This window comes from Streptomyces sp. NPDC001832 (genome assembly GCF_040297265.1).
Classification (GTDB): domain Bacteria; phylum Actinomycetota; class Actinomycetes; order Streptomycetales; family Streptomycetaceae; genus Streptomyces.
This window is the reverse complement of the sequence record NZ_JBEOYU010000005.1, coordinates 126246-183522: the sequence shown is the minus strand read 5'-3', so window position 1 is coordinate 183522 and position 57277 is coordinate 126246. Positions and strand designations below refer to the sequence as shown.

Annotated in this window: 50 protein-coding genes, 2 tRNA genes and 4 pseudogenes; 23 read left to right on the top strand and 33 right to left on the bottom strand. The window is 68.5% G+C overall.

Annotation, left to right across the window (positions count from 1 at the left end; genetic code table 11):
* The 5 genes and pseudogenes from ABT115_RS06845 to ABT115_RS06825 form a co-directional block, all read right to left on the bottom strand.
* A pseudogene (locus tag ABT115_RS06845) lies at nt 1–590 on the bottom strand (ribonuclease E/G); the annotation flags it as partial.
* Between the two features lie 233 nt (nt 591–823).
* Nucleotides 824–1606: a TIGR03936 family radical SAM-associated protein gene (locus ABT115_RS06840; protein WP_351784802.1), complete on the bottom strand. Its 783-nt coding sequence runs from the start codon at nt 1604–1606 to the stop codon at nt 824–826.
* Between the two features lie 392 nt (nt 1607–1998).
* Nucleotides 1999–2427 carry an ester cyclase gene (locus tag ABT115_RS06835; protein WP_351784800.1) on the bottom strand — a complete coding sequence of 143 codons (429 nt, stop codon included), beginning with the start codon at nt 2425–2427 and terminating at the stop codon, nt 1999–2001.
* 144 nt (nt 2428–2571) lie between these two features.
* A complete protein-coding gene (locus ABT115_RS06830; protein ID WP_351784798.1) occupies nt 2572–2778 on the bottom strand; it encodes a hypothetical protein in 207 nt (68 codons plus the stop codon).
* Nucleotides 2779–2878: 100 nt separating this feature from the next.
* Nucleotides 2879–4219 (bottom strand): YhgE/Pip domain-containing protein, encoded by a 1341-nt coding sequence (locus tag ABT115_RS06825; RefSeq protein ID WP_351784796.1) that lies wholly within the window; start codon nt 4217–4219, stop codon nt 2879–2881.
* A gap of 160 nt (nt 4220–4379) precedes the next feature.
* On the opposite strand from ABT115_RS06825, the gene ABT115_RS06820 reads away from it, so the two are divergent.
* Nucleotides 4380–5015 (top strand): MerR family transcriptional regulator, encoded by a 636-nt coding sequence (locus ABT115_RS06820; RefSeq protein ID WP_351784794.1) that lies wholly within the window; start codon nt 4380–4382, stop codon nt 5013–5015.
* 41 nt (nt 5016–5056) lie between these two features.
* Nucleotides 5057–6631, top strand: a complete 1575-nt coding sequence (locus ABT115_RS06815; protein WP_351784792.1) for a recombinase family protein — start codon at nt 5057–5059, stop codon at nt 6629–6631.
* Nucleotides 6632–6699: 68 nt separating this feature from the next.
* Here the strand turns inward: ABT115_RS06815 and ABT115_RS06810 are convergent.
* Together ABT115_RS06810 and ABT115_RS06805 are read right to left on the bottom strand one after the other, a co-directional pair.
* Nucleotides 6700–7092, bottom strand: a pseudogene (locus ABT115_RS06810) (cupin); the annotation flags it as partial.
* A 14-nt stretch (nt 7093–7106) separates the two neighbouring features.
* Nucleotides 7107–7244 carry a hypothetical protein gene (locus ABT115_RS06805; RefSeq protein ID WP_169435287.1) on the bottom strand — a complete coding sequence of 46 codons (138 nt, stop codon included), beginning with the start codon at nt 7242–7244 and terminating at the stop codon, nt 7107–7109.
* Nucleotides 7245–7505: 261 nt separating this feature from the next.
* Here ABT115_RS06805 and ABT115_RS06800 point away from each other — a divergent pair, with 261 nt between their 5' ends.
* Both ABT115_RS06800 and ABT115_RS06795 read left to right on the top strand, forming a co-directional pair.
* Complete coding sequence (locus tag ABT115_RS06800; protein WP_502969039.1) at nt 7506–7712, top strand: hypothetical protein; 207 nt, start codon at nt 7506–7508, stop codon at nt 7710–7712.
* 14 nt (nt 7713–7726) lie between these two features.
* Nucleotides 7727–8092: a hypothetical protein gene (locus ABT115_RS06795; RefSeq protein ID WP_351784790.1), complete on the top strand. Its 366-nt coding sequence runs from the start codon at nt 7727–7729 to the stop codon at nt 8090–8092.
* A 415-nt stretch (nt 8093–8507) separates the two neighbouring features.
* Here the strand turns inward: ABT115_RS06795 and ABT115_RS06790 are convergent, their stop codons facing one another.
* From ABT115_RS06790 to ABT115_RS06740, 11 genes are all read right to left on the bottom strand, one after another.
* A complete protein-coding gene (locus ABT115_RS06790) occupies nt 8508–10433 on the bottom strand; it encodes a TIGR03960 family B12-binding radical SAM protein (RefSeq protein WP_351784788.1) in 1926 nt (641 codons plus the stop codon).
* 50 nt (nt 10434–10483) lie between these two features.
* The gene (locus tag ABT115_RS06785; RefSeq protein ID WP_351784786.1) at nt 10484–12010 is read right to left on the bottom strand and encodes a CYTH and CHAD domain-containing protein; all 1527 of its coding nucleotides are present in this window, start codon (nt 12008–12010) and stop codon (nt 10484–10486) included.
* Nucleotides 12011–12061: 51 nt separating this feature from the next.
* On the bottom strand, nt 12062–13252 hold the full coding sequence (gene rodA, locus ABT115_RS06780; RefSeq protein WP_351784784.1) for a rod shape-determining protein RodA: 1191 nt from the start codon (nt 13250–13252) through the stop codon (nt 12062–12064).
* Nucleotides 13252–15417, bottom strand: coding sequence for a penicillin-binding protein 2 (gene mrdA, locus ABT115_RS06775; RefSeq protein ID WP_351784782.1), 2166 nt, complete (start codon nt 15415–15417; stop codon nt 13252–13254). The genes rodA and mrdA overlap by 1 nt, the downstream gene beginning before the upstream one ends.
* 61 nt (nt 15418–15478) lie before the next feature.
* Nucleotides 15479–16141 (bottom strand): rod shape-determining protein MreD, encoded by a 663-nt coding sequence (gene mreD, locus ABT115_RS06770; RefSeq protein WP_351784780.1) that lies wholly within the window; start codon nt 16139–16141, stop codon nt 15479–15481.
* A 17-nt stretch (nt 16142–16158) separates the two neighbouring features.
* The gene (mreC, locus tag ABT115_RS06765) at nt 16159–17205 is read right to left on the bottom strand and encodes a rod shape-determining protein MreC (RefSeq protein ID WP_351784778.1); all 1047 of its coding nucleotides are present in this window, start codon (nt 17203–17205) and stop codon (nt 16159–16161) included.
* Nucleotides 17206–17330: 125 nt separating this feature from the next.
* The gene (locus tag ABT115_RS06760) at nt 17331–18350 is read right to left on the bottom strand and encodes a rod shape-determining protein (protein ID WP_351784776.1); all 1020 of its coding nucleotides are present in this window, start codon (nt 18348–18350) and stop codon (nt 17331–17333) included.
* A gap of 288 nt (nt 18351–18638) precedes the next feature.
* Nucleotides 18639–19052, bottom strand: a complete 414-nt coding sequence (gene ndk, locus ABT115_RS06755; protein WP_093898216.1) for a nucleoside-diphosphate kinase — start codon at nt 19050–19052, stop codon at nt 18639–18641.
* 95 nt (nt 19053–19147) lie between these two features.
* Nucleotides 19148–19507 carry a DUF4233 domain-containing protein gene (locus tag ABT115_RS06750; protein WP_351784774.1) on the bottom strand — a complete coding sequence of 120 codons (360 nt, stop codon included), beginning with the start codon at nt 19505–19507 and terminating at the stop codon, nt 19148–19150.
* A gap of 4 nt (nt 19508–19511) precedes the next feature.
* Complete coding sequence (folC, locus tag ABT115_RS06745) at nt 19512–21035, bottom strand: bifunctional tetrahydrofolate synthase/dihydrofolate synthase (RefSeq protein WP_351784772.1); 1524 nt, start codon at nt 21033–21035, stop codon at nt 19512–19514.
* Nucleotides 21036–21235: 200 nt separating this feature from the next.
* Nucleotides 21236–23857 (bottom strand): valine--tRNA ligase, encoded by a 2622-nt coding sequence (locus ABT115_RS06740; RefSeq protein WP_351784771.1) that lies wholly within the window; start codon nt 23855–23857, stop codon nt 21236–21238.
* A gap of 140 nt (nt 23858–23997) precedes the next feature.
* Here ABT115_RS06740 and ABT115_RS06735 point away from each other — a divergent pair, with 140 nt between their 5' ends.
* On the top strand, nt 23998–24981 hold the full coding sequence (locus tag ABT115_RS06735) for a hypothetical protein (protein ID WP_351784770.1): 984 nt from the start codon (nt 23998–24000) through the stop codon (nt 24979–24981).
* Between the two features lie 69 nt (nt 24982–25050).
* Here ABT115_RS06735 and clpX read toward each other — a convergent pair whose 3' ends face one another.
* The 5 genes from clpX to ABT115_RS06710 form a co-directional block, all read right to left on the bottom strand.
* Entirely contained in the window at nt 25051–26349 is a 1299-nt protein-coding gene (gene clpX, locus ABT115_RS06730; protein WP_351784769.1) for an ATP-dependent Clp protease ATP-binding subunit ClpX, read from the bottom strand.
* Between the two features lie 160 nt (nt 26350–26509).
* Nucleotides 26510–27190: an ATP-dependent Clp protease proteolytic subunit gene (locus tag ABT115_RS06725; protein ID WP_351784767.1), complete on the bottom strand. Its 681-nt coding sequence runs from the start codon at nt 27188–27190 to the stop codon at nt 26510–26512.
* A gap of 80 nt (nt 27191–27270) precedes the next feature.
* Nucleotides 27271–27876: an ATP-dependent Clp protease proteolytic subunit gene (locus tag ABT115_RS06720; protein WP_351204624.1), complete on the bottom strand. Its 606-nt coding sequence runs from the start codon at nt 27874–27876 to the stop codon at nt 27271–27273.
* 272 nt (nt 27877–28148) lie between these two features.
* On the bottom strand, nt 28149–29534 hold the full coding sequence (gene tig / locus ABT115_RS06715; RefSeq protein WP_351784765.1) for a trigger factor: 1386 nt from the start codon (nt 29532–29534) through the stop codon (nt 28149–28151).
* 169 nt (nt 29535–29703) lie between these two features.
* Nucleotides 29704–29780, bottom strand: a tRNA-Pro gene (locus ABT115_RS06710).
* Between the two features lie 167 nt (nt 29781–29947).
* On the opposite strand from ABT115_RS06710, the gene ABT115_RS06705 reads away from it, so the two are divergent.
* Nucleotides 29948–30021, top strand: a tRNA-Gly gene (locus ABT115_RS06705).
* 107 nt (nt 30022–30128) lie between these two features.
* Here ABT115_RS06705 and ABT115_RS06700 read toward each other — a convergent pair.
* Nucleotides 30129–30323 carry a hypothetical protein gene (locus ABT115_RS06700; protein ID WP_351784763.1) on the bottom strand — a complete coding sequence of 65 codons (195 nt, stop codon included), beginning with the start codon at nt 30321–30323 and terminating at the stop codon, nt 30129–30131.
* 457 nt (nt 30324–30780) lie between these two features.
* Here ABT115_RS06700 and ABT115_RS06695 point away from each other — a divergent pair, with 457 nt between their 5' ends.
* A complete protein-coding gene (locus ABT115_RS06695; RefSeq protein WP_351784761.1) occupies nt 30781–31929 on the top strand; it encodes an acyltransferase family protein in 1149 nt (382 codons plus the stop codon).
* A 30-nt stretch (nt 31930–31959) separates the two neighbouring features.
* Here ABT115_RS06695 and ABT115_RS06690 read toward each other — a convergent pair.
* Both ABT115_RS06690 and ABT115_RS06685 read right to left on the bottom strand, forming a co-directional pair.
* A pseudogene (locus ABT115_RS06690) lies at nt 31960–32256 on the bottom strand (HD domain-containing protein); the annotation flags it as partial.
* 10 nt (nt 32257–32266) lie between these two features.
* Nucleotides 32267–33412, bottom strand: coding sequence for a PP2C family protein-serine/threonine phosphatase (locus tag ABT115_RS06685; RefSeq protein WP_351784759.1), 1146 nt, complete (start codon nt 33410–33412; stop codon nt 32267–32269).
* Nucleotides 33413–33516: 104 nt separating this feature from the next.
* On the opposite strand from ABT115_RS06685, the gene ABT115_RS06680 reads away from it, so the two are divergent.
* A complete protein-coding gene (locus ABT115_RS06680; RefSeq protein ID WP_351784757.1) occupies nt 33517–34749 on the top strand; it encodes a GNAT family N-acetyltransferase in 1233 nt (410 codons plus the stop codon).
* Nucleotides 34750–34856: 107 nt separating this feature from the next.
* Here the strand turns inward: ABT115_RS06680 and ABT115_RS06675 are convergent, their stop codons facing one another.
* Complete coding sequence (locus ABT115_RS06675; protein WP_351784755.1) at nt 34857–35666, bottom strand: Fpg/Nei family DNA glycosylase; 810 nt, start codon at nt 35664–35666, stop codon at nt 34857–34859.
* A gap of 100 nt (nt 35667–35766) precedes the next feature.
* On the bottom strand, nt 35767–36255 hold the full coding sequence (locus ABT115_RS06670) for a ribose-5-phosphate isomerase (protein WP_351784753.1): 489 nt from the start codon (nt 36253–36255) through the stop codon (nt 35767–35769).
* A gap of 269 nt (nt 36256–36524) precedes the next feature.
* On the opposite strand from ABT115_RS06670, the gene ABT115_RS06665 reads away from it, so the two are divergent.
* Nucleotides 36525–37997, top strand: a complete 1473-nt coding sequence (locus ABT115_RS06665; protein WP_351784751.1) for an amino acid permease — start codon at nt 36525–36527, stop codon at nt 37995–37997.
* 103 nt (nt 37998–38100) lie between these two features.
* Here the strand turns inward: ABT115_RS06665 and ABT115_RS06660 are convergent, their stop codons facing one another.
* On the bottom strand, nt 38101–38697 hold the full coding sequence (locus ABT115_RS06660) for a biotin transporter BioY (protein ID WP_351784749.1): 597 nt from the start codon (nt 38695–38697) through the stop codon (nt 38101–38103).
* A 419-nt stretch (nt 38698–39116) separates the two neighbouring features.
* Between ABT115_RS06660 and ABT115_RS06655 the strand changes: the two genes are divergently transcribed.
* Nucleotides 39117–40559, top strand: a complete 1443-nt coding sequence (locus tag ABT115_RS06655; RefSeq protein WP_351784747.1) for an amino acid permease — start codon at nt 39117–39119, stop codon at nt 40557–40559.
* On the opposite strand, the gene ABT115_RS06650 is transcribed toward ABT115_RS06655, so the two are convergent.
* Nucleotides 40525–41160, bottom strand: coding sequence for a histidine phosphatase family protein (locus ABT115_RS06650; protein WP_351784745.1), 636 nt, complete (start codon nt 41158–41160; stop codon nt 40525–40527). The two genes, ABT115_RS06655 and ABT115_RS06650, sit on opposite strands and share 35 nt — an antisense overlap.
* Entirely contained in the window at nt 41157–42578 is a 1422-nt protein-coding gene (locus ABT115_RS06645; protein WP_351784743.1) for an FGGY-family carbohydrate kinase, read from the bottom strand. Before ABT115_RS06645 ends, ABT115_RS06650 begins: the two co-directional genes overlap by 4 nt.
* Before the next feature lie 166 nt (nt 42579–42744).
* On the opposite strand from ABT115_RS06645, the gene ABT115_RS06640 reads away from it, so the two are divergent.
* The 9 genes from ABT115_RS06640 (at nt 42745) to ABT115_RS06600 (ending at nt 52218) form a co-directional block, all read left to right on the top strand.
* Nucleotides 42745–44172: an ABC transporter substrate-binding protein gene (locus ABT115_RS06640; protein ID WP_351784741.1), complete on the top strand. Its 1428-nt coding sequence runs from the start codon at nt 42745–42747 to the stop codon at nt 44170–44172.
* A gap of 3 nt (nt 44173–44175) precedes the next feature.
* Nucleotides 44176–45147 carry a carbohydrate ABC transporter permease gene (locus ABT115_RS06635; RefSeq protein ID WP_351784739.1) on the top strand — a complete coding sequence of 324 codons (972 nt, stop codon included), beginning with the start codon at nt 44176–44178 and terminating at the stop codon, nt 45145–45147.
* On the top strand, nt 45144–45974 hold the full coding sequence (locus tag ABT115_RS06630) for a carbohydrate ABC transporter permease (protein ID WP_351784737.1): 831 nt from the start codon (nt 45144–45146) through the stop codon (nt 45972–45974). Before ABT115_RS06635 ends, ABT115_RS06630 begins: the two co-directional genes overlap by 4 nt.
* Nucleotides 45971–47113 (top strand): ABC transporter ATP-binding protein, encoded by a 1143-nt coding sequence (locus ABT115_RS06625; protein ID WP_351784735.1) that lies wholly within the window; start codon nt 45971–45973, stop codon nt 47111–47113. The genes ABT115_RS06630 and ABT115_RS06625 overlap by 4 nt, the downstream gene beginning before the upstream one ends.
* A complete protein-coding gene (locus ABT115_RS06620) occupies nt 47110–47928 on the top strand; it encodes a DeoR/GlpR family DNA-binding transcription regulator (protein ID WP_351784733.1) in 819 nt (272 codons plus the stop codon). The genes ABT115_RS06625 and ABT115_RS06620 overlap by 4 nt, the downstream gene beginning before the upstream one ends.
* Nucleotides 47925–49001, top strand: coding sequence for an ABC transporter ATP-binding protein (locus ABT115_RS06615; RefSeq protein ID WP_351784731.1), 1077 nt, complete (start codon nt 47925–47927; stop codon nt 48999–49001). Before ABT115_RS06620 ends, ABT115_RS06615 begins: the two co-directional genes overlap by 4 nt.
* Nucleotides 49002–49027: 26 nt before the next feature.
* The gene (locus ABT115_RS06610; RefSeq protein WP_502969040.1) at nt 49028–50044 is read left to right on the top strand and encodes a 2-hydroxyacid dehydrogenase; all 1017 of its coding nucleotides are present in this window, start codon (nt 49028–49030) and stop codon (nt 50042–50044) included.
* Between the two features lie 14 nt (nt 50045–50058).
* The gene (locus ABT115_RS06605; protein WP_351784729.1) at nt 50059–51462 is read left to right on the top strand and encodes an FGGY family carbohydrate kinase; all 1404 of its coding nucleotides are present in this window, start codon (nt 50059–50061) and stop codon (nt 51460–51462) included.
* 114 nt (nt 51463–51576) lie between these two features.
* On the top strand, nt 51577–52218 hold the full coding sequence (locus tag ABT115_RS06600; RefSeq protein WP_351784727.1) for a superoxide dismutase: 642 nt from the start codon (nt 51577–51579) through the stop codon (nt 52216–52218).
* A 122-nt stretch (nt 52219–52340) separates the two neighbouring features.
* Here ABT115_RS06600 and ABT115_RS06595 read toward each other — a convergent pair whose 3' ends face one another.
* Together ABT115_RS06595 and fabV are read right to left on the bottom strand one after the other, a co-directional pair.
* Complete coding sequence (locus ABT115_RS06595; protein WP_351784725.1) at nt 52341–53210, bottom strand: alpha/beta fold hydrolase; 870 nt, start codon at nt 53208–53210, stop codon at nt 52341–52343.
* A 69-nt stretch (nt 53211–53279) separates the two neighbouring features.
* A pseudogene (gene fabV, locus ABT115_RS06590) lies at nt 53280–54490 on the bottom strand (enoyl-[acyl-carrier-protein] reductase FabV).
* A gap of 350 nt (nt 54491–54840) precedes the next feature.
* Here fabV and ABT115_RS06585 point away from each other — a divergent pair.
* From ABT115_RS06585 to ABT115_RS06570, 4 genes are all read left to right on the top strand, one after another.
* On the top strand, nt 54841–54987 hold the full coding sequence (locus ABT115_RS06585) for a hypothetical protein (protein WP_351784723.1): 147 nt from the start codon (nt 54841–54843) through the stop codon (nt 54985–54987).
* A gap of 56 nt (nt 54988–55043) precedes the next feature.
* Nucleotides 55044–55694: a CatB-related O-acetyltransferase gene (locus ABT115_RS06580; protein WP_351784721.1), complete on the top strand. Its 651-nt coding sequence runs from the start codon at nt 55044–55046 to the stop codon at nt 55692–55694.
* Complete coding sequence (locus ABT115_RS06575) at nt 55691–56530, top strand: MOSC domain-containing protein (protein WP_351784719.1); 840 nt, start codon at nt 55691–55693, stop codon at nt 56528–56530. Before ABT115_RS06580 ends, ABT115_RS06575 begins: the two co-directional genes overlap by 4 nt.
* Nucleotides 56531–57035: 505 nt before the next feature.
* Nucleotides 57036–57277 (top strand): tectonin domain-containing protein (locus ABT115_RS06570; RefSeq protein WP_351784717.1); only part of this gene is annotated, 242 nt, incomplete at its 3' end.

Genomic DNA, 57277 nt, shown 5'->3' with positions numbered 1-57277 from the left:
GGCACGGTGACCTCAGCAGCCTCTGTGGTCTGCGGCGCACCCGTCGGCGCAGTCGCCTTACGGACCGCACGACGACGCGTACGCACCGGCGCCGCTTCCACAACCTCGGCCTCGGCCTCCGCTGCGGGCACGGTGACCTCAGCAGCCTCTGTGGTCTGCGGCGCACCCGTCGGCGCAGTCGCCTTACGGACCGCACGACGACGCGTACGCACCGGCGCCGCCACCACGACCTCGGCCTCGGCTGCGGCCTCGGTGACCTCGGCGCTCGCGGCGGGCTCCACGACCTCTACTGCCTCGGCGGACTGCGGCGCACCCGCCGGAGCGGTCGCCTTGCGCACGGCACGACGACGGGTACGCGCGGGCGGCGCGGCTTCTGCCGCCGGAGCGCTCTCGGCGTCGGTGGTGGTGTGGTCGGACACTGCGGCGTCAACGGCCGGTATGGCCGGAGCGGCTGCGCCCTGAGCGTCCGCCATCGGCGGGCCGGCCGGGCGGGAAGCGGCGCGGCGCCTGCGGCGCGGCGGCAGCTTGTCTCCGGGTGCGTTGTTCTCTTCGGCGTTCCCGGTCGTGCCGGGTTCGTTGGGCTGGGGCATGCGGGCGGTTCTCCCGTCAGTCTCCCGGGCGCCGCGTCTGGTTCCGGTCCGGCATGGTCCGCGCGATGTACGCGAGACCGCCGTCCGGGGCGCGGGCGCCGCACGGGAGCTCAATGTCTGGCTCGCCGGTTCCGTAAGCGATGTGCGTACGGCCTGGCGAAAGTCTTATTGGGTCATCGCGCGGCCCGACCCAGGTGGTTCCCGAGCCGGAGGACTGCGCTGCAACGACCGCCTTACGCGGAACCTGCACCTTCCGGCGCCGTCGCGACGGCGGTCCCGGTGGCTGCGGGTGGAGCGGCCGGGGCTGCCTCGCGGTCGGGCGCGAGTGGGTCGGTCACCGTGCCGGACTCCTCGTCGAAGAGCCCCTGCGCCAGCCTGGTCACCGCTGCGGGAACCGGCGGCGCCAGGTCGGCCACAACGCGGAGACCGGACAGGACGTCGTCAGGTCGCACGGCAGGTGTCACGTGCCGTACAACCAGCCGCAGTATCGCACAGGGCTTGTCCTCGGTCCTATCAGGCTGTGGATCGAGGGCCTCCAGGTCCACCACGGCGGCACGGGCGTCAAAGGTCCGCATGCCGTTCTTCGCACGGCGCTGGACCTCGACGGTCTCAGCCGCGTTGAATGCAGCCACGGCCTTGACGGCCTCCTCGGTGGAAACGCCGTCGAGACGCAGCTCCCAGATGGAGGCGGTCAGCCGGTCGGCGAGACCGGAGGTGCGGCCCTCCACGGCGTCGGTGATGTCGAGACCGTCCGGCAGCGAGGCGTTGAGCAACTCGCGCAGAACGGCCGGATCCCGGGCCTCGGTGAGGGCGATCTCCAGAAACTCGGCCTCACTGCCCGTGCCGGTGGGAGCGGCATTGGCGTACGACACCTTCGGGTGCGGGGTGAAGCCCGCCGAATAGGCCATAGGCACCTCGGAGCGGCGCAGTGCCCGCTCAAAGGCACGCTGGAAGTCACGGTGGCTGGTGAACCGGAGGCGGCCGCGCTTGGTGTAGCGCAGTCGGATGCGCTGCACTGCCGGTGCGGGCGGCGGGCCTTCGGGCTGTCGCTTGCCCAGTGGTTCTTCTCCTCGGTGCGGGGCGGACGCGGTGGCATGCCGCCCTCGAAATGCGGGTGGCCCGGGGTGTCCGGTCCGGCTCACCCCCGCTCGGCGTATTTTTTTCTCCGAGCGAGGAGATCTCTGGTCCGGGCGCCGCGCTGGGCACAGTCGATGTACTACCCAGAGTACGCGCAAGGGGGCTCCCCGGTTCCCGGGGCTCGTGCACCCTCGGCCCGCCGACCACTGCCCGCCATGCGTCACGGCGTGCCCGGACACGGGGCACTCCTCGCGTCGAGCCCTCGGTCCACTCCTGCATCGAGTCGCTCCGCAACCCGAGCAATAGTCAAATCCTGTGGAACGGATTTGCTTCAGTGCTCATGGGCGGCCTTCTCCAGCTGGGCGGCGATTCCCTGCCGGTCGATCTGGATCCAGTACTCGACGATCAGGCCGTCCTCGATGCGATAGACCGCGCTGGTAATCGCCGTGACCTCCGCTCCGGTTGGTGCGTGGTGGCCGATCGGTCCGACGTGGCGTCCGATTTGTGTCCAGCGAGCGTAGACCCGGTCCCCTTCGGCGATGAGCTCGTCCACGGTCAGCTCGAAGGTGCCGTAGGCGTCGAGCATCTCCTGAACGTGTTCGGCGTACTGCTGCGGTGTGCGCTCCACGACCACCGGCGTCTCCGAGACGACCTGGTGGGCCAGGACGTGGCCGGCCATGAAACGGTCGGCCCAGTCGGGGCGCCTGCCCGATCGCACCTGCAGAAGGAACTGGCGGACTGTGTCTTTGGCGCTGGTCACCGGCCCATTCTGGCATCGCGTTCAGGCCACGTGAGCTTCGGGTGGTTCGACGGGTGGCCGCGTTGAAGCGTGCTCCGGTTCGGACGAGGGCGACGAGGGGGCGAGGTCGTTACCGGCTCGGAACCCGGATGGCATCTCCACTGGTCACGATGGATTCTTGACCGAGAGCGGGAGCAGCTCCCGGTACGCCCAGGTCGGCGGCCGTACGATCAGATGCTCCGCCAGCGAGGCGGCGGCGAGCGCGAGGGGCACCAGGACGTGCCGCCACAGGCCGACAGCCGGCCAGACGAACAGAGCGGTGAGCACCCGGCCGACCGCGGTGGCGATCCCCCGCCCGGCAGGGGCGAGCAATTCGCGGTAACACCCGGCGCAACCCGTGCCCGAGCGGGGTGAGCGCCGTGGGGGAATCCCGGGGCGGGCGGGACACGGGCGTGCCCGCGCCGGGAGCGGATCAGGCAGCCTCGGGGAGCGCGACTGACTCGAGCTGCGCGGTGCGGTGCAGGCCCCTGCGGTCGTAGAGATGGGTCAGGCCCAGTCCGAGCAGCAGCGAGAGCGCGAACCCGACGCCGGTCATAGTCCAGGCTCGGGCGAGTCCGGCGTCGAGCTGGGCGTCGAAGTAGAGGATCGCCCGGACACCGTCGAGGACCTGACGGAACGGTTCGAATTCGGCGAGGAAGCGGTAGAAGGAAGGCAGCGCCTGCAGCGGCATGGTGGCACCCGCCGACGGGATGGCAAGACCGATCAACACGAACATCGAGACGAGCGGGCCGGGCGTGCCCAGGACCGCCATCAGGGCGAGCGCCGTGCAGCCCATCGCCATCGTCGCGCAGGCCCCGAAAATCCAGAGCAGCAGCAGGTGTGAGGCGTCGATGCCGACAATTCCGACGGCGGCGGCCATCGCCAGCGCCGAGGTGACCAGGGAGACTCCGGCCATGAGTGCGCAGCCGACGAGGAAGTGGCGGGTGCGGCTCAGGTGTCGGACGGGCTCGGCGGTACGGAAGGGGCCGAGGTCCTTGGCGGCGTAGCCGAGGGCGGCGTCGACCTGCAGGTGGATCACGTTGGCGCCGAGCATGCCGCCGAGTACCAGCACCAGGGTGTAGAAGAAGGCGGTCAGACCGAACCCGCTGTGGTTGCCCAGGTGGTGCCCCTCGGCCACGACGGCCTTGACCGGGTCCGCGAGCAGCAGCTGCTCAGGGGCGCTCGGTGCGGTGACGTGCTTCCCAGCCGCTTCAGCCCGGGCGGCCTGGTGGGCCAACTGTTGCCCCAGTTGTTCACCCAGAGCGACCGAGGCGTTGTGTGCGGCCTCACGATTGACCTGCTCGGCCATGTTCGAGCCGAAGCTGTTGGCCGCGGGATTGGTGAGGATTTCCAGCTCCGGCTGCTTCGGGGAGGCGCTGCCGGGCGCCGCGAGCCCCAGCACGGAGGCGGAGAAGTTCTCCGGGACGACCAATGCCCCGAAAACCTTGCCCTGGCTCATGAGCCGCTTCGCCCCGGCCCGGTCCACCTGCTTCCAGCTGACCTTTCCCTTGAGCTGCGGGGCGCCGGCGACCTGCTCGGTGATCTGCGCACCCAGGTTCATCCGCTTGCCCGCGTGCTCGGCCCCCCGGTCGGCGTTGACGACAGCGATCGGCAGGTCATGCATCGCCCCGGCGGGGTTGCTGTTCGCGCCGAGGTAGAGCAGCGAGAGCAGGAAGGACAGCAGGCCGATCACTGCTGTGGAAGCGATCCACAGGCGGCGCCCCCGGAGCAAGTGCCGTGCGCTCATGCGGGCGTGTGTGGGTGAACTGGCCATGCGCTTTCTCCTCTGTGTGCGTGGTGCTCGCGCCGGCCGCCGGGTTGGCGACATACTGGAAACCTGCACTTTCCAAGCATTGGAAAGTAACACTTTCCAAGATGGGGATCCAACCTCGAACACCTGGAACACTGGCACCAGCAGAAAGTCGAGGGAGCGCATGAAGATCTCGGAGCTGAGCCGCCGATCTGGGAGCCCGGTGGGGAGAATCAAGTACTACCTGCGCGAGGGCCTGCTGCCGCCCGGACGTTCGATGGGCGCCACGATCGCCGAGTACGACGAAGAGCACGTCCAGCGACTGCGCCTGATCCGGGCGCTGACCGCTCGCGGGGGCTTGTCCATCGCGGCCGCCCGCGACGTGCTGGCGACGGTCGATCACCCGGAGGAGTCCCGGCCCACCCTCGGCGTGCTGCACCACGCGCTACCGATCCCGACGGAGTCGGGTGACGCGGAGGTCGGCTCCGAGCAACTACAGCAGGTGAAGGAACTACTCGACGCTTTGGAGTGGAACGTCGCGGACGACTCACCCCACCCCTACGCACTGGCGGCGGCTCTCAAGGAACTCAGCCGTCTCGGCGTCCCCTACAGCAACGACGACCTGTTCCCCTACGCGAGGCTTGCCGCATCCGTCGCCCGCCTCGACGTCGGACAACTCGACGGGATCGACGCACCGGAACAACTGGCCGAACGAGCGGCCATCGTGATCCTGCTGCTCGAGCCGGTCCTGGCGCTGCTGCGCCGGCTCGCCCAGGAGGACGAGGTCCGCCAGAGGCGCGCGCAGCCCCACCCAGCCTGACCGAAGGTGACAGGGCTACATCCATACCTACGCTCCGACCCATGAAGACGTATGCCGTCGAGACCGAGTGGACTGCCTCAGACCTGGCCCTCTTGGAGGACCTGAAGAAGGCGGAGGCACTACTCCCTGCGGACGCTCCGCGCGCCCTGCTGTCCATCCGCCTGTCCGTTCTTACAGAGGACACAACGTCGCCGGTACGGCAGGAGCTGGACCTCCGCCTCCTGGCCAGAGAGAAGGGGTGCCGCGTCGTCGGCGTCGCCTCTGATCTCAACGTGTCGGCAACAAAGGTTCCGCCGTGGAAGCGGAAGGAGTTGGGCGAGTGGCTCAACAACCGGGCCCCGGAGTTCGATGTCCTGCTCTTCTGGAAGCTCGACAGGTTCATCCGCCGCATGTCGGATCTCTCGACCATGATCGAGTGGTGCGAGCGGTACGGGAAGAACCTCGTGTCGAAGAACGACAGCATCGAACTCGAATCGACTGTCGGCCGGATGATGGTCACGCTCATCGGTGGTATCGCCGAGATCGAGACGGCGAACACGTCGACACGGGTCGCGTCGCTGTGGGACTACACGCGGACTCAGGACGCGTGGTTCGTCGGCAAGCCTGCGTACGGTTTCGTCACCACGAAGGCGAACGGAAAGCCCTCCCTTGCCATCGAGCCGAACGCACACAAGGCACTGCACTGGGCTCGCCGCATGGCACTTCGGGGAGTGTCTGCCCGGCGCATGGCTCTGTGCCTCGTCCGCTCCGGGCTCATGTCCCCAGGGCTCACTACCTCGACTCTCCTCCGGCGCCTCCGTAACCCGGCGCTCATGGGCTACCGGGTGGAGGAGAACAAGAACGGCGGCGTACGCCGCTCGAAGCTGATACTCGGACACGATGGCAAGCCGATCAGGGTGGCCGATCCCATCTTCACCAAGGAGGAGTACGACGAACTCCAGGAGGCCATCGACCGGCGCGGCAAGAACCAACCCCAGCGCCAGACGCACGGCGCGACGCAGTTCCTGGGAGTCCTCACCTGTGTCGACTGCACGTCGAACATGACCGTGCACGTCACGACCAACAAGTTCGGCCAGTACCAGTACCTCCGGTGCCAGAAGTGCAAGAGCGGGGGGCTCGGCGCACCCGATCCACAGGGTGTGTACGACGTGCTCGTGAACGACGTACTGAGAGTCCTCGGCGACTTCCCCGTACAGGTTCGGGAGTACGCGCAGGGGGCGGAGGCTCGGGCCGAGGTGAAGCGACTCGAAGAGGCGATCGCCTACTACATGACGGGCCTTGAGCCGGGAGGCCGCTACACGAAGACGCGGTTCACTCAGGAGCAGGCGGAGAAGACGCTCGACAAGCTGACCGACGAGCTGAGCGCGATCGACCCCGAGACCACGCAGGACCGCTGGACGCTCGTCCACAACGGGAAGACGTTCCGCGAAGTGTGGGAGTCGGGAGGCATGGAAGCCATGGCCGAGGATCTGCGCCGCGTCGGCGTCACGTGCGAGGTGACTCGAACCAAGGTCAAGGGCGTGCGCGCTCCCTCCGTGCACCTGCGGCTGAAGATCCCTCGCGATGTGCGCGAGCGTCTCGTCATCAAGAGCGACGAGTTCGCCGCCAAGCTCTGACGGACCCATGCCCCTGCCCTGTCTCGCCCGCCGCGCGAAGGGCGGGGGCTCTTCCGATCAGGTTACGCGTTGGCCTGCACGGAGGTGCCGAGGAACCGTTCAAGACCTTCGGCCGCCGCACCCACCGCCGGATGGATCTTCTCGACCGCATCGAGGACCAGCGACGCCCCGTCCTTGAGCTGGGCGTGGAAGTCGGTCGGCTGGATGCGCGACCAGGTGACCGCGCGGCGGTTCGTGGTCGGGATCGCGTATCGGTGAAGGGGGACCATCTCGCCGTCCACTGACAGGCGCAGCCGAGGCGGCTCCAGTCGTTGTGTGGCGATGATTCGGTTCAGGTCGTCCCAGGAGAACAGGCCCGCCGTGTCGGCGGCGCCGGGGAAGCGCGCGTAGGAGCGGTGGTACGTCTGGGCGAGGAACGTGTCCCCGCCCAGCCGCCCCGCCCACGAGGCTGCATCAAGCATCGTGGGCAGCCCCGTCAGTCGTTGCCGTCAGAACGGCCGCTACTGACGTCCGACTCCTGCTCGGCACGCGTCCGCGCGGCCACGATCTTGCGCTTCGCGACGAGCAGGCCACCCCCCTCGGGGGCCACCGAACCGGTGTTCTCTTCCACCATCGGACTTACCTCTCTACTCGGAAACACCCGCCGGGAATCCGGCGGGAGGAACGGGAGGCAGCAGCCTTCGAGGCAGCTACCGCGTGGCAAGGGCTCCAGCGAGGAACACGGCCGAGCCGCCGAGGATCATGGCCAGGTAGAGCGGACCTGCGTACCGACCGAGGCGGCACAGCACCCAGTTCCGTAAACCAGACCTCACGCCGTCCTCGGCTCGATGTCAGCCGGGTTGCGTCGGGGCAGTCCTACCGGCGCAGGGGTGCCGTGCTGGCCGATCTCGCCGCCATCGGCGCCAAGCGACGCGACCCCGAACAAGTCGTCCTGTACGGGCGGGAAGCCATCCAGTTGGCGCAAGCCTCGGGCTACGTCGCCCGTAGACTCCAAGCCCTGTGCAGCGAGTTCGGCCCCCTGGCCGGGGACCACCGCGTAGCGGAGCTGGGGGCAGAGATAGCCACGCTGATCACGCAGTGACGAGAGGGGATGGCATGTCGCAGATCGAAGGTGCACGACTGTTCCGGGAAGCCTGGATCGCAGGTGTTCGCCAGCACTTCCCGGGTGAGCCCAAGCCCGGATACGTGACCCCGTGGGACGACACCCCCCAGTGGGAGCGCGAGGCCGCAGGCTCTGTCTGCGAGCAGGTCCGCCAGTTCATCGAGATCAGCAGTGGCCACGCTTCCCGGTTGTCCCGGGAGCAGAAGGGCCGGTTCGTCGCGATCTGCTGGACCGCTCAGATGTTCAAGCACTTCGAGGACCCGAAGCCCGGCTACGTCGCAGACTGGCCGGACCTCCCGAAGTGGCAGCAGGAGACCAACGCCGACATCTTCGAGGCCATCGAGAAGGCTGCCTCCTGATCCTGGCCGCTTGAGACAGCCCCCGGAGCGTGCGGTGCATACCCGCCGGGCCGGGGGCTGAGCCTTGCCCGGGAGCGCCACGCGGACGCCTGCCGGGCGAACAGCCCCCGAGGGTGGCATCCGACGCGGCGGGGGCGTACAGCCCCTCTCGCGGCCGGTGAGCCCGCCTCACTCAGGACAGGCGAGAGGCGCCCGGCTGTGACTGCCCGGACGCCTCTCGTCAGCTACACCCACTCGACCGCCGAGACGATGCCCGGATCTTGCCGAGGAGCAGGGAGCGGCGTGCGCCTCACAGGGCGGGAAGCCTGCTCGCGCTCCTTCGTCCCGAGCCCCCGAAGGATCTCGGTACGCTCCGCCTCGCTCATGCCAGCGAGCGTCTCAGCCATCCTCTGGACGGCATCGCCGCTGGTCACGGCTACTTCTTGACCTCAAGCGGGAGCAGCTTCTTACCCGTCGGTCCTACTTGTGGCCATGTGTCGAACTGAGGGCAGACGCCACAGTCGAAGCACGGGGTCCAGCGGCAGTCCTCAACCTCGGTCTCGTCGAGCGAGTCCTGCCAGTCCTCCCAGAGCCAGTCCTTGTCGAGACCGGAGTCCAGGTGGTCCCAGGGCAGGACCTCCTCGTAGCTCCGCTCACGGGTGGTGTACCAGTCGACGTCCACGCCGTACTCGGGCAGCGTCTTCTCGGCGGCGGTCATCCAGCAGTCGTAGCTGAAGTGCTCGCGCCAGCCGTCGAAGCGGCCGCCGGACTCGTAGACCGCGCGGATGACTGAGCCGACACGGCGGTCACCGCGCGAGAGCAGGCCCTCAACGATGCCGGGCTTGCCGTCGTGGTAGCGGAAGCCGATGGAGCGGCCGTACTTCTTGTCGCCGCGGATCTTGTCGCGGAGCTTGGCCAGCCGGGCGTCGGTCTCCTCGGCGCCGAGCTGCGGGGCCCACTGGAACGGCGTGTGCGGCTTGGGCACGAAGCCGCCGATGGAGACGGTGCAGCGGATGTCGTTCTGGCCGGAGACCTCGCGGCCCTTGGCGATCACGTTGACCGCCATGTCGCCGATCTGGAGGACGTCCTCGTCGGTCTCAGTGGGCAGACCGCACATGAAGTACAGCTTCACCTGGCGCCAGCCGTTGCCGTACGCGGTGGCGACGGTACGGATGAGGTCCTCTTCCGAGACCATCTTGTTGATGACCTTGCGCATGCGCTCGGAGCCGCCCTCGGGGGCGAAGGTGAGGCCGGAACGACGGCCGTTGCGGGTCAGCTCGTTGGCCAGGTCCACGTTGAACGCGTCGACGCGGGTGGAGGGCAGCGAGAGGCCGATCTTGTCCTCGGTGTACCGGTCGGCGAGGCCCTTGGCGATCTCGCCGATCTCGGTGTGGTCCGCGGAGGAAAGCGAGAGCAGGCCGACCTCTTCGAAGCCGGTCGCCTTGAGGCCCTGCTCGACCATCTCGCCGATGCCGGTGATGCTTCGCTCCCGCACGGGGCGCGTGATCATGCCGGCCTGGCAGAAACGGCAGCCCCGGGTGCAGCCGCGGAAGATCTCGACGGACATCCGCTCGTGAACGGTCTCGGCGAGGGGCACGAGGGGCTGCTTCGGGTACGGCCACTCGTCGAGGTCCATCACGGTGTGCTTGGACACCCGCCACGGCACGCCCGACTTGTTGGGTACGACACGGCCGATGCGCCCGTCCGGAAGGTACTCGACGTCGTAGAAGCCCGGGACGTAAACACCACCGGTCTTCGCGAGGCGGAAGAGCACCTCTTCGCGGCCGCCGGGGCGGCCCTCGGCCTTCCAGGCACGGATGATCTCGGTGATCTCCAGGACGGCCTGCTCGCCGTCGCCGATGACCGCGCAGTCGATGAACTCCGCGATCGGCTCCGGGTTGAACGCGGCGTGACCTCCGGCCAGCACGATCGGGTCGTCGACGGTGCGGTCCTTGGCGTCCAGCGGAATGCCCGCGAGATCCAGGGCAGTGAGCATATTGGTGTAGCCGAGTTCGGTGGAGAAGCTCAGCCCGAAGACGTCGAACGCCTTGACCGGGCGGTGGCTGTCCACGGTGAACTGCGGGACCTTGTGCTCGCGCATCAGCTCTTCGAGGTCCGGCCACACGCTGTAGGTGCGCTCGGCGAGGACGCCCTGGCGCTCGTTGAGCACCTCGTACAGGATCATGACGCCCTGGTTGGGGAGTCCAACTTCGTATGCGTCCGGGTACATCAGCGCCCAGCGGACGTCGCATTCGTCCCACGGCTTGACGGTGGAGTTCAGCTCACCGCCGACGTACTGGATGGGCTTCTGCACATGCGGGAGCAGAGCTTCGAGCTGTGGGAAGACCGAATCGACAGACATCGCGAACTTTCGAGAGCCGGCAAGGGTGACCATCAAGCGTACCCCGGTGCTCAGCCCTCCAGCGCCGCCCGCAACCGTGGCCGCGACGCCCGCTTCCACACCTCGGGCAGCTCCCGTTCCCCGGCGGCGGCACTCGCCTCCTCCCGCCCGTACAGCAGTCCCCAGGTGAATGCCGACTCCCCCGCCGCGTGTGCCTGGACGGCCAGATTACGCAGGGCGTCGCGGGCCACCACGCTGTCCTGGTGGTCGCCGAGGAGGGTCTGCAGGGCCTTCATCCGTTTGGCGAACCGCTTGGCCGGCTTCCCGAGCACGGGGCGGGCCGCCTCCGCCGCGTATCGGGCGCGCTTGGCGGCCTTGCGGGCGTCGTGCAGCGCGAGGTCCCGGTCGTGGCCGGGCGGCAGCTCCAGGGCATGGCCGACGCGGGTCGCCAGGCGCTCGTACTCCTTAAGTACGGCTCGGGACAGTTCCTGCTCGGGTGCGCGGGACGCGGCGGGCAGCAGCGGCGGGGCGGCGAGCAGGGCGTCCAGCCTCTCCAGGAGCACCAGATACCGCTTCCCGTCGAGTACGCCGACGGTCCGGCGCCGTGAGCCGCCCCGGCGGGCCGCCGACCAGATCCGGAGCCGGCCCCGGACGGGGCCGAGGATCAGGGTGCCGGGCAGGGCGTCGAGGCGGGCGCGCAGACGGGCGTCGAGGACTTCCTGGTCGCGGTCGATACCGAGCTCGGCGGCCAGCCACTTCAGCTCTCCGCCGATCGGGTCGGTGACGCCGCGGTCGAGGATCCTCCGGTACGTCCGCATCGCGCTGCGCAGTCTGCGGGTGGCGACCCGCATCTGGTGCACGGAGTCGGGGAGGTCGCGGCGTACGGCGGGGTCGAGGGCGACGATCGCCTCGTTCTGGTGGCGGATGTATGCGAGGACGTGGTCGCCCGCGGTGAGCTCCCCGGCCTTTTCGTCCGCGCCGTTGTCCCGCTTGAGCTCCGGCGCGGTCTCGGCGAGCGCCCTGGCCAGCTTGGACGGCGATGCGGACGGTCGGACACCGGCCTTGCGCAGCGGGCGTTCGACGGCGTCGAGGAAGGCGGGGTCGCCGTCGTCGGCGAGTTCGACCTCGATCTCGGTCCAGGCGGCCGTGGCGCTGCCGCCCGTCAGTCGTTCGGCCCGCACGGTGTCGTTGCTGACCTCGGCGAGCAGCGCGCCCTCGGCATCGAGCAGATGGTGGACGTCTCGGGCGGTGCGCAGCCGTACGACGGGGACCAGTTCGCTCCTGCGGACCCGGGAGCGGAGCAGGCCGGCGAGGGAGCGCGGCAGGGTGTCGGAGAGCGGTTCCTGGAACTCGTCCCGAATGCCGGAGGCGACCGGGAATTTGAGGTGCCAGCCTGCGTCGCTCCCGCCGGTGCGACGGCGCAGGGTGAGGGAGCCTGCTGCGAGCCGGAGGTCCTCGGTGTCGTAGTAGACGGCGTCCAGTTCGGTGACGCCCCGGTGAGCGACGGCCGAGACCCCGGCCACCCGGCTCAGGTCGGGGAGCCGGGTTTCCGCGGTGGCTTCGTACTTCCGCTCGATCTCACGCTTGGAGTCCGCCATGACCCGAATCTAGCCGTATTGCACGCGGATGGGCAGTGCTCTCGTCCCAGCTCAGGCACTTATCGGCCGCTGCACCCTGATCGACTGGAGCAGGCCGACGGCCACCCAGACGGCGAACATCGAGGACCCTCCGTATGAGACGAAGGGCAGCGGAAGCCCTGCGACCGGCATGATGCCGAGCGTCATCCCGATGTTCTCGAACGACTGGAAGGCGAACCAGGCGATGATTCCGGCGGCGACGATCGTGCCGTACAGCTCGGTCGTCTCGCGGGCGATCCGGCAGGCGCGCCACAGGACGACGCCGAGCAGGACGAGGATCAGCCCGGCACCCAGGAAGCCGAGCTCCTCGCCGGCGACGGTGAAGACGAAGTCGGTCTGCTGCTCGGGGACGAACTGACCGGTGGTCTGGCTGCCCTGGAAGAGGCCGGTTCCGGTGAGGCCGCCGGAGCCGATCGCGATGCGTGCCTGGTTGGTGTTGTAGCCGACACCCGCCGGGTCGAGCGCGGGGTTGGCGAAGGCGGCGAATCGGGCGATCTGGTAGTCGTCGAGCAGGCCGAGCTGCCAGACGGCGACGGCGCCGGCCGTGCCCGAGCCGAGGAGGCCGAAGACCCAGCGGTTCGAAGCGCCGGAGGCGAGGAGCACACCGAGCACGATGACGGCCATGACCATCACGGAGCCGAGGTCCGGCATTCCCATGACGATGGCCATCGGAATGGCCGCGAGGCCGAGTGCCTTGGCGACGGTCCAGTGGTCGGGGTGGAGCTGGTCGCCCGCGTCGACGCGCGCGGCGAGCAGCATCGCCATGATCAGGATGATGGTGATTTTGGTGAACTCGGACGGCTGGAGGGAGAAGCCGCCGCCGATGATGATCCAGGCGTGCGCGCCGTTGACGGTGGCGCCGAGCGGGGTGAGGACGGCCAGCACGAGGATCACCGAGAGGCCGTAGAGGATCGGGACGGCGCCGCGCAGGGTGCGGTGGCCGAGCCAGATCGTGCCGACCATGAGAGCGAAGCCGATGCCGGTGTTGAGGGCGTGCCGGATGAAGAAGTAGTACGGGTCGCCGTGCGTGAGCGAGTCGCGGTTCCGGGTCGCCGAGTAGACCAGCAGCGAGCCGATGAAGGAGAGCGCGATCGCGGACCCGAGCAGCGGCCAGTCGAGTTTGCGTACGAGGGAGTCGCGGGCGATGAGTTTGCCCCAGGCGGAGCGCTCGGGGGCGTAGCTCGAGACGGAGAAGCCGGCCATCAGTCGCGCCTCCCGAGCACTGCCGCGAGGGTCTGCTCCTCAGGGACCTTCTGCGAGTTCGGGTCGTACGGCTTGATCTGCGGAGAGTCGATCGAGCCGTCGTGCTGGATCTTCGGCAGGGACTTCTGTGGGGTGGGCAGCAGCGCCTTCTTGAGGTCCTGCTTGCCGGAGTCGTCGAGTCCGTAGAGCGCGTCGTAGATGTTGCGCACGGCGGGCCCGGAGGCGCCGGAGCCCGTACCACCCTGGGAGATCGTCATGACGATCGAGTAGTCCTTGGTGTACGTGGCGAACCACGAGGTCGTCTGCTTGCCGTAGACCTCGGCCGTACCCGTCTTGGCGTGCATCGGGATCTTGTCCTGCGGCCAGCCACCGAATCGCCAGGCGGCGGAGCCACGGGTCGCGACTCCCGCGAGGGCCTCGTCGATCTCGTTGCGGGTCTTGCGCGTGAAGGGCAGCTTGCCGTGCGACTCGGGCTTGATCTCCTCGACGCTCTTGCCGTCGCCGCTGACGATCGCCTTGCCGACGGTGGGGTTGTAGAGCGTGCCGCCGTTGGAGATCGCGGCGTAGATGGTCGCCATCTGGATCGGGGTGACGAGGGTGTCGCCCTGGCCGATCGAGTAGTTGACGGAGTCACCGGCGCGCATCCTGTCGCCTTCGAGGCAGTTCTCGTACGCGATCTTCTCGACGTACGTGCCGTCCTTCTTGCCCTGCTTGCACCAGGCGTTTTTGTTCGCCTTGTAGAAGTCCTGCTTCCACTTGCGGTCGGGGATGCGGCCGGTCACCTCGTTGGGGAGGTCGATGCCGGTCTCCTTGCCGAGGCCGAACTGGTGGGCGGTCTTGTAGAACCAGTCCTTGGGGTGCTTCTTCGGGTTGATGCCGCCGTCCTTCAGCCACTCCTTGTGCGCGATGCCGTAGTAGACGGTGTCGCAGGACACTTCGAGCGCCCTGCCGATGGTGATGGAGCCGTAGCTCTGGGACTCGAAGTTCTTGAAGGTCTGCCCGCCGACGTTGTACGAGCTGGGGCAGGGGTAGTTGCCGTCGAAGGGGTATCCGGCGTTGACCGCGGCGGTCGAGGAGACGACCTTGAAGATCGAGCCGGGGGCGGCCTGGCCCTGGATGGCCCGGTTCAGCAGCGGGAAGTTGGACTTCTTGCCGGTGAGCTCGGCGTATTCCTTGGCCGAGATGCCGCCGACCCAGGCGTTGGGGTCGTAGTTCGGCAGGGAGGCCATCGCGACGACCCTTCCGGTCTTGGCCTCCATGACGACGACGGCACCGGAGTCGGCCTTGTAGTTCTCGCCGGTGTTCTTGTCGAACGCCTGACGGGCCGTCTTCATGGCCTCGTTGAGCTCGTACTCGGCGACGGCCTGGACCCGTGCGTCTATGGACGTGACGACGCTTGACCCGGGCTCCGCCTCGTCGTTCTTCGCCTGGCCGATGACCCGGCCGAGGTTGTCGACCTCATAGCGGGTGACGCCGGCCTTGCCGCGTAGTTCCTTGTCGTAGGTGCGCTCCAGGCCGGAGCGGCCGACCTGGTCGGAGCGCAGGTACGGCGAGTCGGTGTCCTGGGCCTTGGTGATCTCTTCGTCGGTGACGGGCGAGAGATAGCCGAGGACCTGGGCGGTGTTGGCCTTGCCGGGCGCGGGGTAGCGGCGTACGGCGGTCGGCTCGGCGGTGATCCCGGGGAAGTCCTCGGCGCGTTCGCGGATCGTCAGGGCCTGCTGGGTGGTGGCCTCGTCCGTGACCGGGATCGGCTGGTACGGCGAACCGTTCCAGCAGGGCTGCGGGGTCTTCGCGTCGCAGAGCCGGACCTTGTCGAAGACCTCCTTGGGCTTCATGCCGAGGACATCGGCGAGCCGGGTCAGGACGCCCTTGCCGTCGTCCTCCATCTTCATCAGCTCGGTGCGGCTGACGGAGACGACCAGGCGGGTCTCGTTGTCGGCGAGAGGCACGCCGCGCGCATCGAGGATGGAACCGCGGACGGCGGGCTGGACGACCTGCTGGACGTGGTTGTTCCTCGCCTCGTCGCTGTACTCCTGGCCGTTGCGGATCTGGAGATACCAGAGGCGCCCGCCAAGGGTGAGCAGCAGGGAGAAGACGAGGACCTGAATGACGACGAGACGGATCTGGACCCGTTGGGTCCGGCCGGTCTCGGGGATATTGCTCACAGGACGCCCCCGGTGGTGGCCGGGCCGGGGGTACGGGGGGTGTCCCCGCTGTGGTGCGGCTTCACAGTCGCTTGACTCCCTTGATCCGTCCGGCGCGTGCCGCTCGGCTGCGGGCGACCTTGACGCGCAGTCCGGCGCGCTGGCTGCCGATCCGCAGTCCGGTGCCGGATGTCAGCCAGCCAGCGGCGACGTCGCCGCCACCGGAGGAGTCGGCTAGCGGATCGCTCACCGTGCGTCTGGCGATCGCCATGACCAGGGGCACGACGAACGGCGCGAGCAGCAGGTCATAGACGGCGGCGGTGAACAGCAGGCTGCCGAGGCCCACATGACGGGCCGCCGTGTCCCCGACGAGCGCGCCGACGAGCGCGTACAGCAGCGTCGAGCCGATCGCCGCGGCGACGACCGCGACCATCGGGACGGAGGCCGACTTGAGCGGCCCGGTCTCCGGCTTGGCCAGTCCGGCGAGGTAGCCGATGAGACAGAGGACCAGCGCGTAGCGTCCGGCGGCGTGGTCTGCGGGCGGTGCCAGGTCTGCGAGGAGTCCCGCGCCGAAGCCGACCAGGGCGCCGCTGACATGCCCGTACACGAAGGCGAGTCCGAGGACGACGAGGAGCAGCAGGTCGGGCACGGCTCCGGGGAGCTGGAGGCGGGCGAGCACGGTGACCTGGACGACGAGGGCGACCACGACCAGGACGATGGAGAGCAGAGTCTGGTTCAAGCGCATGGGGATCACCGCTGCCTCTACTCGTCTGCCGCGTTGTCGGCGCTCGGTGTGGCACCCGGACTGCCGCCCGGGTTCGGGCTTCCGCTGGGGTCCGGGCTCTCGTTGATGTTCCCGACGACATTGCCGTCAGTGTCGACGATGTCGCCGTTGGGCGAGATCGTGACGGTGACGGTCGGGGTGGGCTTGGGCTTGGCGGGCTTGGCGGGCGCCTGCGGCAGGACCATGTCGCGGGGGTCCTCGCGCGGGGCCTGGACGACGATGCCGACGATGTCGAGCTTGGTGAACCCGACGTACGGGCGGACATAGACGGTGCGGGTCAGGCCGCCGCCGGACGGGTCGACGCCGACGACCTCGCCGATCGGGACGCCGGGCACGAACGGCTTGTTCTTGCTGGAGCCGAAGGTGACAAGCCGGTCGCCCTTCTTCACCTTGGCCTTGCCGTTGAGGAACTGGACGGCCAGGGGCTGGGAGCCCCGGCCGGTGGCGAAGCCCAGTTCGTCGGTCTTCTCCATACGGGTGCCGACGGTGAAGTCGGGGTCGTTGGCCAGCAGCACCGTGGCGGTGTCCGGGCCGACGGTGGTGACTCGGCCAACGAGACCGTCGCCGTTGATGACGGTCATGTCGCGCTTGATACCGTCATTGGAGCCCGCGTCGATCGTGACCGTCCAGGAGAAGCCCTGGGCCGCTCCTATGGCGATGACCTCGGCGGCCTTGATGCCGTACTGTCCGGCGGCCGACTTCTTCAGCATCCGGTCCAGCTCACGGACCCGGCTGCGGTTCTGTTCGTCGCTGCCGAGCTTCATCTTGAGCGCGGTGTTCTGCCGCTCCAGCTCGGCGATCCGGTTGTGCCGTGTGCCGGCGTCGCGTACCGCCCCTATGGCGTTGCCCACCGGCTCGACGGCTGCCGCGACGCCGTTCTCAACCGGCCCGAAGACCGTGGCGGCGGCCCGCCGGGCGCCGTCCACCGGTGACTCCTCGCCGCCGCGGATGTCCACCGTGATTAACGCGAATGCGATGGCGATCAGCAGCACCAGGAGCAGCCGGCTCTCTCGTGTGTCCCTCACGTGCGGCGGCCGTGCCTTCCTCGTCGGAATGTTCGTGCCTGTATATCAACGATCGGCCGTACGAAGCGGCAGTGGTCCGCACAGCAGACTGATGTGTTGTTTATCTGTGGGCCGGGCGGTGTCGTCTACCTGCGGGGCTGGGCGTCCAGCACCTGCTGGAGCGCCTCGAACTCCTCGACGCACTTGCCGGACCCGAGCGCCACCGAGTCCAGCGGGTCCTCGGCGATGTGGATCGGCATGCCGGTCTCGCGGCGCAGCCGCTCGTCCAGTCCGCGCAGCAGCGCGCCGCCGCCGGTGAGGACGATGCCGCGGTCCATGACGTCGCCGGAGAGCTCCGGCGGGCACTTGTCGAGCGTGGTCTTCACCGCGTCGACGATCGCGTTGACCGGCTCCTCGATGGCCTTGCGGACCTCGTCGGCCGAGACGACCACGGTCTTGGGCAGCCCGGAGACCAGGTCGCGGCCACGGATCTCGGTGTGCTCGTCCTTTTCCAGGTCGTCCGCCGAACCGATCGTGAGCTTGATCTGTTCGGCGGTCCGCTCACCGAGGAGGAGCGAGTACTCCTTCTTGATGTGCTGGATGATCGCGTTGTCCAGCTCGTCGCCGGCGGTCCGGATCGACTGAGCAGTGACGATTCCGCCGAGCGAGATGACCGCGACCTCGGTGGTGCCGCCGCCGATGTCGACCACCATGTTGCCGGTGGCCTCGTGGACCGGCAGCCCTGAGCCGATGGCCGCCGCCATGGGCTCCTCGATGATGTGCACCTGGCGTGCACCGGCCTGCGTCGACGCCTCGATGACGGCGCGTCGCTCGACTCCGGTGATGCCGGAGGGAACGCAGACGACGACCCGCGGGCGGGCCAGGTAGCGGCGCTTGTGGATCTTCAGGATGAAGTAGCGGAGCATCCGCTCGGTGATCTCGAAGTCGGCGATCACGCCATCCTTCAGGGGCCGTACGGCAACGATGTTGCCCGGTGTACGCCCGATCATCTTCTTGGCCTCGGAGCCGACCGCCAGGATGCCGCCGGTGTTGGTGTTGATGGCCACGACGGACGGCTCGTTCAGAACGATGCCGCGCCCCCTGACGTACACCAGCGTGTTGGCAGTCCCGAGGTCGATAGCCATGTCACGGCCGATGAACGACATTTAGTTCCCCTTGTTCCCCATGAGGATGCGTCGGGCCTTCCAAGAAAGCGTTGATGGCTTGTTCTGGTCGGCGAGGTGAGCGCTGCGGGCGTGGAAGATTCCATCGTAATGCCGTGTGCACGGACACCGCGCGAGGGTCCTTCGCCTTTGGGCGGAACGGGTGGCCGTTCCACTCATGGTGACGTTACGTCGGAGTGATGCCTTCCCGCGATCCGGGACCCTATGCCGAAGGGCGACCGAATTAATTCGGTCGCCCCAGGTCATGAGCGCTGTTCGGCTGACCGGGAGTCAGGAAAGGCCCGGGAAGAAAAGCTTCAGTTCCCGCTCTGCGGACTCCTCGGAGTCCGAGGCGTGGATGAGGTTTTCCCGGGTGATTGTGCCGAAGTCACCACGGATGGAGCCGGGCGCGGCTGCGATCGGGTCGGTGGGGCCGGCGAGTGTACGGATGCCCTCGATGACCCGCTCGCCCTCGGCGACCAGCGCCACGATCGGACCCGACTGCATGAACTCGACAAGCGGCTCGTAGAAGGGGCGGCCGACGTGCTCGGCGTAGTGCTGCTCCAGCGTGGCGCGGTCGAGGGTGCGCAGCTCCAGCGCGGTGATCCGCCAGCCGGCCTTGCGCTCGATCCGCCCGACGATCTCGCCGACGAGTCCGCGCCGGACGGCGTCGGGCTTGAGGAGAACGAGGGTGCGCTGGGTCATGGTGTGCGGCTCCTTGCAAGCATGCGGTGCGGTGAAGCGAGGCTACAGGGAAACGGGGACGGGCCTGCGGCCGGGTTCGGCCACGGGGTGCTGGATCAGCCACCGGCCGGGGACTCGGACGCCTCCTGCGCGGCCGCCCAGCGGGCCTTCACCTCGTCGATCTTGCGGCCGTAGTGCACCGAGGCCCACCACAGGGCGCCGAAGACCACGCCGAGAATGAACATCGTCGGGACGACGAAGCCACTGAGCACCAGGGCGACCTGCAGCGCCCAGCCGAGCTGTATCCCGCCGGGGCGGGTGATCATCCCGCAGAGCAGCACGGACAGCAGCATGCCGATGCCGCAGACCGTCCAGACCGCGGTGTACGTCAGGTCGTCGGACTTCATCGCGACGAGTCCGGCGAAGCCGATCACGAAGAACTCGCCGATCAGTGTCGCTGCACAGAGCGTACGCACAGTGTCAGTGCCTTCCCAGAAGCAGCCGGGCCTCGCCGACCGTGATTACGGAACCGGTCACCAGGACGCCTGCGCCCGCATACTCGTCCTCCTCCTCGGCGAGGGTGATCGCCGCCTCCAGCGCGTCGTCGAGGCGCGGTTCGACCTGTACACGGTCGTTGCCGAAAACCTCGACCGCGACGGCTGCCAGTTCATCGGCGTCCATCGCGCGGCCGGTTGAGTTCTGAGTGATGACGACCTCGGCGAAGATCGGCTCGAAGGCTTCGAGGAGCCCCTTGACGTCCTTGTCGCCGCTGGCGCCGACCACACCGATCAGCCGGGAGAAGCCGAACGCCTCGGAGAGCCCGTCGGCGGTGGCACGGGCGCCCGCCGGGTTGTGGGCCGCGTCCAGGACGACGGTCGGGCTGCTGCGGACCACTTCGAGACGGCCCGGCGAGACAACCGAGGCGAAGGCCTGGCGGACCGTGTCGATATCAAGTGCGCCGGGTTGCTCGGCGCCGATCCCGAAGAACGCCTCCACGGCACAGAGGGCCACCGCCGCGTTGTGCGCCTGGTGGGCGCCGTACAGCGGGAGAAAGATCTCCTCGTACTCGCCGCCGAGGCCGCGCAGCGTCAGCAGCTGGCCGCCGACAGCGATCTCGCGGGAGACGACACCGAACTCCATGCCCTCGCGGGCGACGGTGGCATCGACCTCGACGGCCTTCTTCAGCATGGCCTGCGCGGCGTCGACGGGCTGCTGCGCCAGGATGACCGTGGCACCTTGCTTGATGATCCCGGCCTTCTCACCGGCGATCTCGGCGGGCGTGGTACCGAGCCGGTCGGTGTGGTCCAGCGAGATGGGAGTGACGACGGCGACCGAGGAGTCGATGACGTTCGTCGCGTCCCAGCTGCCGCCCATGCCGACCTCCACGACGGCGACGTCGACCGGCGCGTCGGCGAAGGCCGCGTACGCCATGCCCGTCAGCACCTCGAAGAAGGAGAGCCGGTACGGCTGCTGGGTGTCGACCATCTCCACATACGGCTTGATGTCCTGGTATGCCTCGATGAACCTTTCGGGGTCCATCGGGGAGCCGTCCAGGCTGATCCGCTCGGTGATCGACTGGACGTGCGGCGAGGTGTAGCGGCCGGTGCGCAGGTCGAAGGCGCCGAGCAGCGCCTCGATCATGCGGGCCGTGCTCGTCTTGCCGTTGGTCCCGGTGATGTGGATCGAGGGGTACGCGCGCTGTGGCTCGCCGAGCACATCCATCAGCGCGGCGATGCGCGCGACGGAAGGCTCCAGCTTGGTCTCGCCCCAGCGTCCGGCGAGCTCCTGCTCCACCGCGCGCAGCGCCTTGTCCACCTCGGGGTCGGCGGGGCGGGCGGGGACGTTCTGGCCCTGCGGCGGTCCCGAGCGAGTGCGCAGCGTACGGCTGCCGGCCTCGATCACCGCCAGGTCGGGGTCGCGCTGGGTCGCTTCGTCGACGATCTCCGCGAAGGTGTCGTCGGGATCGTAGGCGTCGTGCCGGTCGGAAGGGCGGGGCTCACTCACGGGGCCAGTCTACGGATGGGCACGGACATCGCGCGCAGCGCCCGGTGCCGCCGGCGTCCTGACCGTGCGCGGGATGAGCGAAGCCCTCGTGCTCCCGGCGCCGGGAGCACGAGGGCTTCGCTTCGGGGGCCGACCGGCACCTGGGAGGCGGCTTCGCAGTGCTGGGCACGCACGTCTGCCGGTCGGTCTCAAGCGGGTGATCAGCCCTGCGGCAGGTTCGCCAGCTGGTTGGTGATCCGCTCGATGTCCGCCTCCGCCTTGGCCAGCCGGCCACGGATCTTGTCGACCACGTTGTCCGGGGCCTTGCCGAGGAACGCCTCGTTGGAGAGCTTGCCGCCCGCCTGGGCCTTCTCCTTCTCGGCAGCGCCCAGGTCCTTCGTCAGGCGCTTGCGCTCGGCCTCGACGTCGATCGTGCCGGACAGGTCCAGGGCGACCGTGGTCCCCGCGACCGGCAGCGACGCGGTCGCGTGGAAGCTGTCCCCGGCGGGCTGCAGGCGCAGCAGCTGGCGGATGGCCGCCTCGTGCGGGGCTAGCGCCGTGCCGGTCAGGGTGAGCTCGGCCGGGACCTTCTGGCCGGGCTGCAGGCCCTGGTCGGAGCGGAACCTGCGGACCTCGGTGACGACCTGCTGGACGAGCTCGATCTCCTTCTCGGCCGCGTCGTCGCGGAAACCGGAGTCGGTCGGCCAGTCGGCAATGACGACGGACTCCCGGCCGGTGAGCGCGGTCCAGAGCGTCTCCGTGACGAACGGGACGACCGGGTGCAGCAGCCGCAGCATCACGTCGAGAACCTCACCGAGGACCCGGCTCGAGACCTCGGCCGGCTTGCCGCCCGCGAAGAACGTGGTCTTGGACAGTTCGACGTACCAGTCGAAGACCTCGTCCCAGGCGAAGTGCCGCAGTGCCTCGCTGAGCTTGGAGAACTGGAAGTCGTCGTAGTAGGCGTCGACTTCCGCAACGGTCTTGTTGAGCCGGGACAGGATCCATCGGTCGGTCACGGACATCTCGTCGGCGGACGGCAGTTCGCCCTCGATCGTGGCGCCGTTCATCAGGGCGAAGCGGGTGGCGTTCCAGATCTTGTTGGCGAACTTGGCGGAACCCTGGACCCACTCCTCGCCGATCGGGACGTCGGTGCCCGGGTTGGCACCGCGCGCCAAGGTGAAGCGCAGCGCGTCGGAGCCGTACTTGTCCATCCAGTCCAGCGGGTTGACGACATTGCCGAACGACTTCGACATCTTCTTGCCGAACTCGTCACGGACCATGCCGTGCAGAACGACGGTCTTGAAGGGCGGGACGCCGTCGTTGACGTAGAGGCCGAACATCATCATCCGGGCGACCCAGAAGAAGAGGATGTCGTAGCCGGTGACGAGGACGGAGTTCGGGTAGAACTTCGCGAGGCTGTCGGTCTGCGCCGGCCAGCCGAGCGTGGAGAACGGCCAGAGGCCGGAGGAGAACCAGGTGTCCAGGACATCGCTGTCCTGTGTCCAGCCTTCGCCCGTGGGGACCTCGTCGTCCGGTCCGACGCAGACGACCTCGCCGTTCGGGCCGTACCAGACGGGGATGCGGTGGCCCCACCAGAGCTGGCGCGAGATCGTCCAGTCGTGGAGGTTGTCGACCCAGTCGAAGTACCGCTTCTCCATCTCCTGCGGGTGGATCTTGACGCCGCCGTCGCGGACGGCGTCACCGGCCGCCTTGGCGAGAGGGGCGACCTTGACCCACCACTGGAGGGACAGACGCGGCTCGATGGTGGTCTTGCAGCGCGAGCAGTGGCCGACGGAGTGGAAGTAGGGACGCTTCTCGGCGACGATCCGGCCCTCGGCGCGCAGCGCACCGACGATGGCGGACCTGGCCTCCAGGCGGTCGAGTCCCTCGAACGGGCCGGGGACGGTGATGACGGCGCGCTCGTCCATGACCGTGAGGAACGGCAGGTCGTGGCGCTTGCCGATCTCGAAGTCGTTCGGGTCGTGGGCGGGCGTGACCTTGACGGCGCCGGTGCCGAACTCAGGGTCGACGTGGTGGTCGGCGACGACGGGGATCGTGCGGTCGGTCAGCGGCAGCTTGATCCGCCTGCCGACCAGGTGCTTGTATCGCTCGTCGTCGGGGTGGACGGCGACCGCGGTGTCACCGAGCATCGTCTCGGCGCGGGTCGTGGCGACGACGATGGTGTCGTCGCCCTCCCCGTACGTCATGGAGACGAGCTCGCCGTCGTCGTCCTGGTACTCGACCTCGATGTCCGAGATCGCGGTCAGACAGCGCGGGCACCAGTTGATGATGCGCTCGGCGCGGTAGATCAGTCCGTCGTCGTACATCCTCTTGAAGACGGTCTGAACGGCGGTGGACAGGCCATCGTCCATGGTGAAGCGCTCACGGGACCAGGCAACGCCCTCGCCGAGCCTGCGCATCTGGCCGGAGATCTGGCCGCCGGACTCGTTCTTCCACTTCCAGACGCGCTCGACGAACGCCTCGCGTCCCAGGTCGTGGCGGGACTTGCCCTCCTTGCCGAGCTCGCGCTCGACGACGTTCTGGGTGGCGATGCCGGCGTGGTCCATGCCGGGCTGGTACAGCGCCTCGAAGCCCTGCATGCGCTTGCGGCGGACGAGGGCGTCGATCAGCGTGTGTTCGAAGGCGTGCCCCAGGTGCAGGCTGCCCGTGACGTTCGGCGGCGGGATGACGATGGAGTACGGCGGCTTCTCGCTGTGCTCGTCGGCTTCAAAGTAACCCCGCTCTACCCAGCGCTCATACAGCTTCCCCTCTACCTCGGCCGGTGCGTACTGGGTCGGCAGTTCGGGGTTGCTGGCTGGCGTCTGCTGAGTGTTCTCGGTCACGGGGGACAGTTTAGGGCCGTCACAGTCGTGCACCGAAACCGGTTTACTGAGTAACGGTGTGGCTCCCGATGGTCCACGCCTGGGGGCCTTCCGCCAGGATGTTCGGAACGCGTAAGCATGATGAACAAGGGACACCGCAGATGAGCTACAACCAGCCGGGCCCGTACGGCGGCCAGCCTCCGCAGGGCCAACCCGGACCGTACAGCGGCCAGCCACCCCAGGGCCAACCCGGACCGTACGGCGGCCAGCCACCCCAGGGCCAGCCCGGTTACGGGTACCCCCAGCAGGCCCCCCAGGGTGTCCCGCCGCAGCAGCCTCAGCCGGGCTACGGCTACCCGCAGGCCCAGCAGCCGGGCCCGTACGGCCAGCAGCCGCCCACGCCCCCATACGGCGGCCAGGCCCCGTACGGCACGATGCCGATGCCCCCGGTCGAGCCGAAGAAGAAGACCGGCCTGATCATCGGCAGCGCGGTCGTGGCGCTGACGGTCATCGCGGGTGGGGTGTACTTCCTGACGTCGGACGGAGGCAGCGACACGCTCAGCGACGACGGGCCGCACAAGCTGACCACGCCGACGAAGGTGCTGGGCGAGTACAAACGCTTCGGCGGTGACAACTCGGGCGCGAAGCAGGACAGTAAGGCCACGAAGGAACTGACGGCCAGCGGCATCGAGAACGGCAAGACCGTCACCGGGATCTACTCGACCGCGGATCTCAGCAACTTCGACCCCAGCGACCCGAACTCCGTGCCCGACATCGCAACGGCGAAGGGCGTCACCTATTTCGGCGCGTACGGCAAGGTCGAGGACCCTGCCAAGGCCCTGGACAACTTCTTCGCCAAGTTGAAGGAGAGCACGTCCAAGGACTCAAAGAACGGCACCGCGCTGCTCGGCGAACCGGAACAGGTCTCTCCGCCCGGCTTCGAGAACGGCATCATGAAGTGCCAGGCCGCCAAGGGCAAGGACGCCAAGAGCGGCAAGCCGAAGACCGACTGGTTCTGCGCCTGGTCGGACTTCAGCACCATGGCGATGGTGTCCCCCGGCGACGTCACCAAGAACGTGGACAAGGACACCGCAGTCAAGATCACGACGGATCTCCGCAACGAGATCCGCGTCGAGGCCAATTAGCGCACACGGAACGGAAAAGGGGCGCCCGGCCAGGTGAACTGGCCGGGCGCCCCTTCCGTTTGCGTACCGCTACGCGGACTTCTCGTGCCGCCCGCCGTCGTTGTTCCCGATCGTCCGCGGCTCACGCGGGACCAGTGTCGGGTTCACGTTGTCGCGGACGACGTCCGCCGTGATGACGACGCGGGCGACGTCCTTGCGGGACGGCACCTCGTACATCACGGACTGGAGGACCTCTTCCATGATGGCCCGCAGGCCACGCGCACCGGTGCCGCGCAGGATCGCCTGGTCGGCGATGGCCTCCAGGGCCGGGCGGTCGAAGTCCAGCTCGACACCGTCGAGTTCGAACAGTCGTTGATACTGCTTCACCAGCGCGTTGCGCGGCTCGACGAGGATCTGCAGCAGCGCCTCACGGTCGAGGTTGTGGACCGAGGTGAGGACGGGCAGTCGGCCGATGAACTCCGGGATCATCCCGAACTTCACCAGGTCCTCCGGCATGACTTCCTGGAACTGGTCGCTCGCCTCGATCTCCCGCTTGGAGCGGATCGTCGCACCGAAGCCGATGCCCTTGGCACCCGCCCGCGACTCGATGATCTTCTCCAGACCGGAGAAGGCGCCGCCCACGATGAACAGCACGTTCGTCGTGTCGATCTGGATGAACTCCTGGTGCGGGTGCTTCCGGCCGCCCTGCGGCGGTACGGAGGCGGTGGTGCCCTCCAGGATCTTCAACAGGGCCTGCTGGACGCCCTCGCCGGAGACATCGCGGGTGATCGACGGGTTCTCGCTCTTGCGGGCGACCTTGTCGATCTCGTCGATGTAGATGATCCCGGTCTCGGCCTTCTTGACGTCGTAGTCCGCGGCCTGGATCAGCTTCAGCAGGATGTTCTCGACGTCTTCACCGACATAGCCGGCCTCCGTCAGCGCCGTCGCGTCGGCGATGGCGAACGGGACGTTGAGCATACGGGCCAGGGTCTGCGCGAGAAGCGTCTTGCCGGAGCCCGTGGGGCCCAGCAGCAGGATGTTGGACTTGGCCAGCTCGATGGCGTCGTCCCTGCCCTGCGCGCCGCCGTTCTCGCCGGCCTGGACCCGCTTGTAGTGGTTGTACACAGCGACCGAGAGGGCCTTCTTCGCGGGCTCCTGCCCGACGACGTACCCCTCGAGGAACTCGTAGATCTCGCGCGGCTTGGGGAGTTCCTCCCACCGCACCTCGGAGGTCTCCGCGAGTTCCTCCTCGATGATCTCATTGCAGAGATCGATGCACTCATCGCAGATGTACACACCGGGTCCCGCGATGAGCTTCTTCACCTGCTTCTGGCTCTTTCCGCAGAACGAGCACTTGAGCAGATCGCCGCCATCACCGATGCGTGCCACGAGGTGCTTCCCCTTCGCCTGGGAGCAGCTTGGTTCAGCAGCTCCTGGTGCCTCTATCCGACGGTACCTTGCCTTGCCCCCCGTTCGGGCCCCCCTTGGCATGGTTCACGCCGCCGATGCGGTGTGAATCGGCCGCGCCAAGGGGTGACGACGGACGACGTCAGACGGCCGCGGCCGCCTGCTTGCGGGTCGACACGATCTGGTCGACGAGACCGTAGGCGAGGGCTTCCTCGGCGGTCAGGATCTTGTCACGCTCGATGTCGTCGCGGATCTTCTCCAGCGGCGTGGTGGAGTGCTTGGCCAGCATCTCCTCCAGCTGGGTGCGCATCCGCAGGATCTCGTTGGCCGCGATCTCCAGGTCGGAGAGCTGCTCACGGCCGGTCTGCGAGGACGGCTGGTGGATCAGTACACGGGCGTTGGGCAGCGCCATCCGCTTGCCGGGCGTACCCGCGGCGAGCAGCACGGCCGCGGCGGAGGCCGCCTGGCCCATGCAGACCGTCTGGATGTCCGGCTTCACGAACTGCATCGTGTCGTAGATCGCGGTGAGCGCGGTGAACGAGCCGCCGGGGCTGTTGATGTAGATCGAGATGTCCCGGTCCGGGTCCATCGACTCCAGGCACAGCAACTGCGCCATGACGTCGTTGGCCGAGGCGTCGTCGATCTGCACGCCGAGGAAGATCACGCGCTCCTCGAAGAGCTTCGCGTACGGGTCGTATTCACGCACGCCCTGCGAGGTGCGCTCCACGAAGCGCGGCACGATGTAGCGGTTGTCCACCTGCGGGCCGGTGTAGAGGCCGCTCGCGGAGGCGCCGGGGAAGTTGTTCATGTGGGTGTTCACCATCCTGGTGGCGTTCTGTGGCTGGGTGTCTCGGCGTACGAGAGGTGCGCGGGGCGGTGGAGTCTGATCCGGCGGGTACCGGATCAGGCGCCGGTGCCGCCGCCGCCCGGAACGCCCGATGCGATCGTGATGATCTCGTCGATGAGGCCGTACTCCTTGGCCTCCTCCGCGGTGTACCAGCGGTCGCGGTCGCCGTCGCGGATGATCGTCTCGACCGTCTGGCCGGAGTGGTGGGCGGTGATCTCCGCCATCCGCTGCTTGGTGCGCAGCAGGTACTGGGCCTGGATCTTGATGTCCGAAGCCGTACCGCCGATGCCGGCCGAACCCTGGTGCATGAGGATGTCGGTGTTCGGGAGCGCGAAGCGCTTGCCCGCGGTGCCGCCGGTGAGCAGGAACTGGCCCATCGAGGCCGCCATGCCCATACCGATGGTGACCACGTCGTTCGGGATGTACTGCATGGTGTCGTAGACCGCCATGCCGGCCGTCACCGAACCGCCGGGGCTGTTGATGTAGAGGTAGATGTCCTTGTCCGGCTCTGCGGCAAGGAGAAGCAGCTGCGCCGTGATCTTGTTGGCGATCTCATCGTCCACCTGCTGACCGAGGAAGATGATGCGCTCGCCGAGCAGTCGGCTGTAGACCTGGTCACCGAGGCCTCCACCGAGGGACGGCTCTCCGGCGGCGTAGGGCATCAGATTCGTCACGTATCCACCTGCTCGTCTCTGACGGCTCCGGCCGTCTCAGCGTCTTCGTACCGGGTGGGCGGGGACTCCCCTGCCCTTCCTATTCATGGACCCTAACGCGCAGGTGGGACAACGCCATCCCGCTTCCCCAACTGTTCGCTGGGAGCGCAAGCTCCGCAGTCCGCACAAGGGTTGTGGGGCACCGTACGCCGGACGGTCGTAAGACGACGGGCTCCGAACGCACAGCGTCCGGAGCCCGTCGTACGGGTTCAGCCCGAGGCTCAGGCCTCGTTCTTCTCCTCGGTGGCCTCGGCGACGGCCTCGGCGGCCTCGACCGTCTCGATGGCCTCCTCCTCGTCGTCCTCCAGCTCGACGACCTCACCGTTGGTGTCGACGACCTTGGCGGCCTCGACGACCACGGCCAGCGCCTTGCCGCGGGCGACCTCGCCGACGAGCATCGGCACCTGGCCGCCCTCGACGACGGCCTGGGCGAACTGGTCGGGGCTCATGCCGGAGGAAGCAGCGCGCCGCATGAGGTGCTCGGTGAGCTCCTCCTGGTTGACGTTCAGCTTCTCCTTGTTGACGATCTCGTCCAGGATGAACTGGGTCTTGATGCCCTTGATCGCCTGCTCGGAGGTCTCGGCGTCGAACTCCTCGGCCGTCTTGCCCTGGATCTCCAGGTACTTGTCGAGGGTCAGCCCCATCTGACCGAGCTGGTGGTGCTCCAGGTTGTGCTTGCGGGTCTGGACCTCGTCCTCGAGCAGCTTCTCCGGGATCGGGACCTCGGCCAGCTTCAGCAGCTCGTCGAGGACGCGCTCCTGGGCCTGGGTGGCCTGGTCGTACTGCCTGGTGTTCTCGAGGCGCTTGCGGCTGTCCGTCTTCAGCTCGCCGAGGGTGTCGAACTCGCTCGCCATCTGGGCGAACTCGTCGTCCAGCTCGGGAAGCTCACGGGCGGCGACGGCGGTGACCTTGACGGTGACCTCGGCCTCCTTGCCCTCGGCCGAGCCGCCCTTCAGCTCGGAGGTGAAGGTGGCCTCGCCACCCGCCTCCAGGCCGGTGACGGCGGCGTCGATGCCGTCGAGGAGCTCACCGGAACCGATGGTGTACGAGACACCCTCGGCCACGCCGTCCTCCAGGACCTCGCCGTCGACCTTGGCCTGCAGGTCGATCGTCACGACGTCGCCCTCGGCGGCGGCGCGCTCGACCGGGTTGGTGGAGGCGAAGCGCTCACGGAGCTGCTCCACGGCCTTCTCGACGTCCTCGTCGCTGACCTCGAGGGCGTCGACGGTGACCTCGATGCCGGAGTAGTCCGGGATCTCGATCTCGGGGCGTACGTCAACCTCGGCGGTGAAGGCCAGCAGCTCGCCGTCCTTCAGCTCGGTGATGTCGACCTCGGGCTGACCGAGGACGTTGAGCTCACCCTCGTTGACAGCCTCGGTGTAGAACTTCGGGAGGGCGTCGTTGACAGCCTCCTCCAGCACCGCACCACGGCCGAACCGCTGGTCGATGACCCGGGCGGGGATCTTGCCCTTACGGAAGCCCTTCACCGTGACCTGCTGGTTGATCTTCTTGTACGCCGCGTCGAGGCTGTCCTTGAGCTCCTCGAAGGGCACCTCGACAGTGAGCCGAACCCGGGTCGGGTTCAGGGTCTCCACGGCGCTCTTCACGGTTCGGTCTCCTTGTGGCTGACTTCTTGGGGTTCTGCTCCGCCGCACGGGAGGCGGCTTCGCGGACCGAGCCCGGTAGATCAGACACACGGGCACGCAATTTGCATAGTAACGGCAAGCAGACGGACTCCCGCAATGCGCTCTTGCCGGTGGTCTGCGATCTTGCCGATGGTCGGGGTGGCCGGATTCGAACCGACGACCTTCCGCTCCCAAAGCGGACGCGCTACCAAGCTGCGCCACACCCCGTTGGTGCGACACGTAGGGTACATGCAGAAAGGCAGCGCATCTGCCGCATTACGCGGGCGCCACCGAACGCGACACCGGGTGACCGCAATCGGGTGTGCAGGCAGTGCCCGCGACCCGCTACGATGCTTCTCGTTGCCGCCGGTCCCCGGACCTGCGGTGCAGTTCCTGCGGGCGTAGCTCAATGGTAGAGCCCTAGTCTTCCAAACTAGCTACGCGGGTTCGATTCCCGTCGCCCGCTCCAACGCTTGGGCCCGGTCCGACGAATTTCTCGTCGGACCGGGCCTCTTGCGTTCTGCCCGCGTTCTGCCGGCGCCCGCGCACCGGTGCGCGGGCGCCGACGCAGCCGGATCAGAAGCTGATCTGGTTGATGGTCTCCGCTATCGAGTTCATGAACCTGTTGATCGACGGCGCAATGCCGGTCGATGCCAGGAAGAAGCCGAAGAGCACCGCGACGATCGTGGGTCCGGGCTTGAGGGAGCCATTTCGAATCAGGACAACCAGGATGATCGCCAACAGAAGCACCACAGACAGTGAAATGGCCACAACTGATCACACCCTTGGTCGGTCCGCCTTGCCGGCCCGGAGATGTGCGGCCGAGCACTCCTCCGTTCGGTCCATCGTGCCACCAACTTCCCTGTGGTCGCCGCCAAGTGACGGATCGAACAGACGGGATCGCGCCATCCTTGCGCCCCTGGTGCGCCTGGGGGCGCACGAGGGGTGGCGCAGGCTCCGCGCGCCTGCGCGTGCCCATGAATCCAATAATTGCAACGACTTGCGACGTGACGGTTTCCATATCGACACAGTTCATTCACATGCAATTCCAAGATTCGATTGCGAAGAAATTCACCTCCTTCAATCGTGCGGCGTTATGCCCCATTTAATAGGGATGAAGTCGGGCATAGTGGGCGGTTTTTAGCGGTTTCGCTTTTGGTTGAACGCGTACATGCAATATCCGCGATCGGCTTTACGGATTGCAATCTCGGCATCTAAGGTGCTTTAGATGTTCCACGCTCCGAAGGTATTTCAGAGGGCCCCGCTCCCATCAGCGACCCGGGAGTCGGAGCCCAGACGGACGATGACTGCCACCGCGTCACCCACCGTGCCGGTGGCGAACAAGCCTCCGGCCGCTGCTCCGGCAAAGCAGCGTGACGCCTACTTCGACAACGTCAAATATCTGGCCATCGTGCTCGTCGCGGTGGCGCACGCGTGGGAACCGGTGATGGACGACAGCCGGACCGTCCGTGCGCTGTACATGGTGGCGTACACCTTTCACATGCCGGCGTTCATCATCGTCTCGGGCTATTTCTCCCGCTCGTTCGACATGTCCGCCGCCAAGGTAAAACGCCTGGTCACCGGCGTCGTCGTGCCCTATGTGGTGTTCGAGACGGCGTATTCGCTGTTCAAGCGGTACGCGGACGACTCACCTGATCATCCGATCAGCCTGCTCGACCCCTGGTATCTCACCTGGTTCCTGGTCGCGCTGTTCATCTGGCGGATCACCACGCCGCTGTGGCAGACACTGCGCCATCCACTGCCCGTGGCGCTCGTCATAGCCATGCTCGCCTCTCTCTCCCCGACGATCAGCAACGATCTCGATCTCCAGCGTGTTCTGCAGTTCCTGCCGTTCTTCGTGCTGGGACTCCAGCTGAAACCCGAGCATTTCCAACTGGTCCGCCGGCGTGAGGTGCGGATGCTCGCGATCCCGCTGTTCGCCGGGGCCGTGCTGTTCGCGTACTGGGCGGCGCCGCGGATGCAGCTGGGCTGGTTCTACCGCAGCAACAGCGCGCAGGAGATGGGTGCCGCGTGGTGGGTCGGTGCCGTGATGACGCTGGCCATGTTCGGCTGCGCGGTGCTGCTCACCATCGGGTTCCTGGCCTGGGTGCCGCGCCGCCGCATGTGGTTCACCGCGCTCGGCGCCGGCACGATCTGCGGCTATCTGCTGCACGGATTCCTGATCAAGGGCGCCGAATACGCCGGGGTGTTCGACACCTACGAATGGCTCTTGACGCCCGGCGGCCGGGTCCTCGTCTCACTGGTCGCGGCCAGTGCGGTGACGCTGTTGTGTACGCCGCCGGTACGGAGGGTGCTGCGCCCGGTGACCGAGCCGGAGATGAACTGGGCGTTCCGGCAAGGCACGAACAAGACCTGATCCGATTCGATCAAGCCTTGTCCGAGTCGATCAGTCCTTCGTCGTGTTGGCTTGAATCGATTGCTCGACGGGCGATTCACCTGGGGTGAGCCTGAGTAGCACCCGTACCTGCGCATACTTCTCGGCCAATCGGGTACGGGTCGCCGGTTCCGGCACAGCGAGGCGGGCCGGGTCGGCGTTGTGAGCCAGGTCGGGCTCCTTGATCAGCAGGGCGCCCAGGGTGTCGAGGATGCACCGGGCGTACGAACCGAGGTCCTCGCCGTCACGTTTGGCGACGGCGAGGACCATGTCCTTGACCTGCTGAGGCAGCGCGGCGTCGGCCAGCCAGACATATGGTTCAGGATTTGCGCGACAACAGCAGCAGCGCCCGGTCGTCGTTGACATCCTTGGCGCAAGCCTCGATCAGATGCCAGGCCGCGCCCTCGAAACCGGTGGTGACATAGCGGTCGGCCTCACCGGTCAGCCGGTCGATGCCCTCTGCGATGTCGCGGTCGGACGCCTCCACCAGGCCGTCCGTGAACAGCATCAGCACGTCGCCGGGGGCCAGCGAGCCCTTCACCGCGTCGAACTGCGCCCCGTCGTACACCCCGAGCAGCGGGCCCTCCGCGGCCTTCTCCTCCCACTGGCCGCTGCCCGAGTGCAGCTGCATGGCCGGCGGGTGACCCGCCGAGAAGAGTTCGTAGTCGCCCGATTCGAGGTCCAGGACCAGATGGATCGAGGTGGCGAAACCCTCGTCCCAGTCCTGGCGCAGCAGATAGCCGTTGGCCGCCGTCAGGAAGGCGTGCGGGGGCAGCGAGCCGAGGAGGCCGCCGAAGGCTCCGGACAGCAGCAGGGCGCGGGAGCCCGCGTCCATGCCCTTGCCGGAGACATCGGTGAGTACGGCCTCCAGCGTCCGTCCGCCATTGGTACGGGCGGCGACGACGAAGTCGCCGGAGAAGGACTGTCCACCCGCCGGGCGCAGCGACATCTCGCGGTGCCAGCCCTGCGGCAGCCGGGGCAGTGCGCTCTGCACCCTGATGCGTTCGCGCAGGTCGAAGAGCATGGTGCCGCCGCGTCGCCACGGCACACCGACCCTGGCCCGGAACTGGGCGAGGACCAGACCGAAGAAGCCGCAGGCCGCGACCACCAGGACGATGCCGGGTGTCACCCGGGCCGGACCGTCCTCGTACGGGCCCAGTGCGAGCGACTCCACGATCAGGGCGGTGGCGGCGGTTGCGTACAGACCCAGCAGACTCGCGGGCCGCAGCAGCAGACCGCCCACGACGATCGGCAGGACGAGCGCGGCCGGTGAGCACCACACCGGGTTCAGCAGTGTGGCGCAGGTGATGGCCGGAATGGTCAGCAACAGACCGGCAAGCGCGATCCAGTCCGATCCGTCACCGCGGAAGTAGTCGACACCGGATTTGCGCAGCGCTATGCGTGCCCGGTGCGCCGATTTCCGCAATCGGGCCGGGTACGAGTCTGCTCCTGCGCGTCGGGCCATTGCGGGGACTTTATCTACCCGACCGCCTCCGATGCAGGGGGACCCCGTGACAATGCGTTCGAAATCGGGTCGACCGGCCGACGTGCCCCTGATAGGCATGGCCCATGACTACTGAGCTTCGCGTGCTGCGACCGTCCGAATGGAACGAATGGTTCGAGTGTCTGGAGCTCGCGTTCGGCGGTGTCGCAGAGCCCCCGGAGCAGCGCGAGTTGGACGAGCAGCTGACCGAGCACGAGCGGTCGATCGGAATCTGGGACGGCACCGATGTCGTCGCCACCGCCGGGGCGTTCAGCTTCAAGGTCGCCGTGCCGGGCGGGGCGCTGGTGCCTGCCGCCGGGGTCACGATGGTGAGTGTCGCGTCCACCCACCGCAGGCGCGGGCTGCTGACCTCGATGATGCGCCGACAGCTCGACGACGTCCGGGCACTGGGTGAGCCGATCGCCGTGCTGACGGCGTCGGAACCAGTGATCTACGGCCGGTTCGGATACGGCGCCGCCTCGCGCCAGATGTCCCTGACGATCGATACGGACCGGGTGCGGCTGACAGTGCCGAGGGGCACGGACGAGGTGCGCCTGCGCCATGCGAAGCCGGACGAGGCGATGGCCGCGTGCGAGGGCGTGTACGAGCAGTTGGTGGCAGGACGTCCCGGCACACCGGCCCACGGGCCCGGCTGGGAGCGAAAGCCCATGGTCGACCCGGTGAGTTCCCGGCAGGGCGGTTCGGCGCAGCAGTGCGTGCTGGCGGAGCGGGGTGGGGAGATCGTCGGCTATGTGACGTATCACATCAAGCCGCACTGGGAGCCGGCCGGCCCCAAGGGCACGGTCACTGTGAACGATCTTGCCGCGCTGGACCCGGCGGCGTACGGGGCGTTGTGGCGGTTCGTCTTCGAGATCGACCTGACGTCGACGATCGAGGCGCGGAACCGGCCGGTCGACGATGCGGTGCTGCATCTGGTGTCGGATGTGCGGCGGTGCAACATCCGGGTCCGGGACTCGCTCCATGTGCGGCTGGTGGAGCTGGGGGCGGCGCTGGAGGCACGGACGTATCGGGCGCCGGTCGACGTGGTGTTCGAGGTCGACGATGCGTTCTGCCCCTGGAATGCGGGGCGTTGGCGGCTCACGGGTGACGTGAAGGGCGTGGCGTCGTGCCGACGGACCGATGATGCGGCCGATCTTGCGCTTTCGGTACGAGAGTTGGGCTCGGCGTATCTGGGCGGCGAGTCGCTGAGCGCGTTGGCCCTGGCCGGGCGGGTACGGGAGCTGCGGGCGGGCGCGCTGGCGGAGGCGTCGCTGGCGTTCTCGTCGGACGCGGCGCCGTGGTTGCCTCGGGGGTTCTAGAGGGTGTTACGGGGGCGTCCGGTGCGTGCGTGCGCGCCGGACGCCCCCGGTGGGACGGGACTTTCGGAACACGCCCGCGCCAAACGCGGTTGCAGTGCTAAGCGGTGCTAAGCGCGCTGGCAGCCAGGGCACCAGAAGAGGTTCCGGGCGGCGAGATCGGCGGTGCGGATCTCGCCGCCACAGATGTGGCAGGCCTGCCGGGCCCTGCGGTATACGTACACCTCGCCGCCGTGGTCGTCGACGCGCGGCGGGCGCCCCATCGCCTCCGGCATGTGCTCGGGGCGGACCGTGTCGATCCGGTTGTTCCGCACGCCCTCGCGCATCAGTGTCGCCAGGTCGGCCCAGATCACGTCCCACTCCGCACGCGTGAGGTCCCTGCCCAGGCGGTACGGGTCGATCCCGTGCCGGAACAGCACCTCCGCGCGGTAGACGTTGCCGACCCCCGCTATGACCTTCTGGTCCATCAGCAGGGCCGCGACGGTGATGCGGCTGCGGGAGATCCGTAGCCAGGCCCGCTCGCCGTCCTCGTCGGTCCGCAACGGGTCCGGGCCGAGGCGGTCGTGTATCGCACGCTTCTCGGGGTCGGTGATCAGCGCGCACGTGGTGGGGCCGCGCAGATCCGCGTGGTGGTGGTCGTTCACCAGGCGCAGCCGGACCGTGTCGGTGGGCGGCGGGGCCGGGGCCGTACCGAAGCCGAGCTTGCCGAAGAGGCCCAGGTGGATGTGGACCCAGCCGACGTCCTCGAAACCGAGGAAGAGGTGTTTGCCGTGGGCGTCGACGCCGGTGAACGTGCGGCCGTCGAGCAGTGCGGCGCTGTCGGAGAACTTGCCCTGCGGGCTGCTCACCCGCACCGGCCGCCCGGCGAACCTGTCCCGGTGGTCCGCCGCGAGGCGGTGGATCGTGTGTCCCTCGGGCACGACGGCGACTCTCCTCGGTGACGTGGGAACGCGGGGACGTGATGGCACGCGGAAATGACTGTGCCGCCGGAAGCACCGGCGGCACAGGAGCGGAGGCCGGTCAGCCCTGCTGCGGGTGGTGAGCCGGAATCGGGGGGAGCTCGCCGGTCGCCTCGTACGCCGTCAGCATCTCGATGCGGCGGGTGTGACGTTCCTCACCCGAGTACGGGGTGGCGAGGAAGATCTCGACGAATTTGGTGGACTCCTCCACCGAGTGCATCCGGCCACCGATGGCGACCACATTGGCGTTGTTGTGCTCGCGGCCCAGTGCGGCGGTCTGCTCGCTCCAGGCGAGTGCGGCGCGCACGCCCTTGACCTTGTTGGCGGCGATCTGCTCGCCGTTGCCGGAGCCGCCGATCACGATGCCGAGGCTGTCCGGGTCCGCGGCCGTCTTCTCGGCGGCACGCAGACAGAACGGCGGGTAGTCGTCCTGTGCGTCGTAGATGTGGGGGCCGCAGTCGACGGCCTCGTGGCCCTGGGTCGTGAGCCACTCGACGAGGTGGTTCTTGAGTTCATAGCCGGCATGGTCCGAGCCGAGGTACACGCGCATGTTCCGAGTGTGGCACGAGTCTCGCTGGGTACACGCCACCGGGGCCTGGACCCCCCGGCCGGGGCCTCCCGGATCGGCCGCAACAGCGGCGGAACGTGCGTGTGAGTTTCCTGTGCGGTCCCTGTGTGTGAAATGCCACTCGGGCAACGATTCGGGACGAGGGGTTCCGCTTATGTGGTTTTGTGAGTTTCAATGCATAGCTCGCTTTTGCACCAATGTGCGGTGGCCGGGCAAGCACCGAGTGATTCGAGAACGTAAGGATTCGATCCATGACGTCGCAGACGACTCTGACCGGGCCGGGCCAGCAGCCCGGCAAGCCGGACCGGTCGAACAGACCGGACGAACCGGGCTCCTCCGGCGGTCTCCAGGCTGGTCTCAAGAGCCGCCATCTCTCGATGATCGCCATCGGCGGCGTCATCGGCGCGGGCCTCTTCGTGGGCTCCGGCGCCGGCATAGCCGCCGCGGGGCCGGCGATCCTCGTGTCGTACGCCCTGGTCGGCCTGATGGTCGTCTTCGTGATGCGGATGCTCGGCGAGATGGCCGCGGCCCGCCCCAGCTCGGGCTCCTTCTCCGCCTACGCCGACCAGGCGCTGGGCCGCTGGGCCGGCTTCTCGATCGGCTGGCTGTACTGGTTCTTCTGGGTCGTGGTGCTCGCCGTCGAAGCCACGGCGGGTGCCAAGATCTTGGAGAGCTGGGTGCCCGGTGTCCCGCAGTGGGGGTGGGCGCTGATCGTGATGGTCGTACTGACCGCGACGAACCTGATCTCGGTCGGTTCGTACGGCGAGTTCGAGTTCTGGTTCGCCGGGATCAAGGTCGTGGCGATCGGTGCGTTCGTGGTCGTCGGACTGCTCGCCGCCTTCGGGCTGCTGCCCGGCTCGGACAACCCCGGCACGGGGCTTGCCCATCTCACCGACACCGGCGGGTTCTTCCCCAACGGGGTCGGTGCCGTCCTGACCGGTGTGCTGATGGTCGTCTTCTCCTTCATGGGCAGCGAGATCGTCACCCTCGCCGCCGGTGAGTCGGAGAACCCGCAGCGCGCCGTCCAGAAGGCCACCAACAGCGTGATCTGGCGGATCGCCTTCTTCTACCTGGGCTCGGTCTTCGTCGTGCTCACCCTGCTGCCGTGGAACGACCCCGCGATCGTGGAGGACGGCGCCTATGTGGCGGCGCTCAACTCCATCGGCATCCCGCACGCCGGTCAGGTGATGGACGTCATCGTGCTGACGGCTGTGCTGTCCTGCCTCAACTCCGGCCTCTACACCGCCTCGCGGATGGCCTTCTCGCTCGGCACCCGCGGGGACGCGCCGAAGGCGTTCGCCCGGACGAACAAGCGGGGCGTGCCGCAGGCGGCCATCCTGGCCTCCGTCGTCTTCGGCTTCGTCGCCGTGTTCTTCAACTACCGGTGGCCCGACACCGTCTTCCAGTTCCTGCTCAACTCCTCCGGTGCGGTCGCCCTCTTCGTCTGGCTGGTCATCTGCTTCAGCCAGCTGCGGATGCGGGGCATCATCCTGCGCGAGTCGCCGGAGAAGCTGGTCGTACGGATGTGGCTCTTCCCGTACCTCACCTGGGCGACCATCGCGGCGATCTCGTTCGTCCTCGTCTACATGCTCACCGACGACAGCGGACGCGAGCAGGTGCTGCTCTCGCTGCTGGTCGCGGCCATGGTGGTGGCGATCGCGCTGCTGCGTGAGGTCCGCGACCGCAAGAACCGCACCGCTGTGGAAACGCCCAGCGACACCTGACGGCCGATGCCGGGTCCACCGGGAGGGCTCCTCCCACAGAAGAGGCTCGCCGGTCTGGTGTCGCATTACGACCCGGCGAGCCTCTTCGAGGGGAACTACGGCATCAGCCGCGACGGCCGACGAGCTTCCAGGCCGCGGGCAGCGCGCCCATGGCCAGCGCCGCCTTCAGCGCGTCACCGAGGAGGAACGGCACCAGGCCGACCGCGATCGCGGCGCTCGCCGACATGCCGGTGGACAGCGCCAGGTACGGGACGCCGACCGCGTAGATGATCGCGGAGCCGAGCACCATCGTGCCCGCAGTGCGCAGCACGGAGCGGTCGCCGCCGCGGCGGGCAAGGCCGCCGACCACGGTGGCGGCGAGCATCATGCCGAGGACGTAGCCGAACGAGGCGCCGCCTGCGCCGGAGCTGCCGCCCGCGAACCACGGCATGCCTGCCATGCCGATGAGCGCGTACACGGCGAGGGAGAGGAAGCCGCGGCGCGCACCGAGCGTGGTGCCGACAAGGAGCGCGGCGAACGTCTGGCCGGTGACCGGGACCGGGGAGCCGGGTACCGGGACGGCGATCTGGGCCGCGATGCCGGTGAGCGCGGCGCCCCCGAGGACCAGGGCCGTGTCGACGGCGTAACGGTGCCTGGCGGCGGGCAGCAGGTCGGCGAGGACCGCTCCGGAACGGACAGGGGCGGCGGCAGCAGTGCTCATCGGGACTCCGCGTGGGTGAGGGCAGGTGGGGACAGACTGAGGCTGACGTTAGCCCAAGGGTTAACGCCCGATCACCATCAGTGGCCCACAAAGGCGTGATTGAGGCATTGGTGGGGTTCACACAAAAGAGCTGACGCAATCATGTAACGGCGTGATGCTCGTCACTGGTGCAGGGGCGGATCGGCTCATACTTTTGCCGGGAGAGGCTATATGGAGAGACTGTAGGTTCTCGCTAAAACCACCCAGGACCCGCCCAGGGGTCCGGCCGTCGATCGCACCGGCCCTCGCCCCGTGCCCGGGTGTGCACCTTGTGTGAGCATCGCGCCCGTATGGCGGACAGCGGTTCCCTGTGAGCGGAGTGCGTGCTCAGACTGTGCGCGCACGCCCCCCACGTCTCACCTACCGAACAGAGCTTGTCCATGTCTCGGACTTTCGCGTCTCCCCCCACCGGCTCCACGGTCGCCGTCTCCGACACCAAGGCCGATTCGGCCCTCACGCACGGGCTCAAGCAGCGCCATCTTTCGATGATCGCCCTCGGCGGTGTCATCGGCGCCGGGCTCTTCGTCGGCTCGGGCACGGGTATCGCCGCCGCGGGCCCGTCGATCATCATCGCGTACGCCGTCTCCGGGCTGCTGGTCATGCTCGTGATGCGGATGCTCGGCGAGATGTCGGCCGCGAACCCGGCCTCCGGTTCCTTCTCCGTCCATGCGGAGCGGGCGATCGGGCCGTGGGCGGGGTTCACCGTGGGCTGGGCGTTCTGGGTTCTGCTCTGTGTCGCCGTCGGCCTGGAGGGCATCGGAGCCGCGCAGATCGTCACCGGCTGGCTGCCAGGTACGCCGGAGTGGGCATGGGTCGCGCTGTTCATGGTGGTCTTCCTGGGCACGAACCTGGCCTCGGTGAAGAAGTTCGGCGAGTTCGAGTTCTGGTTCGCCGCCCTCAAGGTCGTGGCGATCACGCTCTTCCTGGCGCTGGGTGTGCTGGCGATCCTCGGTCTGCTGCCCGGTACGGACGCCCCCGGCACCGCCAACCTCCGCGGCGAGGGCGGCTTCATGCCGAACGGCGCCGAGGGCCTGGTGATCGGGCTGCTCGCCTCCGTCTTCGCGTACGGCGGTCTGGAGACCGTCACCATCGCCGCGGCAGAGTCCGAGAACCCGGTGCAGGGTGTGGCGAAGGCCGTGCGGACGGCGATGTGGCGGATCGCGCTCTTCTACGTCGGTTCGATGGCGGTCATTGTCACGCTGGTCCCGTGGGACGACCCGAAGGTCGTGGAGGTCGGCCCGTTCTACGCGGCCCTGGACCACCTCGGCATCAACGGCGCCGCAGAGATCATGAACGTGGTCGTCCTGGTCGCCCTGCTCTCCGCGATGAACGCCAACATCTACGGCTCCTCGCGCATGGCCTGTTCGCTGGTCGCCCGCGGCCAGGGCCCGAAGCGGCTCGGAAGGATCTCCTCGGGTGTCCCGCGCACGGCCGTCCTGGTCTCGTCCGTATTCGGCTTCCTGTGCGTGCTGCTCAGCTACTGGCGTCCCGACGACGTCTTCACCTGGCTGCTCAACATGACCGGCGCGGTGATCCTCGTCGTCTGGATCTTCATCGCCCTCTCCCAGCTGATCCTGCGCAACCGGCTGGAGCGCGAGGCCCCGGAGAAACTCGTCGTACGGATGTGGCTCTTCCCGGTCCTGACGGTGTTGGCGCTCCTGGCGATGCTCGGCATCTTCATCCTGATGCTGCGCCAGCCCGAGACCCGTGACCAGCTGGTGGCGACCGGCGCCCTGACCGTCGTACTTGCGGTCATCGGTGTCGTACGGCAGCGGCGGTCCGTGGCCGTCAAGGGCCGACGTCCGGTGCGCACGGCACATTGAGGGAGAACAGCGCACCGCCCTCCTCCCCGATCCGCACCTCGCTCACCGCCCCGTTCCGCAGCTGCGGGAAGACCCGGCGGTAGGCGCCCAGCGGAATCGACAGCAGTTCGCAGAGCACGAGCCGCAGTAGGGTGTTGTGCGCGACGACGAGGACCCGCTGCCCCGGGTGCCCGTCCGCGATCCGGCGCAGCGCCATCGTCCCCCGGGCCGCCGCCGACCGCGGGTCCTCGGCCCCGGGGAAGGGGTGGATCACCGGGTCGGCACGGTACTCCCGGGCCCGCTCCGGGTGTTGGGCCGCGAACTCCGCCAGGGTGCGCCCCTCCGCCTCACCGAAATCGCATTCGCGCAGGTCGTGCGCGCGGCGGGGGACGAGACCGAGGGCCCGGCACGCGGGCTCTGCCGTCTCGATCGCGCGCGTGGCCGTCGACGTCCAGATCGCGTCGACCGGGTGCCGGACCGCCCACTCGCCCAACTGCGCGGCCTGGCGGTGTCCTTCGTCGGTGAGGGCGATGTCGCTGACCCCGGCGTAGCGGTTCTCCGCGTGCCAGACGGTCTGACCGTGGCGGGCGAGCAACAGGACAGCGCTCGGACGGGCAGTCATGTCTTCTCCGTTCGGTTACGGGCGTGGGCGGCGACCGGGCCGGGGAGCCAGCCGCGTCGTTCCAGTTCGTCCACCAGCATGAGGTACGGCTCGGTGTACCACGCGGTACGCACCGGGTTCGGGCGCAGCACGTGCCGCAGCCGCACCATCCCGCTCGCCGCCTCTTGCAGCGTGGTCGTGGCCCGCGCCCCGTATGCCGCGAGCACGGCCATGCCGAGCGCGGGTTCGCTGTACTGCGGGATGTACACGGGCCGGCCCAGGATGTCGGCGCGCAGCCGGCTCCAGTAGCCGCTGCGGACCGCGCCGCCGGTGAAGGTGAGCCGGCCGTACAGCTGGGCGCCGAGCAGGTCGAGGTAGTCGAGGCAGAGCCGTTCGATCAGGCCCACCCCGGTCAGCAGGGCGACCCAGTACTCCGCGTCGGTGGCGGGCTCGCCGAGCAGGAAGCCGGTGGCCTCCGGCGCGACGAAGGGGAAGCGTTCGCCCGTCCCGGCGAGGGAGTATGCCACCACGCGCGCCGGCTCGTGCTCGCGGGCCAGGGCGTCCAGACAGGCTGGGTCCGCGCCCGGGAAGGCGGCGGTCAGTGCCCCGCCGCCGACCCCGGAGGCCCCGCCGGGCAGCCAACGGCCGTCCGGGGCACGATGGTTGTAGACCACCCCGGCCCGGTCCGCGACCGGCGAGGAGGTGACCCCCTTGAGGACCAGCGTCGTACCGAGCACCGAATTCCAGGAGCCCACCGTAAGCGCACCGGAGGCGATCTGCGCCGCGCACCCGTCCGTCATCCCGGCCACCAGGAGCGTGCCCGCCGGAATCCCGGTCTCCGCCGCTGCCGCCCGCCCCACCTCACCGATCTGCCGGCCCGGCCGCACCACGTCCGGGAACAGCCCGTCGGGCAGGCCCAATTCGCCGAACCTCCGGTGCGGCCAGGCGTCCCGGTCCAGGTCGTAGCCGGTCTTCAGGGCGTGGCTGGAGTCGGTGGGCAGGGGGGTTCCGGCGAGCCGCGCCAGAATCAGATCGGCCTGATGCATGACGCGTACGGCCTCGCCCGCGCCTCCCCCGTACTCCCGCAGCAGCCACAGCACCTTGGGCAGCGCCCAGCTCGGCGGGGTCCGGGCCCTGGCCGCCTCGGTGACGGCGCGCCCGTCGTCGTACATCAGCCCCGGAGTCAGCGGCCATCCCTCCCGGTCGCTGAGCAGAACGGTGCCGGAGGTGGCGCAGACGGCGAGCGCACGCGGTGCGGGGCAGTCGCGCAGTGCCTGGCGGCTGGCCGCGCACACGGCTGTCCACCAGTCGAGGGGCCGCTGCTCATGCCGTACACCGTTGCGTCTGCCCGCGAGCGGGGCCAAGCCGCTGCCGAGGATCTCGCCGCGGTCTCCTGCCACCACCGCACGGACGCTCTGCGTGCCGAGATCGATACCCATCCACATATCGGCCCCCTCTGTGAACTTCTCACTCTGCACCGAGAATTTCCGTTGCGCGAGGGATTGACGGCCAACTTCCGCTGTTCCAAGCTCTGTTAACCAGTCGACTCAACGTGTGAACGGGCCCCGCCCCAACCCATCTCCGGCCGGACCGTGGAGGTCACGGATGGACATGCACGCGCACGACCGGCGACGGTTCCTCGCCATCGGCGCGGCGGCTGCCGCCTCCGCCGGCCCGCTGCTCACCGCCTGCGGCGCGGGCTTCGGCGGCGACAACGGCAGCGGCAACGGCTCCGCGGCCGACGACGTCACGGGTTCCTTCGACTGGAAACGGGCCAAGGGCAGAACAGTCAAGGCACTGCTCAACAAACATCCGTACACCGATGCCCTGATCGCCGATCTGAAGGCGTTCACCGAGAAGACCGGCATCAAGGTCGAGTACGACGTCTTCCCCGAGGACAACTACTTCGACAAGCTCACCGTCGACCTCTCCAGCGGACGCGCCTCCTACGACGTGTTCATGCTCGGCGCCTACATGGTGTGGCAGTACGGTCCGCCGGGCTGGCTGGAGGACCTCGGCCCATGGATGCGCAACTCCTCGGCGACCGGGGCCGAATGGGACCAGGCGGACTTCTTCCCCAACCTTCTCCAGGCGGACCAGTGGTCGCTGGAGGCGGGCGCGCCGCTCGGGCAGGGCGGTCAGTACGCGCTGCCGTGGGGCTGGGAGACCAATGTCGTCGCGTACAACACCGAGGTGTTCAAGAAGCTCGGCCTGAGGCCCGCCGAGACCTTCGACGAGCTGCGCGAGGTGGCCGGGGCCATCACCCGCCGGGCGCCGGGTGCGGGCCTCGACGGGATGTACGGGGTCGCGGTGCGCGGCTCGCGCAGCTGGGCGACGATCCACCCGGGCTTCATGACGATGTACGCGCGGGGCGGACTGAAGGACTTCACCGTCGAGGACGGCCGGGTGAAGCCCGCGATGAACTCCCCGGAGGCGATCGCGTTCACCCGGGACTGGGCGGAGATGGTCAAGAAGGGCGGGCCGCCGTCCTGGACCTCGTACACCTGGTACCAGTGCTCCAGCGACCTCGGCGCGCAGAAGGCGGGGATGCTCTTCGACGCGGACACCGCCGCCTATTTCCAAGCAGTGAAGGGGGCCTCCCCCGCCTCCGGGAAGATCGCCTTCCACCCCGGCCCCAAGGGCCGGGGCGGCTCGCTCGCCACGAACATGTGGATCTGGTCGCTCGGCATGAACGCCAGGAGCCGCAACAAGTCCGCGGCCTGGCTGTTCCTCCAGTGGGCGACCGGCAAGGAGCATCTGCGCAAGGGTGCGATCGAGTACAACCACATCGACCCGGTGCGCAAATCGGTCAGCCAGGACCCCGCGTACAAGGACAAGATGCGGGCCATTCCCGGCTTCATCGAGACGTTCGAGACGGTCGTCGACCAGACGAAGATCCAGTTCACCCCGCAGGAGCAGTTCTTCGACGCGACGACCAGCTGGGCCGCCGCGCTCCAGGAGATCTACGGCGGGAAGAACGCCTCATCCGTACTGAACTCCCTGGCCGGCGATCTGGCGTCGAAGGTCGGCTGACCGATGTCCGGACGCATGGCCGCCGTGCCGGAGGCCGACCACGATGCGCTCTCCGGCACGGCGGCCGGAAACCGGGCGGCGCGGGCGGTACCGGCATGGCGCCGCTCGCTGCGGCCCTATCTGCTGATCGTGCCCGCGCTGCTGCTGACCGGCGGCATCCTCTACCCGTTCGGACTCGGCCTCTACTACACGGTGTTCGACTTCGCGGCGAGCAAACCGCAACCGGACCTGGTGGGCGTCGGGAACTACCGGCGGATCTTCACCCAGTCCTCGTTCTGGGACTCGGCGCGGGTGACGGTGCTCTACGCGGTCGGCGCGGCAGCCGTCGAAACGGTGCTCGGGGTGGCAGTGGCCCTGCTGCTGCACCGGGCAAGCTTCGTCGGACGGGTGCTGGAGAAGATCCTGATCCTGCCGCTGATGATCGCGCCGGTGATCGCCGCGATCATGTGGAAGCTGATGCTCCAGCCGTCGGTCGGCGTTATCAACCATCTCGTGGAGCCGTTCGGCCTCGGCGGTGTGCAGTGGACGGACACCCCGGCCGGCGCCCTGCTGTCGTCGATCGCCGTGGACGTGTGGGTCTACACCCCGTTCGTCGCGATCCTCGCGCTGGCCGGTCTGCGCTCGCTGCCCGCCTCGCCGTTCGAGGCGGCGGCGGTCGACGGGGCGGGCTGGTGGTTCACCTTCCGGCGCCTGACCCTGCCGATGCTGTGGCCGTACGTCCTGGTCGCCGTGATCTTCCGGTTCATGGACTCGCTGAAGGTCTTCGACATTATCTACGCGCTGACCGAGGGCGGCCCCGGCGACTCGACGATGGTGCTCCAGATCCGGGCCTATCTGGAGGCGATCCGCTTCCAGCGCTACTCGTTCGGGATCAGCTACATGGTGGTGCTGTGGGCCGTGGTCTACCTGGTCACGATGGTGCTGGTGCGCTATCTCGGCCGGATCCAGAACCGGGCGGCGGAGGTTCCGGGATGAAGCGCAGGGTGCTCGCCGTCGCCGCCGACCTGTCGCTGATCCTCTATTTCGTCTTCGCGCTGTTCCCGGTCGCCTGGATGGTGATCCTGTCGCTGAAGCCGACGAACGAGCTGTTCAGTACGTACTTCTCGTTCACCCCGACCTTCGACTCCTACCGCACGGTCCTCGGCGCCGGGGACGACCAGGGCGTGCCATTCGTGCGGTTCTTCGTGAACAGCCTGGTCGTGTCGGTGGGCGCGGTCGCGCTGTCGCTGGTGATCGGGCTGCCCGCCGCGTACGCCGCCGCGCGGTGGCGGTTCCGCGGCTCGGAGAACCTGATGTTCACCCTGCTCTCGTTCCGCTTCGCACCCGAACTCACCGTCATCATCCCGCTGTTCGTGCTTTACCAGAAGCTCGGACTCTTCGATACGTATGTCGGCATGGTGTGGGTGCTGCAGCTGGTGACCCTCCCGCTGATCGTCTGGATCATGCGGTCGTACTTCTCGGACCTCTCCCCCGAGCTGGAGCAGGCGGCGCTGCTGGACGGCTACACCCGTAAGCAGGCGTTCTTCAAGGTCGCGCTGCCGCTGGTGAAGCCGGGGATCGCGGCGGTCTCGCTGCTGGCGTTCATCTTCGCGTGGAACAACTTCGTCTTCCCGCTGATCCTCACCTCGTCGAACGCGCAGACGGTGACGGTCGGCGCGCTGTCCTTCCTCGGCGGCGACCGGCCCAAGTACAACCTGACGGCCGCGGCGGCTCTGGTCTCGGTGGTCCCGCCGCTGCTGCTGGCGCTCACCATCCAGCGATATCTGGTGCGCGGTCTGTCATTCGGGGCGGTGAAGTCGTGACCGGCCCGGCAGCCATCGCGCTGCGCCGCGTGCACAAGAGGTACGGGAAGAACACCGCGCTCGACGGCCTGGACCTGGAGGTGGCCGAGGGCGAGTTCTTCTGTCTGCTCGGTCCGTCAGGCGCAGGGAAGACGACCACGCTCAAGACGATCGCGGGCCTGGAGGAGCCGAACTCCGGTGCGGTCGAACTGGGCGGGTTGGACATGGCGGGCGTGGAGCCGTACGACCGGGGCGTGGCCATGTGCTTCGAGTCGTACGCCCTGTATCCGCACCGCACCGCGTACGACAATCTCGCGTCCCCGCTCCGCTCGCCGCGCCACCGCCTCCCCGCGCACGAGGCCCGCGAGCGGATCGGGGAAGTCGCCGGACTCCTCGGTATCGGCGACCTGCTGGACCGTCCCGTGGGCCGGCTCTCCAACGGTCAGCGCCAGCGGGTGGCGCTCGGCCGAGTACTGGTGCGGCCGGCCCGGGCGTTCCTCCTCGACGAGCCGCTGTCGCATCTCGACGCGAAGCTGCGGCAGGCGATGCGCGCGGAACTGAAGGCGATCGGCTCAATCCGGCGCACGACCACGCTGTACGTCACCCACGACTCGGTGGAGGCGCTGGCGCTCGGCGACCGGATCGGGGTGATCAAGGACGGCCGCATGGTGCAGACCGGCAACCGCGAGGAGCTGTGGCACCGCCCGTACGACACCTTCGTCGCCCGGTCCTTCGGCAGACCCCGGATCAATCTGCTGCCGGGCACGGTGACGGCCGAGGGACACTTCCGGTCGCCGGACGGCGCGTACGAGCTGCCGCTGACGGTGCCCGCACCGCCGGGCACCGCGGTCCAACTGGGCGTACGGCCGAGGGACATCGGGCTCCGGGGGCCCGGCAATGGCTCAGGTGTGGAGCCCGCCGGCACCCGCAGGGGCCCGGCCCTGGAACTGACCGGCACCGTTCACGTCACCGAGCTGCTGGGCCGGGCCACCGAAGTCACGGTCAGGATCGGCGGACAGCAGCTGTCCCTGGTCGTCCCGCGCGCCGACGCGGCGGGCCTGAGCCCCGACCATCCGGTCCGGCTCTCCGTACCGCCTGAGAGTCTGCTGCTGTTCCAGGCCGACCGGCCGGCCCGTCCAGGACGAAGGATCAGCACGTGAGCAACGTTCCGCAGCGGGGCCCCGCCCCGCGCCAGGCATCCATAGCCGAGTACGTCCTCGCACAGGGCGAGGTGAGCGCCGCCGAGCTGACGGAGCGTTTCGACGTCAGCCTGATGACCATCCACCGGGATCTGGACGAGCTGGAACGACAGGGCATCGTCCGCAAGTTCCGCGGCGGTGTCACCGCCCAGCCGTCCGGCGTCTTCGAGTCGAACGTCTCCTACCGGCTGAAGACGATGCGCGCCGAGAAGGCCGCCGTCGCCGAACGGGCCCTGCAGCTCGTCGAACCGGGCATGGCGGTGATGCTCGACGATTCGACGTCCACGCTGGAGATCGCGCGCAGGCTGCGCTCCATCACTCCGCTGACTGTCGTCACCAACTTCCTCGAGGCGATCAACCTGCTGTCGCAGGAACGCGGCATCCATCTGATGGGCCTCGGCGGCGACTTCGACCCGCTGCACTCCTCCTTTCTCGGCGTCTCGTGCGTGGAGGCGGTGCAGTCGCTCCAGGTCGACATCTGCTTCACCTCCACCTCCGCCGTGTCCGGCGGTTACGCCTACCACCAGGAACAGCACATTGTTTCCGTGAAGCGGGCGATGCTCGACTCGGCGAGCCGCAATGTGCTGCTGCTCGACCACTCCAAGCTGGGCCGGGTCGCCCTGCACCGGCTCGCCCCGCTCTCCCGCTTCGATCTGCTGCTGGTCGACGACGGGGCATCCGGCCGGGCACTGCGCGAACTCGACGAGCACAAGGTGCCCTACGAGGTCTGCGGCACCGGCCGAGAACCCGGAGCGGGAGGCGGCGATGACGGATGACTGAACTGACCCTGCGCGCACTGCGCAAGACCTACACCGGACGCGGCCGGGCCGCCGTCGAAGCTGTCCGCTCCATCGACATCGAGCTGCGCTCCGGCGAGCTGCTGGGGCTGCTCGGCCCGTCCGGCTGCGGCAAGTCCACAACGCTGCGGATGATCGCCGGACTGGAGTCGGTCACCGGCGGCGACATCCTCATCGACGGCTCGTCGGTGGTGCCGCTGCCGGCCCAACAACGCAATGTCGGCGTGGCGTTCGAGAACTACGCCCTGTATCCGCCGCTGACCGTCGCGGAGAATCTCGGCTTCGGACTCTTGGCCCGGCGCCGGTACGGGCGGGCCGAGATCCGCCGCCGGGTCGCCGACATGGCCGAACGCATCGGGATCACAGACCTCCTGGGCGCCCGGCCTGCCGGACTCTCCAGCGGCCAGAAGCAGCGGGTCGCCCTGGCCCGCGCCCTGATCCGCAACCCTGACGTACTGCTGCTCGACGAACCGCTCTCCCATCTCGACGCAACCCAACGGGACACCACTCGGCGCGAGTTGAAACGCATCCAGCGGGACAGCGGCCACACCACCATCCTCGTCACGCACGACCAGGAGGAAGCGCTGTCGCTCGCCGACCGGATCGCGGTGATGCGGGACGGCGAGATCCAGCAGCTCGGCACGCCCGAGGAGATCTACGACGCCCCGGTGAATCTGTTCGTCGCCGACTTCGTCGGGGAGCCGGCGATGAATCTGCTGCCGGGGACGGCCGACGGGGCGGGCGGGGTACGCCTCTCGGACTCCGTGCGCATCCCCGTACCGCACCGGATCGGGGCGGGGCGCGCGGTGGTGCTCGGCATCCGCCCGGAGGACGTCCGCCTGGACGACACGGGTGTACGTGCCCGGGTCGCCGCCCATGAACCCCTGCTGGAATCCGGCATCGCCACGCTCTCGCTCGACGGGGTGACGAAGCCGCTGGTCGTCGCGACCGGTCCGGAGGCACAGCTCGACCGGGACGACCGGGTACGCATCACCGCCGACCCCCGGCACATCCATGTCTTCGACGCCCGGACAGGAGACGCTCTGCGATGACCCGCCCCATGACGGTCCGCCCCGCGATGAGGATTCTGGTCGCCGGTGACCATTTCGTCCGCAACTCCCTGATCACCGAGGCCCTGCGCCACGCGCTCGATCCTCTCGGCCCGGAGCCGCATCTCACCGAACTCACCCTCCCCTGGCCCCTGGAACCCTTCGGCAAGGTCGCCGAAGTCGACGAGGCGAGCGATGCCGAGGACGCACTGATCCGCGCCCTGGACGGGGTCGAGGTGTGCGTGACGCAGATGGGCCCGTTCACGGAACGGGTCCTGGCCGCCGCACCCGATCTGCGGCTGGTCGTGGTCTGCCGGGGCGGCCCGGTCAATGTGAACGCGGCCGCGGCACGGGCCCAAGGCGTGCGGGTGTGCTTCGCGCCCGGACGCAATGCGGCGGCGACCGCCGAGTTCACCGTGGGGCTGATGCTCTGCGCCCTGCGCCGCATCCCCGAGGCCCACGACTCCCTCGCCGCCGACGGCCGCTGGGACGCCTCCCACTACACGTACGAGAACTGCGGCCTGGAGCTGGAGGACACCCCCGTCGGCCTGATCGGTTACGGCGCGGTGGGCAGCCGGGTGGCCCGGGTCCTCTCCGCGTTCGGCGCCAAGGTCGAGGTGTACGACCCGTATGTGCGCGGCAACGTCCACGGCATGCGCGCCACCTCGCTGGAAGCGCTCCTGGGCCGCGCCCGCGTCCTCACCCTGCACGCCAGGCTCACCCCGGAGACCCGGCATCTCATCGGCGCCCGCGAACTGGCCCTGCTGCCGCGCGGCGCGGTCCTCGTGAACGCGGCCCGCGGCGGGCTGCTGGACACGGACGCGCTGTGCGACGCCCTGGACTCGGGGCAGTTGCGGTCCGCCGCACTCGACACGTACGAGCAGGAGCCGCCCCCGCCCACGTCCCGGCTCTTGCGCACCCCACATCTGCTGATGACCCCGCATGTGGCGGGCGCCAGCCGGTCCGTCGCGCAGAAGGCCGCCCGGATCGCGGCGGCCGAGGTGGCGCGCTATGTGCGGGGCGAACCGCTCGCCCACGCCCTGTGAGGGGAGCCGGACCCATGACGAGGTACATCGGCATCGATGTCGGCACATCCATGGTGAAGGCCGCGGCCTTCGACCCGAAGGGGCGTGCGCTGGCCGTCGAATCCCGTCCGGTGGGGCTCACGATCCGCGGCGGTTTCGTGGAGCAGGACATGGACGAGGTGTACGGGGCGGTCTGCGACGTCCTGGCCGCGCTGGGCTCCGACGGGGTCGCCTTCGCCGGTCTCACCGGTCAGGGCGACGGCGTCTGGCTGGTCGACGCGGCGGGCCACCCGGTCCGTACGGCGATCTCCTGGATGGACGGACGGGCCCATGAACTGGTCGACGCCTGGATGGCGTCCGGCATCTTCGGAGCTGTCTACCGGCGCACCGGCAGCGCGATGTTCCCGGGCTGCCCGGGCCCGGTACTGGCCTGGCTCGACCGTCACGACCCGGCCTCGCTCGACGCGGCGACGACCGCCCTGTACTGCAAGGACATGGTGTTCCAGCGGCTGACGGGCATCCGGGCCACGGATGTCTCCGATGCGTCGATGCCGTTCCTGGACCCGGTGACCCGCACGTACTCCTCCGATGTCGTGGCCGCGCTCGGCCTCGGCCACCGGGCCTCGCTCCTCGCCCCGGTCAGCGACCCTGTCGCCACCGCCGAACTCCCTTCCGGGGTACGGATATCCAACGGCCCGTACGATCTTCCGGCCTCCGCTCTCGGAGCGGGCGTCACCCGTCCCGGTGACGGTCTGCTGATCGTCGGCACTTGTCTGGCCGCGCTGGTGGCCACGCAGAAACTCGATCTGAACGGCGAACCGGCAGGTCTGCACATCTCCACCGACCGCCCGGGGCACTGGCTGCGCGCCATGCCCGCGATGGTCGGCACCGCGGCCCTCGACTGGATCCTGACCACCACCGGAGTACGCCACACGGAGGTCGACGCGCTTCTCGCCGCCACCCCGCCCGGCGCGAGGGGTGTCCGCGTACTCCCCTACTTCGCCCCGTCCGGCGAACGCGCCCCGTTCGTCGAGCCCGGCCTGCGCGCCGAGCTGACCGGGGTGTCCCTGGAATCCACCCCGGCGGACCTGATCCGCGCCGTCTGCGAGGGCATCGGCTTCGCCGCCCGCCACTGCCTGGAGGCCGCGGGCCTCACCGGCACCCTCGCCCTGTGCGGCGGCGGCACCCGGTCGCCCGCCTGGATGCGGCTGTTCGCCGATGTGCTGGGCCGACCGGTCCGGATCGTGGAGGGCGAGGTCGGCGCGCGGGGCGCGGTACTCGCGGCGGCGCAGCGGTTCGGTGTGGAGCTGGACACGGCCGCCTGGACGGCTCCGGCGACGGTGGTCGCTCCGGATCCGGAGCGGGCGGCGTTCTATGCGAAGGCGTACGAGGACCACCTGGGCCGGCTCGCCTCGGCCCGTACGCGCGCCGGCGCGTGACACGTTCCCGGTCCTAAGCCAAAGGGCTGATCACCATCGATCCCTCCTGCTGTTAGCCTGCTCTTGCATACAGATTGCAATAACAAAAGCACGGCAGCTGGAGGGTTCGACCACATGGCCACGTACACGCTCCCGGAACTCCCGTACGACTACGCGGCGCTCGAACCGGTCATCAATCCGCAGATCATCGAGCTCCACCACGACAAGCACCACGCCGCCTATGTGAAGGGCGCGAACGACACCCTGGAGCAGCTGGAGGAGGCGCGCGACAAGGGGGCCTGGGGAGCGATCAACGGGCTCCAGAAGAGCCTCGCGTTCCACCTGTCCGGCCACATCCTGCACTCGATCTACTGGCACAACATGACCGGTGACGGCGGCGGCGAGCCCCTCGCGGCGGATGGTGTCGGTGACCTCGCGGACGCGATCACGGAGTCGTTCGGCTCGTTCGCCGGCTTCAAGTCACAGCTGACGAAGGCCGCGGCCACCACGCAGGGCTCCGGCTGGGGCGTCCTCGCGTACGAGCCGGTCAGCGGCAAGCTGATCGTCGAGCAGGTCTACGACCACCAGGGCAATATCGGCCAGGGCTCCGTCCCGATCCTGGTCTTCGACGCCTGGGAGCACGCCTTCTACCTCCAGTACAAGAACCAGAAGGTCGACTTCATCGAGGCCATGTGGGCCGTCGTCAACTGGCAGGACGTGGCGAAGCGTTACGCGGCCGCCAAGCAGCGCGCCGACGTGCTGCTGCTCGCTCCCTGACCGGGAGGCGTACGAGCGTCCTGCCTCGTGATCGTCTTCTCAACCTTCACCGGGCAGGCGGCTGAAGGGAGGGCCCTCGCCTGGACGTGACAGGCGGGGGCCCTTCTGCCACGTCCGACGACTCAGGGGGTTGTGTCGCGGCCCAGCAGGGTGCTCAGGATCTGCTCGGCATGCGTCCAGAGCACTGCCCCGCCCGCGTCCGGCACCAGGTGCCGGACAGCACCCGGGATACGAGAGGTCAGCCCGACACCCAGGTCGGGCGAGTGACCGGTGTCCTTCTCCCCGTACCAGAGGTCGACGGGTACGGCGATGTCCGACAGCCCGATCCCCCAGCGCCCCATGGCCAGGACAGTGTCCCGGGCGTAGCCGGCCGCTCCCTGCGCGAAGGCCTCGTCGAGGGCGTGCCGGTATGCGGCGGCGAAGGCGGGCTGCCGGTACACGGCGAGGTCGCACTCCGGGCTGCCGGACATGACCATCTCCCACATCCCCTGCGGGGTGAACCCGGCGAAGACCTGCTCGGCGGCGGCCGGATCGGCCACGGCCAGGGCGACCAGGCGCCGCAACTCCTCCGGAAGCGCGTCGGCGAAGCACGGCTCGGCGACCTCGTCCGCACCGGAGACCACCGCGAGCGCCCCGACCACTCCGGCAGCGGCACACGCGAGGGCGAACGGCGCCCCCTGCGAGTTGCCCACCATCAGCGGCCGGCCCAGGTCACGCAGGGCGGCGAACGCGCGGATGTCGTCGACAAAGTCCCCGAAGGTGCGACCAGGCAGGGGAGAGGAGGCGCCCAGTCCCGGACGGTCGAGCGAGATCAGCCGCACCCCGAGACCGTCCACCACGTCACCGCCGAACCCGAGGTGCCTGCTGGTGGCCGCCCCCGGCGACAGCAGCACCGGCACACCGTCCACCGGCCCCCACTCGGCCCAGCCCAGCCGCCTCCCTCCCGGCAGCTGTTCCGTACCGATACGAACCGGATCAATCACATATGTCATGCGTCTGATCATGACCGGACTCGCTGCCCCCGTCGAAGGAATTTCCGCCGACGCCCGGACCGAACCGCTTCAGGGGGCGGCGGTGTCCGGCCAGGGGATGTCGGTCTCGACCGGCGCGGCATAGTCGATGCCGGGCACGGCGAACCCGTACAGACGCTGCACTTCGGCGCGGAACCAGTCGAGGTCGGCGAGTTCGGTGATGTTCTCGGTGGTGGCGGCGTTCCACCGCTCGGTGACGGCTGCCTGGACGGTGGGGGCGAGTTCCCAGGTGTCCAGGCGCACACGCCCTTCGTCGTCGAGGTCGAGCGGGCGGACACCGGTCAGCTGGTCCCAAAGGTCGGTGAGCTGCCCGATCGGCGGGATCACGGCGTTGCCGAGGACGCCGCGGAGCAGCCCGACATACAGGGCGATGCCGGGAATCGCAGTCGAGGACTGGGTGACGGCAGCCGCGTTGACAGAGGTGACCGCGCGCCCGTCGACCAGCTTCCCGAGCCGCTCATCGAGGGTGCGGGCGGTCTGCTCGAGGTGGGACTTGGCGGCACCGATGGTGCCCTGCCGGTAGATAGCGGCCGTCAGGGCGGAGCCGATGTAGGAGAGGGCGGCGGTGGTGAATCCATCGGCGAGCAGTCCGCGGTCGGCGAGGTGGTCGATCCACCGTTCCCAGTCAGCCCCGCCCATGACGGCGACGGTCTGCTCGATGTCGTCGCCGTCGGCCGGCTGCGTCTCGGCCTCCCGCACCTCGCCGGTGCCCCGGTCGTCGAAGACGAGGGTCTTGGTGCTGTGTGCCTCACCGATGGGCTTGAGGACGGACGCATAGGTGGTCCCGGTGTCGGGGTCGGTGCGGCGCGGGGCGGCCACCGAGTAGATCAGATAGTCCAGACGGCCGCCGAAGCGCTCCTCCAGCACATCCGCGACCTGGTCTTCATCTCGTCGGAAAACGCGTCTCCGTTGAGGAACACCATGTCGTGACCGTGCAGGCGGGCGAGTTCGGCGGTCGCGGCCGTGCGGTACCAACCAGCCGTGCCCGTGCGGCGTCCGGGGGCCTTCTCGAAGCAGACCCCGATCCCGCGGATCCCGGCACGGGCCAGACCGGCGATCGTCGCGGCCAGCCCGTACCCGGCGGAGGAGCCGATGACCAGCGCCACGGGTGCCCGGTCGGGCACGCGGGAAGGAGCGGGGACGGCCTGCCACATGTCCTCCACCAGGCGCTCGCAGCCGGCCGGGTGGGAGTCGAGGAAGAGGAAGCCGCGGTTCTTGGGGGCGATGACACGTTCGCTCATGGGCTCGGGCCTTTCGGGTCGTCACAGGCGAAGAGTGGGCGACGCGAGGGCGTGCACCGCACCCCACAAGTCTGCGACCGTACGAACACCGCTGGTCCGCTCGCCAGGCACAACAATGCTCAACCGCTCTTGGAGGCTTTCCACCACTCGGCCGTGCGGCTCCGCCGACGCCCGGCTTGCCCGAGCTTCACACTCCAGACAACTCGCGCGGCCTTCGCCACGTCCCCACCCGCGGCCCAGAGCAGCTGCAGTGCGTCCCGTAACCTGTTCCCCCCGGGCAACCAAGTCGCGACAGAACGCGTCTTCAAGATCGAAGTGAGCCACGGGGACGGACACGAGGGGAACAGGACATGGAAGAGGCTGCGGGTTCTGCGGTCGTGCGAGTCCTGAAGGGCGTGGGCTGGCTCGTGTTCAACGTGGTCGGCACAGTGGGCGACATGCTCGCCATCCACATCCCGTGGAACAAGCGGAACGGACGCTCCTCCACCGACGGATAGCACCGTCGCCGAAAGACACACCGCCCTCGTGCGAGGTGAATGCGATGATGGGCGCCATGAGTTCCGTTCCCGCCGACCCCACAGTGCTCTATCCGATGCCGGGTCAGCCCCGGGTCGTCCAGCTGAAGCCCCTGGTGAAGTCCGAACTGATCGAGGTCGGCGACTACTCGTACTACGACGACCCGGACGACGCGACCGCGTTCGAGACCCGCAACGTGCTGTACCACTACGGCCCGGAGAAGCTCGTCATCGGGAAGTTCTGCGCGCTGGGAACGGGGGTGCGGTTCATCATGAACGGCGCCAACCACCGGATGGGCGGCCCCTCCACCTTCCCGTTCCCCACCATGGGCGGCTCCTGGGCCGAGCACTTCGATCTGCTGACCGGACTGCCGGGCCGGGGCGACACGGTCGTCGGTAACGACGTCTGGTTCGGCTACAACTCCATGGTGATGCCAGGCGTACGGATCGGGCACGGCGCGATCATCGGCGCCGGCGCGGTCGTCACCGGTGACGTACCCGACTACGGCATCGTCGGCGGCAATCCGGCCAGGCTGATCCGTACCCGGTACGACGACGAGACCATTGCCCGGCTCCTCGCCATCGCCTGGTGGGACTGGCCCAGCGAGCACCTCACCCGACACATCCGCACCGTCATGTCCGGGAGCGTCGACGACCTCGAAGCGGCTGCCCCGGCGGGGACATCGTGACGATCACTGTTCGAGAACTCACCTACTACCCGGTCAAGGGCTGCGCCGGGATCACGGTCGAGTCCGCGCAGCTCCTCGGGACCGGCCTCGAACACGACCGGACGTTCATGGTGGTGAACGCGGCAGACGGCGCCTTCCGCAGCCAGCGCACGCATCCTTCGATGGCCGCGATCAGGGTCGAAGTCCTGGACGTCGGCGCGACGTTGACCCTGACCACCACAGGCTTCGAGTCACTCCGCCTCGACGTCGACCGGGACGGCCCACGCCGCGAGGTCAGCATGTTCGACCGCCCGCTCGGCGTGGCCGCCGACCAGGGGGACGAGGTCGCGGAGTGGTTCTCCGACGCACTCGGCGCGAAGTCCCGCCTGGTACGGGTGGCTCCCGGCTTCGACCGGGACGGCTGGGGCGACACCCCGGGCAAGCTCAACTTCGCCGACGCACACGCGGCGCTGGTCGCCTCGACGGCCTCCCTGGACGACCTCAACGCCCGTATCACCGCCCAGGGCGACGCCGCACCGGTGCCGATGGACCGCTTCCGCGCCAACATCGTCCTGACCGGCAACGACGAGCCGCACTTCGAGGACCGGGTGCGCCGGATGACCATCGGCTCCGTCGAACTCGCCCACTCGGTACGGGCGACGCGGTGCGCCGTCCCCATGGTCGACCAGACCACCGGCCACCGCGCGGGCCCGGAACCGATCCGGACCCTGTCGACGTACCGGCGCGAACCGGAGTACGGCAACAAGGTCAGCTTCGGCGCGAAGAACGCGGTGGTGTGCGAGGGCGTGGTGAGCGTCGGGGACGTGGTCGAGGTCGCGGAGTGGATCGGCGCGTAAGGCCCCGGACGCCAACGTACCGCGTGATGGCCGGGCTGCCGGGCATGGACATCGTGATCCCGCTTCGAACCGCTCGACGCGATCGGGCCCGGAGGAGATCCTCGCTTACGTGCTCGGTGCCACCGTCCGCTTCGTGACAGCTGAACCCGGCCTGTTCCAGGACATGTTGGGCTCCATGCCGGTGCACGTCCCGACACCGGCTCGGTGGCCAGGCCCCGGCCGAAGTCCTCGAACACGGGCTCGCGCCCTGGGCTGAGTTGTTTCGCTCGGATCATCCGGCGGACCGAAGTCCGGGCGCCGCTCCTGTTCCCTTGTGGGTTACAGCGGATTCGGCCTCCTTGCGGTGAGGCGAGTGAGCCACCCGCCCCAGCAGGCAGAGGAGCGAAGAAAGCCAAACGGCGATTTTTGGTTTATCTCTGTAGTCAATCGACATATCAGTCCGTTTGGGTGGCTTCTCGGAACAGCAAACTTCCCCTCGCAAGCTTCGAGGTAAGGGGACAGGAAAATGGCTGACTGGAAGAACGTCTCCGGTGGTCTCACTTCGATCTCGGTCGGGTCCAGGACTCATGTCTGGGGTGTGAACTCCCTGGGCCAGATGTACCGGTACACGGGCCACGACTCAAACCCGTGGGTAGGCATCCCCGGCAAGGCCGTCGACATCGGCGTGGCAGCCGACGGCACCGTATGGCACGTCAACGAAGCAGGCGGAATCTACCGGTACACCGGAGACCAGGGCTCCACAGACTG

What these genes read in the sequence shown, in the direction of transcription:
- ABT115_RS06825 (WP_351784796.1), bottom strand. Translation starts at nt 4,219, where the DNA reads ATGGCCAGTTCACCCACACACGCCCGCATGAGCGCACGGCACTTGCTC.
- ABT115_RS06820 (WP_351784794.1), top strand. Translation starts at nt 4,380, where the DNA reads ATGAAGATCTCGGAGCTGAGCCGCCGATCTGGGAGCCCGGTGGGGAGA.
- ABT115_RS06815 (WP_351784792.1), top strand. Translation starts at nt 5,057, where the DNA reads ATGAAGACGTATGCCGTCGAGACCGAGTGGACTGCCTCAGACCTGGCC.
- ABT115_RS06805 (WP_169435287.1), bottom strand. Translation starts at nt 7,244, where the DNA reads ATGGTGGAAGAGAACACCGGTTCGGTGGCCCCCGAGGGGGGTGGCCTG.
- ABT115_RS06795 (WP_351784790.1), top strand. Translation starts at nt 7,727, where the DNA reads ATGTCGCAGATCGAAGGTGCACGACTGTTCCGGGAAGCCTGGATCGCA.
- ABT115_RS06790 (WP_351784788.1), bottom strand. Translation starts at nt 10,433, where the DNA reads ATGTCTGTCGATTCGGTCTTCCCACAGCTCGAAGCTCTGCTCCCGCAT.
- ABT115_RS06785 (WP_351784786.1), bottom strand. Translation starts at nt 12,010, where the DNA reads ATGGCGGACTCCAAGCGTGAGATCGAGCGGAAGTACGAAGCCACCGCG.
- rodA (WP_351784784.1), bottom strand. Translation starts at nt 13,252, where the DNA reads ATGGCCGGCTTCTCCGTCTCGAGCTACGCCCCCGAGCGCTCCGCCTGG.
- mreD (WP_351784780.1), bottom strand. Translation starts at nt 16,141, where the DNA reads ATGCGCTTGAACCAGACTCTGCTCTCCATCGTCCTGGTCGTGGTCGCC.
- ABT115_RS06760 (WP_351784776.1), bottom strand. Translation starts at nt 18,350, where the DNA reads ATGTCGTTCATCGGCCGTGACATGGCTATCGACCTCGGGACTGCCAAC.
- ndk (WP_093898216.1), bottom strand. Translation starts at nt 19,052, where the DNA reads ATGACCCAGCGCACCCTCGTTCTCCTCAAGCCCGACGCCGTCCGGCGC.
- ABT115_RS06735 (WP_351784770.1), top strand. Translation starts at nt 23,998, where the DNA reads ATGAGCTACAACCAGCCGGGCCCGTACGGCGGCCAGCCTCCGCAGGGC.
- ABT115_RS06725 (WP_351784767.1), bottom strand. Translation starts at nt 27,190, where the DNA reads ATGGTGAACACCCACATGAACAACTTCCCCGGCGCCTCCGCGAGCGGC.
- ABT115_RS06720 (WP_351204624.1), bottom strand. Translation starts at nt 27,876, where the DNA reads ATGCCCTACGCCGCCGGAGAGCCGTCCCTCGGTGGAGGCCTCGGTGAC.
- ABT115_RS06695 (WP_351784761.1), top strand. Translation starts at nt 30,781, where the DNA reads ATGTTCCACGCTCCGAAGGTATTTCAGAGGGCCCCGCTCCCATCAGCG.
- ABT115_RS06685 (WP_351784759.1), bottom strand. Translation starts at nt 33,412, where the DNA reads ATGGCCCGACGCGCAGGAGCAGACTCGTACCCGGCCCGATTGCGGAAA.
- ABT115_RS06680 (WP_351784757.1), top strand. Translation starts at nt 33,517, where the DNA reads ATGACTACTGAGCTTCGCGTGCTGCGACCGTCCGAATGGAACGAATGG.
- ABT115_RS06670 (WP_351784753.1), bottom strand. Translation starts at nt 36,255, where the DNA reads ATGCGCGTGTACCTCGGCTCGGACCATGCCGGCTATGAACTCAAGAAC.
- ABT115_RS06665 (WP_351784751.1), top strand. Translation starts at nt 36,525, where the DNA reads ATGACGTCGCAGACGACTCTGACCGGGCCGGGCCAGCAGCCCGGCAAG.
- ABT115_RS06660 (WP_351784749.1), bottom strand. Translation starts at nt 38,697, where the DNA reads ATGAGCACTGCTGCCGCCGCCCCTGTCCGTTCCGGAGCGGTCCTCGCC.
- ABT115_RS06655 (WP_351784747.1), top strand. Translation starts at nt 39,117, where the DNA reads ATGTCTCGGACTTTCGCGTCTCCCCCCACCGGCTCCACGGTCGCCGTC.
- ABT115_RS06650 (WP_351784745.1), bottom strand. Translation starts at nt 41,160, where the DNA reads ATGACTGCCCGTCCGAGCGCTGTCCTGTTGCTCGCCCGCCACGGTCAG.
- ABT115_RS06645 (WP_351784743.1), bottom strand. Translation starts at nt 42,578, where the DNA reads ATGGGTATCGATCTCGGCACGCAGAGCGTCCGTGCGGTGGTGGCAGGA.
- ABT115_RS06640 (WP_351784741.1), top strand. Translation starts at nt 42,745, where the DNA reads ATGGACATGCACGCGCACGACCGGCGACGGTTCCTCGCCATCGGCGCG.
- ABT115_RS06635 (WP_351784739.1), top strand. Translation starts at nt 44,176, where the DNA reads ATGTCCGGACGCATGGCCGCCGTGCCGGAGGCCGACCACGATGCGCTC.
- ABT115_RS06630 (WP_351784737.1), top strand. Translation starts at nt 45,144, where the DNA reads ATGAAGCGCAGGGTGCTCGCCGTCGCCGCCGACCTGTCGCTGATCCTC.
- ABT115_RS06615 (WP_351784731.1), top strand. Translation starts at nt 47,925, where the DNA reads ATGACTGAACTGACCCTGCGCGCACTGCGCAAGACCTACACCGGACGC.
- ABT115_RS06610 (WP_502969040.1), top strand. Translation starts at nt 49,028, where the DNA reads ATGAGGATTCTGGTCGCCGGTGACCATTTCGTCCGCAACTCCCTGATC.
- ABT115_RS06605 (WP_351784729.1), top strand. Translation starts at nt 50,059, where the DNA reads ATGACGAGGTACATCGGCATCGATGTCGGCACATCCATGGTGAAGGCC.
- ABT115_RS06600 (WP_351784727.1), top strand. Translation starts at nt 51,577, where the DNA reads ATGGCCACGTACACGCTCCCGGAACTCCCGTACGACTACGCGGCGCTC.
- ABT115_RS06595 (WP_351784725.1), bottom strand. Translation starts at nt 53,210, where the DNA reads ATGACATATGTGATTGATCCGGTTCGTATCGGTACGGAACAGCTGCCG.
- ABT115_RS06585 (WP_351784723.1), top strand. Translation starts at nt 54,841, where the DNA reads ATGGAAGAGGCTGCGGGTTCTGCGGTCGTGCGAGTCCTGAAGGGCGTG.
- ABT115_RS06580 (WP_351784721.1), top strand. Translation starts at nt 55,044, where the DNA reads ATGAGTTCCGTTCCCGCCGACCCCACAGTGCTCTATCCGATGCCGGGT.